This window comes from Streptosporangium sp. NPDC020145 (assembly GCF_040631275.1).
Lineage (GTDB): Bacteria > Actinomycetota > Actinomycetes > Streptosporangiales > Streptosporangiaceae > Streptosporangium.
Genome location: NZ_JBEXZT010000002.1, coordinates 396,961 through 453,351, shown reverse-complemented (window position 1 = coordinate 453,351; position 56,391 = coordinate 396,961). Strand labels below are relative to the sequence as shown.

At 70.6% G+C, this 56,391-nt stretch carries 50 protein-coding genes and 1 riboswitch (2 of these 51 cut by a window edge); of the genes, 25 read left to right on the top strand and 25 right to left on the bottom strand.

Annotation, left to right across the window (positions count from 1 at the left end):
• The 3 genes from ABZ463_RS04680 to ABZ463_RS04670 form a co-directional block, all read left to right on the top strand.
• Positions 1 to 596, top strand: partial view of a hypothetical protein gene (locus ABZ463_RS04680; RefSeq protein WP_362772967.1) — the end only. Its footprint begins 754 nt before the window's first position; the window shows 596 of its 1,350 coding nt (coding positions 755–1,350); its start codon lies beyond the left edge, outside the window; its stop codon occupies positions 594 to 596.
• A gap of 157 nt (positions 597 to 753) precedes the next feature.
• A complete protein-coding gene (locus tag ABZ463_RS04675) occupies positions 754 to 1,119 on the top strand; it encodes a hypothetical protein (RefSeq protein ID WP_362772965.1) in 366 nt (121 codons plus the stop codon).
• Positions 1,120 to 1,227: 108 nt separating this feature from the next.
• Positions 1,228 to 1,800: a hypothetical protein gene (locus tag ABZ463_RS04670; RefSeq protein ID WP_362772962.1), complete on the top strand. Its 573-nt coding sequence runs from the start codon at positions 1,228 to 1,230 to the stop codon at positions 1,798 to 1,800.
• Positions 1,801 to 1,839: 39 nt separating this feature from the next.
• Here the strand turns inward: ABZ463_RS04670 and ABZ463_RS04665 are convergent, their stop codons facing one another.
• Positions 1,840 to 2,772: a DJ-1/PfpI family protein gene (locus ABZ463_RS04665; RefSeq protein WP_362772959.1), complete on the bottom strand. Its 933-nt coding sequence runs from the start codon at positions 2,770 to 2,772 to the stop codon at positions 1,840 to 1,842.
• A 12-nt stretch (positions 2,773 to 2,784) separates the two neighbouring features.
• Entirely contained in the window at positions 2,785 to 3,369 is a 585-nt protein-coding gene (locus ABZ463_RS04660; RefSeq protein ID WP_352010130.1) for an isochorismatase family protein, read from the bottom strand.
• Between the two features lie 208 nt (positions 3,370 to 3,577).
• A riboswitch (TPP riboswitch) is annotated at positions 3,578 to 3,689 on the top strand.
• Between ABZ463_RS04660 and thiC the strand changes: the two genes are divergently transcribed.
• Entirely contained in the window at positions 3,684 to 5,384 is a 1,701-nt protein-coding gene (gene thiC / locus ABZ463_RS04655) for a phosphomethylpyrimidine synthase ThiC (protein WP_362772955.1), read from the top strand. It overlaps the preceding riboswitch by 6 nt.
• Positions 5,385 to 5,471: 87 nt before the next feature.
• Positions 5,472 to 5,828 (top strand): DUF5335 family protein, encoded by a 357-nt coding sequence (locus ABZ463_RS04650; RefSeq protein WP_352010128.1) that lies wholly within the window; start codon positions 5,472 to 5,474, stop codon positions 5,826 to 5,828.
• Between the two features lie 119 nt (positions 5,829 to 5,947).
• Here the strand turns inward: ABZ463_RS04650 and ABZ463_RS04645 are convergent, their stop codons facing one another.
• Both ABZ463_RS04645 and ABZ463_RS04640 read right to left on the bottom strand, forming a co-directional pair.
• Positions 5,948 to 6,646, bottom strand: coding sequence for a response regulator transcription factor (locus ABZ463_RS04645; RefSeq protein WP_352010127.1), 699 nt, complete (start codon positions 6,644 to 6,646; stop codon positions 5,948 to 5,950).
• Positions 6,643 to 7,983 (bottom strand): histidine kinase, encoded by a 1,341-nt coding sequence (locus tag ABZ463_RS04640; RefSeq protein ID WP_352010126.1) that lies wholly within the window; start codon positions 7,981 to 7,983, stop codon positions 6,643 to 6,645. Before ABZ463_RS04640 ends, ABZ463_RS04645 begins: the two co-directional genes overlap by 4 nt.
• A 225-nt stretch (positions 7,984 to 8,208) precedes the next feature.
• Between ABZ463_RS04640 and ABZ463_RS04635 the strand changes: the two genes are divergently transcribed.
• On the top strand, positions 8,209 to 9,597 hold the full coding sequence (locus ABZ463_RS04635) for an alpha/beta hydrolase (RefSeq protein ID WP_362772950.1): 1,389 nt from the start codon (positions 8,209 to 8,211) through the stop codon (positions 9,595 to 9,597).
• A gap of 71 nt (positions 9,598 to 9,668) precedes the next feature.
• Here ABZ463_RS04635 and ABZ463_RS04630 read toward each other — a convergent pair whose 3' ends face one another.
• A complete protein-coding gene (locus ABZ463_RS04630) occupies positions 9,669 to 10,064 on the bottom strand; it encodes a VOC family protein (protein WP_362772947.1) in 396 nt (131 codons plus the stop codon).
• A 142-nt stretch (positions 10,065 to 10,206) separates the two neighbouring features.
• On the opposite strand from ABZ463_RS04630, the gene ABZ463_RS04625 reads away from it, so the two are divergent.
• On the top strand, positions 10,207 to 11,583 hold the full coding sequence (locus ABZ463_RS04625; protein WP_362772944.1) for a pyridoxal-dependent decarboxylase: 1,377 nt from the start codon (positions 10,207 to 10,209) through the stop codon (positions 11,581 to 11,583).
• Positions 11,584 to 11,642: 59 nt separating this feature from the next.
• Here ABZ463_RS04625 and ABZ463_RS04620 read toward each other — a convergent pair whose 3' ends face one another.
• The gene (locus tag ABZ463_RS04620; protein WP_352010120.1) at positions 11,643 to 12,050 is read right to left on the bottom strand and encodes a hypothetical protein; all 408 of its coding nucleotides are present in this window, start codon (positions 12,048 to 12,050) and stop codon (positions 11,643 to 11,645) included.
• Here ABZ463_RS04620 and ABZ463_RS04615 point away from each other — a divergent pair.
• The 3 genes from ABZ463_RS04615 (at position 12,049) to guaA (ending at position 15,416) form a co-directional block, all read left to right on the top strand.
• Positions 12,049 to 12,198 carry a hypothetical protein gene (locus tag ABZ463_RS04615; RefSeq protein WP_362772941.1) on the top strand — a complete coding sequence of 50 codons (150 nt, stop codon included), beginning with the start codon at positions 12,049 to 12,051 and terminating at the stop codon, positions 12,196 to 12,198. The two genes, ABZ463_RS04620 and ABZ463_RS04615, sit on opposite strands and share 2 nt — an antisense overlap.
• Before the next feature lie 15 nt (positions 12,199 to 12,213).
• Positions 12,214 to 13,743 (top strand): DUF885 family protein, encoded by a 1,530-nt coding sequence (locus ABZ463_RS04610; RefSeq protein WP_362772938.1) that lies wholly within the window; start codon positions 12,214 to 12,216, stop codon positions 13,741 to 13,743.
• A 122-nt stretch (positions 13,744 to 13,865) separates the two neighbouring features.
• Positions 13,866 to 15,416 carry a glutamine-hydrolyzing GMP synthase gene (gene guaA / locus ABZ463_RS04605; protein WP_362772935.1) on the top strand — a complete coding sequence of 517 codons (1,551 nt, stop codon included), beginning with the start codon at positions 13,866 to 13,868 and terminating at the stop codon, positions 15,414 to 15,416.
• A gap of 58 nt (positions 15,417 to 15,474) precedes the next feature.
• Here guaA and ABZ463_RS04600 read toward each other — a convergent pair whose 3' ends face one another.
• Together ABZ463_RS04600 and ABZ463_RS04595 are read right to left on the bottom strand one after the other, a co-directional pair.
• Positions 15,475 to 15,864, bottom strand: coding sequence for a hypothetical protein (locus tag ABZ463_RS04600; protein ID WP_362772932.1), 390 nt, complete (start codon positions 15,862 to 15,864; stop codon positions 15,475 to 15,477).
• Positions 15,865 to 15,993: 129 nt separating this feature from the next.
• Positions 15,994 to 16,356, bottom strand: coding sequence for a nuclear transport factor 2 family protein (locus ABZ463_RS04595; RefSeq protein ID WP_362772929.1), 363 nt, complete (start codon positions 16,354 to 16,356; stop codon positions 15,994 to 15,996).
• A gap of 195 nt (positions 16,357 to 16,551) precedes the next feature.
• On the opposite strand from ABZ463_RS04595, the gene ABZ463_RS04590 reads away from it, so the two are divergent.
• Positions 16,552 to 17,811, top strand: coding sequence for an acyltransferase (locus ABZ463_RS04590; RefSeq protein WP_362772925.1), 1,260 nt, complete (start codon positions 16,552 to 16,554; stop codon positions 17,809 to 17,811).
• Here ABZ463_RS04590 and ABZ463_RS04585 read toward each other — a convergent pair.
• The gene (locus ABZ463_RS04585) at positions 17,718 to 18,518 is read right to left on the bottom strand and encodes a polysaccharide deacetylase family protein (protein WP_362772922.1); all 801 of its coding nucleotides are present in this window, start codon (positions 18,516 to 18,518) and stop codon (positions 17,718 to 17,720) included. The two genes, ABZ463_RS04590 and ABZ463_RS04585, sit on opposite strands and share 94 nt — an antisense overlap.
• A gap of 251 nt (positions 18,519 to 18,769) precedes the next feature.
• Here ABZ463_RS04585 and ABZ463_RS04580 point away from each other — a divergent pair, with 251 nt between their 5' ends.
• The 3 genes from ABZ463_RS04580 to ABZ463_RS04570 are packed head-to-tail and all read left to right on the top strand — an operon-like array spanning position 18,770 to position 21,667.
• Complete coding sequence (locus tag ABZ463_RS04580; protein WP_352010113.1) at positions 18,770 to 19,576, top strand: CDP-alcohol phosphatidyltransferase family protein; 807 nt, start codon at positions 18,770 to 18,772, stop codon at positions 19,574 to 19,576.
• Positions 19,577 to 19,601: 25 nt separating this feature from the next.
• Positions 19,602 to 20,612 (top strand): sulfotransferase, encoded by a 1,011-nt coding sequence (locus tag ABZ463_RS04575; RefSeq protein ID WP_352010112.1) that lies wholly within the window; start codon positions 19,602 to 19,604, stop codon positions 20,610 to 20,612.
• 2 nt (positions 20,613 to 20,614) lie between these two features.
• The gene (locus ABZ463_RS04570) at positions 20,615 to 21,667 is read left to right on the top strand and encodes a sulfotransferase (protein WP_352010111.1); all 1,053 of its coding nucleotides are present in this window, start codon (positions 20,615 to 20,617) and stop codon (positions 21,665 to 21,667) included.
• Here the strand turns inward: ABZ463_RS04570 and ABZ463_RS04565 are convergent.
• From ABZ463_RS04565 to ABZ463_RS04545, 5 genes are all read right to left on the bottom strand, one after another.
• Positions 21,659 to 22,753, bottom strand: a complete 1,095-nt coding sequence (locus ABZ463_RS04565; protein ID WP_352010110.1) for a glycosyltransferase — start codon at positions 22,751 to 22,753, stop codon at positions 21,659 to 21,661. The two genes, ABZ463_RS04570 and ABZ463_RS04565, sit on opposite strands and share 9 nt — an antisense overlap.
• Positions 22,750 to 25,515: a CDP-glycerol glycerophosphotransferase family protein gene (locus tag ABZ463_RS04560; RefSeq protein WP_362772916.1), complete on the bottom strand. Its 2,766-nt coding sequence runs from the start codon at positions 25,513 to 25,515 to the stop codon at positions 22,750 to 22,752. The genes ABZ463_RS04565 and ABZ463_RS04560 overlap by 4 nt, the downstream gene beginning before the upstream one ends.
• Before the next feature lie 189 nt (positions 25,516 to 25,704).
• Complete coding sequence (locus ABZ463_RS04555; RefSeq protein WP_362772913.1) at positions 25,705 to 28,545, bottom strand: AAA family ATPase; 2,841 nt, start codon at positions 28,543 to 28,545, stop codon at positions 25,705 to 25,707.
• 204 nt (positions 28,546 to 28,749) lie between these two features.
• Positions 28,750 to 29,547, bottom strand: coding sequence for an SRPBCC family protein (locus ABZ463_RS04550; protein ID WP_362772910.1), 798 nt, complete (start codon positions 29,545 to 29,547; stop codon positions 28,750 to 28,752).
• A 53-nt stretch (positions 29,548 to 29,600) separates the two neighbouring features.
• Positions 29,601 to 30,125, bottom strand: coding sequence for an FAD binding domain-containing protein (locus tag ABZ463_RS04545; protein ID WP_362772907.1), 525 nt, complete (start codon positions 30,123 to 30,125; stop codon positions 29,601 to 29,603).
• A gap of 110 nt (positions 30,126 to 30,235) precedes the next feature.
• Here ABZ463_RS04545 and ABZ463_RS04540 point away from each other — a divergent pair, with 110 nt between their 5' ends.
• Entirely contained in the window at positions 30,236 to 31,432 is a 1,197-nt protein-coding gene (locus tag ABZ463_RS04540) for a transposase (RefSeq protein WP_362772904.1), read from the top strand.
• A gap of 23 nt (positions 31,433 to 31,455) precedes the next feature.
• Here ABZ463_RS04540 and ABZ463_RS04535 read toward each other — a convergent pair whose 3' ends face one another.
• The 4 genes from ABZ463_RS04535 to ABZ463_RS04520 form a co-directional block, all read right to left on the bottom strand.
• Positions 31,456 to 32,874, bottom strand: coding sequence for a xanthine dehydrogenase family protein molybdopterin-binding subunit (locus ABZ463_RS04535; protein WP_362772901.1), 1,419 nt, complete (start codon positions 32,872 to 32,874; stop codon positions 31,456 to 31,458).
• Complete coding sequence (locus ABZ463_RS04530; protein ID WP_352010104.1) at positions 32,871 to 33,356, bottom strand: (2Fe-2S)-binding protein; 486 nt, start codon at positions 33,354 to 33,356, stop codon at positions 32,871 to 32,873. The genes ABZ463_RS04535 and ABZ463_RS04530 overlap by 4 nt, the downstream gene beginning before the upstream one ends.
• An 848-nt stretch (positions 33,357 to 34,204) precedes the next feature.
• A complete protein-coding gene (locus ABZ463_RS04525; RefSeq protein WP_352010103.1) occupies positions 34,205 to 34,411 on the bottom strand; it encodes a hypothetical protein in 207 nt (68 codons plus the stop codon).
• The gene (locus tag ABZ463_RS04520) at positions 34,401 to 36,104 is read right to left on the bottom strand and encodes a PspC domain-containing protein (RefSeq protein ID WP_362772897.1); all 1,704 of its coding nucleotides are present in this window, start codon (positions 36,102 to 36,104) and stop codon (positions 34,401 to 34,403) included. Before ABZ463_RS04520 ends, ABZ463_RS04525 begins: the two co-directional genes overlap by 11 nt.
• A 142-nt stretch (positions 36,105 to 36,246) precedes the next feature.
• Here ABZ463_RS04520 and ABZ463_RS04515 point away from each other — a divergent pair, with 142 nt between their 5' ends.
• From ABZ463_RS04515 to ABZ463_RS04495, 5 genes are all read left to right on the top strand, one after another.
• The gene (locus ABZ463_RS04515) at positions 36,247 to 37,461 is read left to right on the top strand and encodes a PspC domain-containing protein (RefSeq protein WP_352010101.1); all 1,215 of its coding nucleotides are present in this window, start codon (positions 36,247 to 36,249) and stop codon (positions 37,459 to 37,461) included.
• A 4-nt stretch (positions 37,462 to 37,465) separates the two neighbouring features.
• The gene (locus ABZ463_RS04510) at positions 37,466 to 38,104 is read left to right on the top strand and encodes a response regulator transcription factor (protein WP_352010100.1); all 639 of its coding nucleotides are present in this window, start codon (positions 37,466 to 37,468) and stop codon (positions 38,102 to 38,104) included.
• 38 nt (positions 38,105 to 38,142) lie between these two features.
• Positions 38,143 to 39,621, top strand: coding sequence for a glutamate--cysteine ligase (locus ABZ463_RS04505; RefSeq protein ID WP_352010099.1), 1,479 nt, complete (start codon positions 38,143 to 38,145; stop codon positions 39,619 to 39,621).
• Positions 39,622 to 39,804: 183 nt separating this feature from the next.
• Positions 39,805 to 40,068: a WhiB family transcriptional regulator gene (locus tag ABZ463_RS04500; RefSeq protein WP_352010098.1), complete on the top strand. Its 264-nt coding sequence runs from the start codon at positions 39,805 to 39,807 to the stop codon at positions 40,066 to 40,068.
• Positions 40,069 to 40,100: 32 nt separating this feature from the next.
• A complete protein-coding gene (locus tag ABZ463_RS04495) occupies positions 40,101 to 40,910 on the top strand; it encodes a CPBP family intramembrane glutamic endopeptidase (protein WP_352010097.1) in 810 nt (269 codons plus the stop codon).
• Between the two features lie 120 nt (positions 40,911 to 41,030).
• Here ABZ463_RS04495 and ABZ463_RS04490 read toward each other — a convergent pair whose 3' ends face one another.
• Positions 41,031 to 42,533: a M1 family metallopeptidase gene (locus ABZ463_RS04490; RefSeq protein WP_362772890.1), complete on the bottom strand. Its 1,503-nt coding sequence runs from the start codon at positions 42,531 to 42,533 to the stop codon at positions 41,031 to 41,033.
• Between the two features lie 259 nt (positions 42,534 to 42,792).
• On the bottom strand, positions 42,793 to 43,512 hold the full coding sequence (locus tag ABZ463_RS04485; protein ID WP_352010095.1) for a PIG-L deacetylase family protein: 720 nt from the start codon (positions 43,510 to 43,512) through the stop codon (positions 42,793 to 42,795).
• A gap of 140 nt (positions 43,513 to 43,652) precedes the next feature.
• On the opposite strand from ABZ463_RS04485, the gene pcrA reads away from it, so the two are divergent.
• Positions 43,653 to 45,878 carry a DNA helicase PcrA gene (gene pcrA, locus ABZ463_RS04480; RefSeq protein WP_362773282.1) on the top strand — a complete coding sequence of 742 codons (2,226 nt, stop codon included), beginning with the start codon at positions 43,653 to 43,655 and terminating at the stop codon, positions 45,876 to 45,878.
• Between the two features lie 7 nt (positions 45,879 to 45,885).
• Here pcrA and ABZ463_RS04475 read toward each other — a convergent pair whose 3' ends face one another.
• The 3 genes from ABZ463_RS04475 to ABZ463_RS04465 form a co-directional block, all read right to left on the bottom strand.
• Positions 45,886 to 46,773, bottom strand: a complete 888-nt coding sequence (locus tag ABZ463_RS04475; RefSeq protein ID WP_362772886.1) for a hypothetical protein — start codon at positions 46,771 to 46,773, stop codon at positions 45,886 to 45,888.
• A 149-nt stretch (positions 46,774 to 46,922) separates the two neighbouring features.
• Positions 46,923 to 47,870: a hypothetical protein gene (locus tag ABZ463_RS04470; protein WP_362772883.1), complete on the bottom strand. Its 948-nt coding sequence runs from the start codon at positions 47,868 to 47,870 to the stop codon at positions 46,923 to 46,925.
• Positions 47,871 to 48,320: 450 nt separating this feature from the next.
• The gene (locus tag ABZ463_RS04465) at positions 48,321 to 49,271 is read right to left on the bottom strand and encodes a hypothetical protein (protein ID WP_362772880.1); all 951 of its coding nucleotides are present in this window, start codon (positions 49,269 to 49,271) and stop codon (positions 48,321 to 48,323) included.
• A gap of 174 nt (positions 49,272 to 49,445) precedes the next feature.
• On the opposite strand from ABZ463_RS04465, the gene ABZ463_RS04460 reads away from it, so the two are divergent.
• From ABZ463_RS04460 to ABZ463_RS04445, 4 genes are all read left to right on the top strand, one after another.
• On the top strand, positions 49,446 to 49,853 hold the full coding sequence (locus ABZ463_RS04460; RefSeq protein WP_184712787.1) for a cobalamin B12-binding domain-containing protein: 408 nt from the start codon (positions 49,446 to 49,448) through the stop codon (positions 49,851 to 49,853).
• Between the two features lie 170 nt (positions 49,854 to 50,023).
• Positions 50,024 to 51,205, top strand: a complete 1,182-nt coding sequence (sucC, locus tag ABZ463_RS04455) for an ADP-forming succinate--CoA ligase subunit beta (RefSeq protein ID WP_352010090.1) — start codon at positions 50,024 to 50,026, stop codon at positions 51,203 to 51,205.
• The gene (gene sucD / locus ABZ463_RS04450) at positions 51,205 to 52,080 is read left to right on the top strand and encodes a succinate--CoA ligase subunit alpha (RefSeq protein WP_352010089.1); all 876 of its coding nucleotides are present in this window, start codon (positions 51,205 to 51,207) and stop codon (positions 52,078 to 52,080) included. Before sucC ends, sucD begins: the two co-directional genes overlap by 1 nt.
• Positions 52,081 to 52,311: 231 nt before the next feature.
• The gene (locus ABZ463_RS04445) at positions 52,312 to 53,973 is read left to right on the top strand and encodes a DUF6350 family protein (RefSeq protein WP_352010088.1); all 1,662 of its coding nucleotides are present in this window, start codon (positions 52,312 to 52,314) and stop codon (positions 53,971 to 53,973) included.
• 29 nt (positions 53,974 to 54,002) lie between these two features.
• Here the strand turns inward: ABZ463_RS04445 and ABZ463_RS04440 are convergent, their stop codons facing one another.
• Together ABZ463_RS04440 and ABZ463_RS04435 are read right to left on the bottom strand one after the other, a co-directional pair.
• Positions 54,003 to 55,460 (bottom strand): hypothetical protein, encoded by a 1,458-nt coding sequence (locus ABZ463_RS04440; protein ID WP_362772874.1) that lies wholly within the window; start codon positions 55,458 to 55,460, stop codon positions 54,003 to 54,005.
• Positions 55,460 to 56,391 carry the 3' portion of an AAA family ATPase gene (locus tag ABZ463_RS04435; RefSeq protein ID WP_362772871.1) on the bottom strand. 409 nt of this gene lie beyond the right edge of the window, so 932 of the gene's 1,341 nt are visible here — the last part of the coding sequence; its start codon lies beyond the right edge, outside the window; its stop codon occupies positions 55,460 to 55,462. Before ABZ463_RS04435 ends, ABZ463_RS04440 begins: the two co-directional genes overlap by 1 nt.

The window sequence follows — 56,391 nt, the reverse complement described above, 5'->3', positions numbered from 1 at the left end:
CCGCCTACATGATGATCCGCTCGGCGAGCCTGGCTCTCGACAAGGGCGACCACGCCCGGGTGATCGACCTCACCACGGCCGCCCGCAACGCCTCCTGGAGGATCCCGCCGGTCCTGCGCGGTGTCGCGCAGGCCTACGAGGCGCGTGGGCACGCGCTCACCGGCACGGTGGCCGCCGCCCAGCTCGACGAGGCGACCGAGCTGATAACCACGGGACGCTCCGAGACCGACCCGCCCTACCTGAGGTTCTTCACCGGCGACTTCGCCGACATGCAGCGGGCCACCTGCTACGTGGACGCGGGCGAACCCGGACGGGCGATCACCATCCTGCAAAGCAAGATCACCACCATGCCGGCCGCTCACCGCAGAGACCGCGCCGTCTACCTGACCCGGCTGGGCGCCGCCCACGCCGCCGCCAGGGAACCGGACGCCGCGGCCTTCGCGGGACTTGGTGCCCTGGCCGACGCACGCAGATCTTCCTCCGAACACGTCATGGCCGAACTCGACCAACTCGCCGACACCCTGATGAGACAGTGGCCGAGACAACCGCAGGTGCGCCACTTCCAGGAGGAGTTGCACACCGCGCGAGCGGTCTGACCGCCATTCCCATCGTGGTCAGAACCAAGAAGGCCTGGCCGTGTGAGCAACACCGCCGTACGGGTCCGCTTGGCACGACCTGTTGTCGTGTGACGACGCAGTGCGCTCTGGAAGGACACCTGGTTGTCCGGTTCCGTCTGAACGAGAGGAGTTCTCGATGAGTGCCACGGCTGAGAACGGTCGTGTTTTTCGGGAGGCCTGGATCGCCGGTGTTCTGAAGCACTTTCCCGGTGAGCCCAAGCCCGGTTACGTCACCCCGTGGGACCAGACCCCCGAGTGGGAGCGGGAGGCCGCCGCGGCGGTCTACGGGCAGGTGGCCGAGTTCATCAGGGTCAGCGACGGGAACACCGGCAAGCTCACCCGTGAGCAGAAGGGGCGCTTCGTGGCCCTCTGCTGGATCGCCCAGATCCACAAGCACATCCCCGACCCCAAGCCGTCCTACGTCGCCGACTGGGACGACCTCCCCGAATGGCAGCGCCAGACCGACGCCGACATCTTCGAACGCATCGAGCTGGAGTCCTGACAGCCGGGCACAATGGACCCAGGCGACGCGCAGGTCGCGCAGCCGAACATCTGCGGATGGAGGCGGCCGTCCGCCTCCAGTAAAAGGGCCTCTAGAAGGATCTGTCTGTTGAGCCTGTCGCGAGCGATGCCTGCGGAGAGCCAGTGGGATCTTCTGGAGGAGCATCTTCTGAACAGCCGCTTCGATGTGGCCTGGATCGACACGGAGGAAATCGGTGAAGCCGCGGAGCGTTTCCGGGTGGATCCGGGCTCTGGAGTTCCCTGCGATCTCGATACCGCGTTCGACCTGATTGAGAACGACGGGCAGGAGACTCTGGTCTGGATCGGGACGCACTCCCCGGGCTGGTCTGTCGCGGTCACCATGAACAGGGGTTTCACGTTGTCCGAAGAAGCGAGCACGGGAGGAAGGGGCGTTCTCGCCCACTGGCACATGGCCGGCCTGTATGAGCTCGCCGACGAGGGGATGGTCTACTACCACGACGGGGAGCACATGGGCAGGGTGGGCGAGGAGGCGTTCCGGGATCACGCGCTGGATCTGGACCTGGACGGCGCCGGATTCCGGGAGCAGGTGGAGTACTACCTCATCCTGGCGGGGCGGATCACGGGCCGGTTCCTCGACCGGGAGTGGTTCGCGGCGTCGCGCGTTCTCTATCGTGTCCCTGGCGACGCCTGGTCTCGCTGATCGAGTCCTGTCCAGGTGGGTGTACACGCCGGGACGGGATCAGCGGCGGAACCCCACGCTTCGGCGGCCCGCCGAGGGCGTCGTACGGGCGCGTAGCCTCCGGAGCATGCGGGCGTCGGCGAAGCCCACGGCGCGGGCGGCGGTCTCGACGGTGGCTCCGCGACCGAGGAGGTGTTCGGCGCGTTCCAGGCGCAGGGCGGTCTGGTAGGCCAGGGGGGTGAGTCCGGTCGCCCTGCTGAACAGCCGGGTCACGGTCCGTTCGCTGCATCCGGCGGCCTCGGCCAGCAGGCTCAGCGGCAGCCGTTCGGTGAACCGGACCTCGATCAGGTCCTGGACGCGGTGGACCGTCTCGTCCACGTGCGAGCGACGGCGCAACAGCGGGCTGACCTGCTCCGCCGTACCGTCGCGGTGGGTGTGGACGAGCATGGCGCGGGCCACCTGCCCCGCGACGTACGGCCCGTGCCGGGTGGTCACCAGGTGCAGTGCCATGTCGGTTCCGCTGGCCACGCCCGCCGAGGTGACGATCCGGTCGTCCTCGACGTACAGCGTGTCCCTGACGACCGTCGTCCGGGGGTGGAGGCGGGCGAGTTCGTCCTGGACGGCGTGGTGGGTCGTACAGCGGCGGCCGTCGAGCAGCCCGGCGCGGCCCAGCGCGTCGGCGCCCGCGCACACGCTGGCGACCGTACCGCCGGACGCGTGGTGTTCGCGCAGGTGGCGCAGGGTTTTCTGACTCGCGGGGCGGGTCGGGCCGCGCCAGCCCGGCACGATGACCAGATCGTCGGGCGTCAGGGCCGGCCAGTCGGTCTCCGCCCGCAGGGGTAGCCCCTGGACGGTGGCGACCTCGTCGTCCTCGGCGACGTAGGTGAGCGTGTACGGGTGCCCGAGGTCGTCGGCGGTGGAGAAGACCTGGGCGGGCCCGGCCACGTCGAGGAGGTGCACCTGCGGGATGAGCAGGAAGACGACCCTCGGCATGACCGGCACCTCCTAGTTTCCGGTGAGCTGGTCCACGGTTCTGATGGTGGCGAAACGGCCCGACAGAGCGTATTCGGTGCGGGCGATGATCTCGTCGACGCCGAGTGTGCGCGGGTGCCGTACGAGTTCGGCGAAGGACAGGTCGTCCGGGGCGGTGCGGTGCGGGATCGGTGTGGTCGCGGTGGCGTCGATGGCGAAGTCGACCTCGAAGCCCAGGTCGGAGGCTATGCGGGTGGTGGTCTCGCAGCACTGCTCGGTACGGATTCCGCAGATGGTCAGCTTCCTGATGCCGCGCTGGGTGAGGTACTGCTGGAGGTTGGTGGTGGTGAAGGCGTTGTGCGCGGTCTTGGTGAGGACCGGCTCCCCGGGAAGGGGCTCGACGCCGTCCATCAGACGGACGAACCCCCGGGCCGGGTCGAAGACGGAGCCCGATCCGGGGCGTGAGCCGAGGACCCACACGACCGTGTCCCCGGCGGCCCTGGCGGCCGTGGCGAGGCGGTTGACCTGGGGGACGATGTCGGGTCGTGAGGTGTACCGCCAGTCGGGGAGCTGGAGGAAGGAGTTCTGGACGTCGATGACGATGAGAGCGCCGGTCATGCCCTCAGCCTGGCGACGCGGGGGTCCGGGCTGAAGGCATCACCTGGTCGGCCTGCGGACCGATCCGGTCAGGGGCCTCACCCGCACGCCGTACCCAAGGCAGCCCGTACCGTGTCGCTAAAAATAGCCACAAGAGGCCAGAAGGTAGCTCCAAAGGGGTGAATGGGGCATCATTGGGGCGCGAACTGAGATCATCTCAGTTCGGCACGTATGCCAACGCGGGAGCTCGGGGCAACCGGGCTGAGAGGGCAGCTACCGCCGCTGCCGACCGCTGAACCTGACCGGGTAATGCCGGCGTAGGGAGAAGTTGTCCTATGGTGCCACCTGCCAAGAATGTCCAGAAGGCTGCCCAGAATGTCCAGAACGCAAGGAAGATCTACCTCACCGGTTCGCGGCCGGACATCCGCGTGCCGATGCGCGAGGTGCCGCTGACCGACGGGTCCTCCGTCGTCCTGTACGACACCTCGGGTCCGTACACCGATCCGGAGTACGACGCCGACCCGGCCAAGGGCCTGCCGCCGCTCAGGTCGGCCTGGCGGCGGACCAGGGAGACGCTCGCCTGCGGCGGGACGGAGTCCTGCGGCGGAACGCTGCCCAAGCCGGTACGGCACACGCAGCTGGCCCGCGCCAGACGCGGGGAGATCACACCGGAGATGGAGTTCGTCGCGCTGCGCGAGGGCGTGGCCGCGGAGTTCGTCCGCGACGAGATCGCCAGAGGCCGGGCCGTACTGCCGGTGAACGTCAATCACCCGGAGAGCGAGCCGATGATCATCGGCCGGAACTTCCTGGTGAAGGTCAACGCCAACATCGGCAACTCGGCCGTCTCCTCCTCGATCGAGGAGGAGGTGGAGAAGATGCGCTGGGCCACCCGCTGGGGGGCCGACACGATCATGGACCTGTCCACCGGGAAACGGATCCACGAGACCCGCGAGTGGATCCTGCGCAACTCCCCGGTGCCGGTCGGCACGGTGCCGATCTACCAGGCGCTGGAGAAGGTCGGCGGCAAACCGGAGGCCCTGTCGTGGGAGGTCTTCCGCGAGACGGTGATCGAGCAGTGCGAGCAGGGCGTCGACTACATGACCGTGCACGCGGGGGTACGGCTGGCCTATGTGCCGCTGACCGCCAACCGCAAGACGGGCATCGTCTCCCGGGGCGGCTCGATCCTGGCGGCCTGGTGCCTGGCCCACCACGCGGAGAACTTCATCTACACCAACTTCGCGGAGCTGTGCGAGATCCTCGCCGCCTACGACGTGACCTTCTCCCTCGGCGACGGGCTGCGGCCCGGCTCGATCTACGACGCCAACGACGAGGCGCAGTTCGCCGAGCTGCGCACCCTGGGGGAGCTGACCCACGTCGCCTGGGAACACGACTGCCAGGTCATGATCGAGGGGCCGGGCCACGTGCCCATGCACAAGATCAAGGAGAACGTCGACCTGCAGATGGAGCTGTGCTCGGAGGCCCCCTTCTACACGCTGGGGCCGCTGACCACGGACATCGCGCCGGGCTACGACCACATCACCTCGGCCATCGGCGCGGCGATGATCGGCTGGTACGGCACGGCGATGCTGTGCTACGTCACCCCGAAGGAGCACCTGGGCCTGCCGGACCGTGACGACGTCAAGGCCGGGGTGATCGCCTACAAGATCGCGGCCCACGCCGCGGACCTGGCCAAGGGCCACCCCGGGGCGCAGGCCTGGGACGACGCGCTGTCACAGGCCCGTTTCGAGTTCCGGTGGGAGGACCAGTTCAACCTCTCCCTCGACCCGGAGACCGCCCGCTCCTTCCACGACGAGACCATGCCCGCCGCCCCGGCGAAGACCGCGCACTTCTGCTCCATGTGCGGTCCGCACTTCTGCTCCATGCGGATCACCCAGGACGTGCGGGCCTACGCCGAACGCAACGGCCTGACCGACACCGAGGCCATCGAGGCGGGGATGCGGGCCAAGGCCGAGGAGTTCCGCAAGGAGGGCGGCAAGGTCTACCTCCCCATGCCCTCACCCCCGGGCGAGGAGTAGACCCGTCCGTTCGTGGGATGTGGCGCGGCCGGGAGCCGACGAGCATGGACAGAGGCGGTTGTCGTTTCCGACGAGAGGGGCTGGCAGATGGCTCAGGAACGACCCGAGGTGCCGCGCGAGGAGTGGCGCCCGTTCTTGGACGGCCTGACGAGACAGTACGAGGGCTCGGACGTGACCATCGAGGTGCTGGACGCCTCGGCCGGTGACCTCTACCAGGCGGAGAAGCTCCCCCTGGCCTACATCGAGTACGACGACAAGGACGACATCTTCTCCGTGGGCGTCGGGGGACGTGATCCGCGTTACCCGGTCGTGCTCCGCCACGGCATCGAACACCCGAGGCGGATCCTCGCTGACACCGTCTCGCCGGAAACGCCACGGGTCTTCGACGTCGTGGACGGGGAGGGCACCCAGACGATCATCACCATCCACCGGCACGCCGCGTGACCTGGTCCGGCCCCGCCGTCGTCGCGGGGCCGGACCGGAGCCGGTACGGCGGCGCCCTTCCCCGGCTCGCGCCGCCGTACCCTCGAAGGCTCACCCCTGCGTACCCCTCGGGCCGGAGGTCAGGCGTGGCCGCCGGGGGAGATCAGGCCGGTCTCGTAGGCCAGCACGACGGCCTGGACCCGGTCACGCAGCCCCAGCTTGGACAGGATGCGCGCGACGTGCGTCTTGACCGTCGTCGTGCTGAGGGTGAGCCGCTCGGCGAGTTCGGCGTTGCTCAGCCCGGTGGCGAGCAGGCGCAGCACCTCAAGCTCCCGTGGCGTCAGCTCGGACAGGTCACGGTGCGGGGTGTCGGTCCCCGCCTCCTCCCGGCGGGCGAAACGCTCGACCAGGCGGCGGGTGATGGACGGCGCGAGCAGGGCGTCCCCGGTGCGCACCAGCCGTACGGCCGCGACCAGGTGCTCCGGGGTGACGTCCTTGAGCAGGAAGCCGCTGGCCCCCGCAGCGAGGGCCGCGTAGACGTAGTGGTCGAGGTCGTAGGTCGTCAGGATGATCACCCGGGTCTCCTGGGACTCCTCGGCCATGAGCCGCCGGGTGGCCTCAAGGCCGTCCATCTGCGGCATCCGGATGTCCATGAGCACCACGTCGGGGCTGGTCCGCCGTACGGCCTCGATCGCCTCGGCCCCGTCGGCGGCCTCGCCGACGACCTCGGCGCCGTCGGCGGTGAGGATCATCCGGAAACCGGTGCGGACCAGAGCCTGGTCGTCGGCGATGACGACACGCGGCGGCCGGTCGACGGCCCACTCGGGGGGCCGGTTCACGAGGTCGTCCTGGGCAGGCGGGCGACGAGACGGTAGCCACGGCCCCGAGGGCCCGCCTCCAGGCTTCCGCCGTACAGGGCCAGCCGTTCACGCAGGCCGATCAGGCCCCGGCCGTCGCCGGTCCTGGAGAGGGCCGGACGTGCGGCTCCGGTGTCGGTGACCTCGATCCTCAGCCAGTCGCCGTCGTGGCCGATCACGACGGACGCCGCCGCGCCGGAGGCGTGCTTGATCGTGTTGGTCAGGGCCTCCTGGACGACGCGGTAGGCGGCCAGGTCGATCCCGGGGGGCAGCGGCCCGGGAGGCGACGACAGCGTGACGTCCACCGGCGTCCCCGCGGCGCGGACCCGTTCGACCAGGGTGTCCAGCCGGTCGAGGCCCGGCTGCGGTTCGAGACCCTCACCGGGGTCGGCGTAGCGTCCCCCGGCGGGCCCCGCGAGCAGGCCCATGACGTGCCGCAGCTCGGCCAGGGCGGTCCTGCCGCTCGCCTCGATCGCGAGCATGGCCTCCCGGGACATTCCGGGATCGGCCGCCATCACCTTGCGCGCGGCACCGGCCTGGATCACCATCACGCTCACATTGTGGGTCACGACGTCGTGGAGTTCTCCGGCGATGCGGGCGCGTTCGGCCTCGACGGCCCTGCGGGTGGTCTCCTCCTGGGCCTGGCGCAGCTCCTCGATCCTGCGTCTGCTCGCCCTGAGCCGCTGCCGCCAGACATGGACGAGGCTCGCGACGATCCCGGCCCCCAGCAGCAGGACCGAGGGGCCGAACCAGCCGGGCAACCGTGGGGCGACGCCCTCGAAGGCGGCCCCGGCCAGTACGGCGGCCAGCAGCAGACCGGCCACCGCGGCCACCCGGTTACGGCTGTGCGCGACGGCGCTGTAGGCCGCGACGGCGCAGGCCAGCACGGTGATCCAGGTCGCCCCCGCGTAGGTGACCAGCGCGGCGGTCAGCACCGTCCAGAAGACGGCCAGCGGAAAGCGGCGCCGCAACGCCAGCGGCAGCGCCGTCAGCACCACCAGGACCACCGGAGGCTCGTAGTCCCAGGACCAGGCGTCCTCGTCGTAGATCTCGCTGGTGGGTGGCATGACGGTCAGGGTGCCGCTGCCCAGCCCGTCGGGACGCAGCCGCAGAACCCCGACCAGGGGCTGCGGGCCGCCGTGGTCGTCACGGTTCCCACCGGGGAGGTTCACCGCCGCGATCACCGCGAGGGCGGTCAGCGCGACCGCCAGCAGCACGTCGACGACGATCGACCGACGTGACGGTGTGACGGGCTCTCCCGCCGGTCGCAGTACCTCAAGCGCGTACCGTTTCCATGATCGTCGTCCTTCTGCCACCACCCGCCCATTGTGACCTCCACCACCCGGCCCCCACATCCGCCGGGAAGACCAGGCTTACCTTCCCGGGAAGTACACCGCGCGGACGACGGGGGAAATCGGTCGTTTTCTGGGCGTATCCAATATCGGTGTGATGGCCGACGCGCGGGGGAACCGGTGGCGCCTACCTTTCCGTCATCCGGCCGTCCTGACAGGGCGGCCGTACCGACGGGGAAGGACGGACATCACATGGACAACGAACCCAGGCGGGGCACCTTAGGGCGGGCACCGGGGACGGGAGGGCGGGCCGTACGGGGTGGCCTGGCCGTCGCCGCCGGCCTGCTGGCCCTTCTCGTCCCGCTGACCCCGGCCTCCGCCTCCGGCGGCGCTCCGGTGCCCGCCACCCTCGGCGACGGCGCTCCTCCGGCGGCCGCCGCACCGGGTTCCGGCACCGGGTCGAGCGCCACCCCGGCGCCCTCAGGTTCCGGCGATCCGGCGTCCGGGAACTCCAAGGCTTCCGGCCCCGGCACGACTCCGGAGCCCGCCGTGACCGGAACCGGGGACGTTCCGGTCACGGCGGCGCGGCTGCCCGCGCCGACCGGGCCGCATCCGGTCGGCACCGTCTCCCTCTACCTGAAGGACACCTCCCGGCCCGACCCGTGGGTTCCGTCCGTGAAGGTCAGGGAGCTGATGGTCTCCCTGTGGTACCCGGCGGCGCCGAGGCACGGACGGCGGGCGCCGTACATGACGCCGCAGGAGTCGGAGGCGCTGCTCAAGGGGGAGGGGCTCACCGACCTGCCGCCCGGTGTCCTCGCCGAGACGCGGACCAGCGCCGTCCTCGGGGCCCGGCCGGTGGGGCGTAGGCACGGGTCACCGCTGGTGGTGCTCTCCCCGGGCTTCATCAGGTCGCGCAAGACCCTCACGGGCCTGGCCGAGGAGCTGGCGAGCCGGGGATACGTGGTGGCCGGGATCGACCACACCTACGAGAGCCGGGGCACGAGCTTCCCCGACGGGCGGCTCGCCACCTGTGTCGCGTGCGAGGTCGACCACGAGAAGGGCTTCGGGGAGAAGGCCGTGGCCGTACGGGCGGCCGACGTCTCCTTCGTGCTCGACGAACTGACCGGTCCCCGTCCGAAGTGGGCGGGCGCCTCCCTGATCGACCCCGGCAGGATCGCGATGGCGGGTCACTCACTGGGCGGCGCGAGCTCCCTGGCGGCGATGCTGAAGGACGGCCGGGTGAGGGCCGGGATCGACATGGACGGCACCACCTACGCCCCGATCCCGCCGGAGGGGATCGCGCGGCCGTTCATGTTCCTGGCCTCGCCGGAACACACCCCGGGAGGCGGGAGCCCGGCGTGGGACCGCGACTGGGGGCTCATGACCGGCTGGAAGCGCTGGCTCACCGTGGCCGGGGCCCAGCACTCCTCCTTCACCGACCTCATCTCGCTGGCCGACCAGCTCGGCGTCCCGCACGAGGGCGAGCTGTCGGGTGACCGCTCCATGAAGATCACCCGGGACTACGTCCTCGCCTTCCTCGACCGGCACCTGCGTGGCAGGTCACGACCCCTGCTGGACGGGCCCTCCGCCCGCTACCCCGAGGTCGGGCACTGCTCCCCGCCCCGGAGCACCTGCTCCTAGGGTCCGGAGCTCCCCAGGGTCCGGAGTCGACGTTTCGGCCGCCCGGGCGGGCCTGCCGGTCCCGGGCCCTTCTAGGGTCTGGGGCCGAGCAGGTCCCAGCGGTTGCCCGCGATGTCGAGGAAGACGGCGAACCGGCCGTACGGCTCAGCGCGCGGTGCGGTGACGAACTCGACACCGGCGGCCGTCATCCGCCGGTAGGCGGCGTCGAAGTCGTCGACCCGCAGGAAGAAGCCCACCCGTCCCGCCACCTGGTTCCCGACGGCCGTCGCCTGGTGGTCTCCGTCCGCGCGGGCGAGGAGGACGCCCGTCTCCGCGCCCGGCGGGCGGACGACGACCCACCGCTTCCTGCGGCCGTCGTTCGTCAGGGACGGCGAGTCCTCGGCCAGCTCGAACCCGAGCACCCCGACGAAGAACTCGATGGCCGGGTCGTAGTCGTCCACCACGATCGTGAACAGATCGATTCGCACGCCCCCGATCGTAGGGGCGTCGGCAGGGCCTGGCCGGGTCGAGGGACGCGTACGGCCTCCACGGAAGCGGCGGCCCTGGGCTGAGCCGCGTTGACCATGGCGAAAGTGGAGATTCGCGGGGAAATCCTTCAGTATCCCCGGTGTGATCTGGAACGTTGAGGAGTTCGTGGGCGCCGCGGGTGTGACCGTCGAGCGGTTGGCGGCCTACGTGGACGGCAGTCAGCGGGGGTTGTCCCCGGTCGTCGGGCGGCGTCCGCGGGGGGAACTGGCCGAGCGGCTCGGGCTGGCGCGGTGGATACGCGAGGGCGGGATGACGCCGGAGACGTACGCCGAGTTCCTGGCGGTCTACCTCGACGAGGGGACCAGGTTCCACCATCCCGGCCACCTGGGGCACCAGATCGCCGCGCCCGACTTCCCCGCCGCGCTCGCCGACCTCGTGCACGGCGCCGCCAACAACCCGATGGCGGTCTACGAGATGGGCGCGGCGGCGGCGACCGTCGAGTTCGAGGTCGTGCGCTGGATGCTGGACAAGGCCGGGTACGGCCCGGCGGGCGGGGGCGTGCTCACCCACGGGGGGTCGCTGGCCAACCTCACCGCCCTGCTGGCCGCGCGGGCGGCGGCCGTGCCCGAGGCGTGGGAGGACGGGGTCCCCGGTGATCTGGCGCTGCTGGCCCCCGAGTCGGCGCACTACTCGCTCACCAGGGCCGCGGCGATCCTCGGACTGGGCGAGCGGGCCGTCGTGCCGCTGGACACCGACCCCCTCGGCCGGATCGACGTGGCGCGGCTGCCGGAGGCCCTCGACCGGGTACGGCGGGCGGGGCGGCGGCCGATGGCGCTGGTCGCGGCGGCCTGCGCGACCGGGACCGGTCTGTACGACGACCTGCGGCCGATCGGGGAGTTCTGCGCCGCCAACGGCCTGTGGTTCCACGTGGACGGCGCCCACGGGGCCTCGGCGCTGCTGTCCGAGGGGTACCGGCACCTGCTCGACGGAGTCGAACTGGCCGACTCGCTCACCTGGGACGCGCACAAGATGCTGCGTACCTCAAGTCTCGCGGCGGCCGTGCTGGTCAAGAGGGGAGGCGCCCTGGACGCGGCCTTCAGGCAGCGGGCGAGCTACCTGTTCTACGGTGACCAGGGCTTCGACTCGATCGGCAGGACCGTCGAGTGCAGCAAGGCCGAGCTCGGTCTGAAGATCTTCCTCAACCTGGCCTGGCGGGGGGAGCGGGGCCTGGGCGAGTACGTCGCGGGGCGGTACGCCACCGCGCGCCGCCTGTGGGAACTGGCCCGGGAACGGCCCGGGTTCGCGCTGCCGTACGAGCCGGAGAGCAACATCGTCTGTTTCCGGTACGGCACCGGCGACCAGGCGGCGATCCGGGAGTCGCTGACGGCCGACGGCGCCTTCCATCTGACCTCCGCCGAGGTCGGCGGGGTCCGTCACCTGCGGGCCAGTGTGATGGCCCCGGCCACCGACGACAAGACGCTGCACGCGCTGCTCGACCGGATCGCCGAGCCGGGGTGAGACGGGGACGGACCACCGCGCCGCCGTGCCGGTGAGACGACGGCGGCGCGGGGAGTCCGTCAGATGGTGACGCAGATGTTGTCCGTGATGGGCTGGTTGTTCTCGTTGTAGAACTTCGCGCACCACAGGTGGTCCGGCCAGGCGATCACCCAGGGGTAGGAGTTGTACGGCTCGCCCCAGCCCCAGCTCTTGGTGGGGCTGTTGTCCGACCAGCCGTAGGGGCCGAAGAGGTTGAAGTGCCCGTACTTGGAGCCGGCGGCGCTCCAGGCCTGCACGTGGTTGACCTGGCAGTTACTGCCGTAGACCACGTAGTAGACCCTGATGGTGATGCCGTCGCCGGTCTCGGCCTTGCTGCCGGGGCAGCTGACCAGCGCCTTGCTGGACTGCGCGGCCTGGGCCGTTGAGGGGACGGACAGGAGCGTGAGGCCGGCGAGAACGGCCAGCACGGTGAGGAAGAGCTTGCGCATGGAGCCTCTTTCCTTGGCCGATTACGGTTTGATGTTCGTCAAACTACTTTTCTCCGGTGTTCTTCCACGAGTGGATAAAGCGCCAAAAATCACGGTTTTCCTGCCAAATGCGCCGGGAGGAAACAGGGGATCCGCCCTGATCGTCTGATATAGCGTCGAGGCCATGACCGAACTCGACAGCCGCCTGCGCGCGGTGTGCGACCTGTCCCTCCCGGAGATCCGGGAGATGGCGGGCAGACACGAGTACGACGGCCGGATCCAGGACCTCTCCCCCGAGGGGGTGCGCGCGGGACTGGCCGCGCTCGGCCGGGGAGAGCCGCCCGCCGACCCCCACGACGCGGCGCACCTGCGGATCTTCGAGGAGGACGCCCGGGTCAGGTACGGCGAGCTGGAGCTGCACCGGAGCAGCCCGCTCCCGCACCTGGCGAACCTCGACCTGGCGACCTACGACCGCGAGTACGCCCCCGAGGCGGAGCGGGCCGCCGCGCGGAACGCCCACCTCGCCCGGTGGCCCGAGGCCGTCGAGCACGCGATCGCCTCCCTCGACCGGCTCAGCGCCCCCGTCGCGACCGCGCTGCTCGGCGCCGCGCGCGGCCTGGCCGCCGGGGTGCCCGCCGACGCCGACGCCTCCGTGCGTGAGGCCGCGCTCAAGGCCCACGCCCGCTTCGTCGAGCACGTGGAGGAGGCCACCCGCTCCGGCGACCCCGACGCCTCCCTCGGCGCGGCGGGGCTGGCCCGGCTGATGGGGACGGGCGACGGCCTCCCGGTCGATCTCGGCGCGCTGGCCGTACGGGCCGACGCCGAGCGCGACCGGCTGCTGGCCAGGCTGGCCGAGTCCTGCGAGCGCCTCGGGCAGGGCGGCAGGCCCCCGCTCGACGTCGCCCGCGAACTGGTCAAGGACCACCCCGGGATCGACGGCGTGATCGAGGCCGCCAGGGTCGGCACCGAGCGGGCCATCGCCTTCACCAGGGAGAAGGACCTGGTGCCCTATCACGACGGCGAGTGCCTGGTCGGGATCGCGCCGGAGTCGCGCAGATGGGCGATGGCGATGATGAGCTGGGCGGCGCCCGGTGAACCCGAGGCCCCCTCGTGGTACCACGTCACCCCGCCCGACCCGTCGTGGCCGGAACGCGACATCGAGGAGTGGCTTGAGGTCTTCAGCGCCACCACGCTTCCCGCGATCAATGTGCACGAGGTCGCCCCCGGGCACTTCTCCCACGCTCGTGCCCTGCGGCGCGCCCCCTCGCCGGTGCGCCGTACGCTCATGTCGCTGGCGTTCGCGGAGGGCTGGGCGCACTACGCGGAGGAGCTGTGCGTCGAGGAGGGCTTCGCCCCCGAGGACCCGCGTTTCGAGATCGGCGTCTGGCTTGAGGCGCTGATCAGGGTGACCCGGCTGGCCTGCGCGATCGGCGTCCACAGCGGCGCGATGACCGTCCAGGAGGGGGCCAGGCGCTTCGAGGCCGACACCCACCTCGCGGGGCCCGCCGCGCTCTCCGAGGCGGCCAGGGCCACCTTCGACCCGACCTACGGCCGTTACACGTGGGGCAAGCTGGAGATCCTCGACCTGCGTTCACGGGCCAGGGCGGAGTGGGGCGCGGGGTTCACCCTCAAGCGCTTCCACACCGCGATGCTCGACCTCGGCTCCCCGCCCCTCGGCCTCCTCGGCGACGCCCTCGCCCAGCCGTCCGCCTAGCCGATCGCCTGGGTGGACACTCGGGTGTCCGCCCAGGCGCGACCGAGGAGGCCGCTCGTGAGTAAGCGCGCTGACGAGCGCCGATAGACTGACAGGACCGCTGTGTTTTCTTTGGGGGTCTTGTGTCTGAGTTCGACACGGTCCTCGTCGTCGACTTCGGCGCGCAGTACGCGCAGCTGATCGCGCGACGAGTGCGTGAATGCCACGTCTACTCCGAGATCGTCCCCTCGACGATGCCGGTCGAGGAGATGATGGCCAAGAATCCCAAGGCCATCATCCTGTCCGGAGGTCCCTCCTCGGTCTACGCCGAGGGCGCCCCGGCCGCCCCCGTGGGCCTGTTCGAGACCGGGGTTCCCACCTTCGGCATCTGCTACGGCTTCCAGGCCATGGCCCAGGCGCTCGGCGGCCAGGTGGCCAAGACCGGTGTCGCCGAGTACGGCGGGACGCGGCTCGACGTGATCAGCGAGGGCGTGCTCTTCGCCGGGCTGCCCGTCGCCCAGTCGGTCTGGATGTCCCACGGTGACAGCGTCGCCGCCGCCCCCGAGGGCTTCCTGGTCACCGCCACGACGGCCGAGACCCCGGTCGCCGCCTTCGAGAACCCCGGCCGCGGCCTGTACGGCGTGCAGTTCCACCCCGAGGTCCTGCACAGTGACCACGGTCAGGCCGTGCTGAAGCACTTCCTCGACGCGGCGGGCTGCCGCCCCGCGTGGACGATGCTCAACATCGTCGAGGACGCCGTGGAGGCCATCCGCGCCCAGATCGGCCCCGAGGGCCGCGCGATCTGCGGCCTGTCCGGCGGCGTCGACTCCGCGGTGGCGGCGGCGATGGTGCAGCGGGCCATCGGCGACCGGCTGACCTGCGTCTTCGTCGACCACGGCCTGCTGCGTCAGGGCGAGGCCGAGCAGGTCGAGCGCGACTTCGTCGATGTGACCGGGGTCAAGCTCAGGGTTGTCGACGCCCAGGAGCGCTTCCTGAAGGCCCTCGACGGCGTGACCGACCCCGAGGAGAAGCGCAAGATCATCGGGCGCGAGTTCATCCGGGTGTTCGAGGACGAGCAGCGCGCCATCCTCGCAGACGGGCCGGTCGAGTTCCTCGTCCAGGGCACCCTCTACCCCGACGTGGTCGAGTCCGGCGGCGGCACCGGCACCGCCAACATCAAGTCGCACCACAACGTGGGCGGCCTGCCGGACGACCTGCGGTTCACGCTGGTCGAGCCGCTGCGCGCGCTGTTCAAGGACGAGGTCCGCCGTGCGGGCGAGGAGCTCGGGCTGCCGTCCGCGATGGTCTGGCGCCAGCCGTTCCCCGGCCCCGGCCTGGGCATCCGCATCGTCGGCGCGGTCACCCGCGAGCGCCTGGAGATCCTGCGCGAGGCCGACGTCATCGCCCGTGAGGAGCTGTCCAGGGCCGGCCTCGACCGGGACATCTGGCAGTGCCCGGTCGTGCTGCTCGCCGACGTCCGCTCGGTCGGCGTCCAGGGCGACGGCCGCACCTACGGTCACCCGATCGTGCTGCGCCCGGTCTCCAGCGAGGACGCCATGACGGCCGACTGGTCCCGCCTTCCCTACGACGTGCTGGCCCGCATCTCCACCCGGATCACCAACGAGGTCCGCGAGGTCAACCGGGTCGTCCTCGACGTGACGAGCAAGCCCCCGGGCACCATCGAGTGGGAGTAGGACACGACGGCACGGCCCCGGAGAGAACCTCTCCGGGGCCGTGCCGTTTTCTCGGCCCTCACCGCTCGCGGCGGAGGGCGACGTACTGCAGGGCGGCGAAGCCACCGACGACGAGGGCCTGGGCGACCACCCAGACGGCCCCGAGGGTCGTCGTGCCCAGCCCGCCGAGCGCCAGTTCGGCGACGCTCACCACGGCCCACACGACGTTCAGGGCGACGACCGCGGCCGCGGCGCCCCGGTTGACGACCCTGGGCACGGTCAGCAGCCAGACCGCGACGCCGTACACCAGGAGGAAGACGCCGACGCCACGCTGGAGGGGTACGGCCAGGCCGAGCAGGTCGTTGACGGGGCCCGAGAGCAGCAGGTAGGCCAGGCCGTTGGCGCCGGTGACGACGGCGTCGAGCCTCAGGGCCAGGCGCAGGAGAGGGGTGGTGGCGGTGGTGGTCATGTCGGGGGCCTTTCCAGGGTTCTTCGGATTCTGTGAAGGCTTTCCGGGAGCTTTCCCGGAGTTTCCCGGGGGTTCGGGAACGGGCCCGGGACGGCACCGCGGGGGCCGTCCCGGAGGGGCCGGAAGCGGTCAGGCGGGGACCTGGTCGAGGAAGCCGTGCACGGTCCTGATCCGGCCGTCCTCGGTCAGCGTCGCGACGTCGAAGCCGACCACGATCGCCTCGCCGCCCTCGGGGCCGAGCCTCCAGGTGAAGCGGGCCAGGTCGTGGTGGGCGTCGACGTCGCCGCCCGGGGTGAAGACCAGGCCGGGGAACTGCTGCTGGACGGCGGCGATGGTCGCGTCGATCGCGTCGCGCCCGGTGACGTCGACCAGGGGGTCCACGTAGCGGGCGTCCTCGGTCCAGACGGCGTCGATCTCCGCGCGCCGTTCGGCGGCGTCGGTGGTGTTCCAGATGGCCAGGTAGCGCTCGACCAGCTTGGCTGCGTCGGTCATGTCGATCTCTCCTCGTCGTTCGCGTGCCTCGTTCTCGCAGGTCACAACGTTACGGAGCGGCACGGAACGGGGAATCCGTCATCGACCGGTACTTCTGACGCTCCCTATCGGTCAACCTGGGAGTGTCCTGTGGATGGAGGACCCCGACGGGGATCAGTCCTGTTTCAGAGGGAATGAGGGGGTAACTTGGGGCGAATGTCTCCCCCGGCCCTTCCTCCGACGTCTCCGCTGTCCACGACCGGCAAGCGGCTGGCGTGGCTGGACGCGCTTCGCGGTGTCGGCGCGGTCGCGGTGCTGCTCGAACACCTGCTGCCGTGGTTCATGCCGGCGCTGCGGCCCTACTGGTTCAACCTCGGGATGTACGGCGTCCTGGTGTTCTTCCTGGTCAGCGGCTACATCATCCCGGTCTCCCTGGAGGGGCGGGGGGACGTGCGGGCCTTCTGGATCAGCAGGGCGTTCCGGCTCTACCCGATCTACCTGCTGGTCGTCGGGCTCGTCCTGGCCATGGGGTTCTGGATCCCGGTCCGTGAGCAGGTGCCGCGCGACCTGTCGGCCGTGGCGGGGCACGTCACGATGCTGCAGGACGTCCTGCACATGGGCGGCCTGGCCGACACCATGTGGACGCTCTCCTACGAGATGGTCTTCTACCTGCTGGTGACCGCGCTGTTCGTGCGGGGACTGCATCTCAGGAGCGGGCTCTTCGCCGTTCTCTTCGGCGTCATGGGGGTCGGGGCGGGGCTGGTGCTGTCTGCGCCGCTGCTCGGGGGGCCCTGGCCCGCCTACGTCGCCGGGGTGCTGTTCTGCGTGGGCATGGTGTGCGTGGTCGGCGGCCGGTTCCGCACGGCCGCCGCCTGCGTGCTCGGCGTGATGGCCGTCGTGCTGACGCTCTTTTCGGGGTTCGTCCCGTGGCTGGGGGCGACGATCCTGGCGGTGATGTTCACCGGGACCGCGATCCGCCGCTGGGAGCAGGGCGTGGGCGGGCCGCTCCCGGTGGCCGCCGCGGCCGTGCTCGTCGCGCTCGCCCCGGTGTGGTCGATCCAGGCGGGCTGGTGGTGGGTCCAGCCCGATGTGTGGATCACCACGCTCGTGCTGGCGGGGGCGACGTTCGCCGGGGCCATGGCCCTGCGCGGACGCCGCCTGCCACGGCCCGTCGTCTGGCTCGGGCTGATCAGCTACTCGCTCTACCTGCTGCACCACCCGCTGCTGAAGCTCGTCCCCGCCGTTCTCGGCGACGTACGGGCCATGCCGCAGGCGGTGCAGCTGTCGGTCTCGGCGGCCTGTGTCGCCGTCGTGGTCGGGCTGAGCTGGCTGACCTACCGCTACGTCGAGTTACCGATGCAGCGCTTCGGCCGGAGACTGGCTCACATGCCGTCCTCGGGGGAGGCCGCCTCGGGGCCGGGGGAGTCGGGCGTCTCGGAGGCCAGGTCGTCGTCCTTCTCCGAGCCGACCGGGTAGATGTCGCCGGCCTTGAGGTCCTGAGCGCCGCGCAGCGAGGAGACCGAGACGATGTGGTAGCCCTGCTTCTGCAGGGCCGCGATCAGCTTGGGCATCACCTTGACGGTCTGCTCGACCCAGTCGTGCATGAGGATGACCCCGTCACGCTTGGCGTTCTTGAGCACCTCGTCGTAGATGGCCTTCTCGTTCTTGGTCGCCCAGTCGCGGGAACCGCCGTTCCACAGCACGATCGGCAGGCGCATCTCCGCGGCGATCGCCCGGACCCTCTCGTCCAGTTCGCCGTACGGCGGGCGCAGCAGGGTGGGGGCCTTGCCGGTGGCCTGCTTGACGATGTCCTGGGTCCGGGTCAGCTCCTCGCGGATCTTCTCCTCGCTCAGCTCGCGCAGGTGGGGGTGGGTGTAGCTGTGGTTGCCGAGTTCGTGGCCCTCGACGGCCATCCGCTTGGCGAAGGCCTTGCGGGACTTCGCGTACTGGCCCTCAAGGAAGAAGGTGGCCTTGGAGTTGGTCTTCTTGAGGGTGTCGAGCAGCTTATCGGCGTACTTGCCGGGGCCGTCGTCGAACGTCAGCGCGATGCACTTGACCTTCGCGCAGTCCACCGGGGGTGCCTTTTCCGCTTTGGGTTTGTTCGCGCTCCATGCCGCGGTGGGCGAGGACAGCAGGGCCGCGGTGCACGCGGCGGCCAGGAGCAGTCGGACGGGAGACTTCATGAGGGTGAGCTTCCGGGTCGAGTGACTTCTGGGAAGCAAACAGCCTATCGAGGCCTGTCAACGCCATTGAGGGGCATGTGTCACGATGTCCTGTGAAAAGCGGATAGCTCTGGTTTCCGTACCGCCGGGGTCGTGACCGGTTGGGTGGAGGCGGCACGGTATGCCACGGCCGGTCAAGAACCAGTATGGAGATCCTCTCTTGGCGTCAGAGTGTGACTCTCCGGTCGCTCCAGGTGGTCATCCTGGTAGGCATGAGGGCCTATTCGTTGAACGATGTGCACGCGACCCGGAAACGAAAAGACTCCTGGTGGACTGTCTTCCTGGTCGACCCGGTGGCGTGCAGGCTCACGCTCGCCGTCGCCAACCGCACAGACGTCACGCCGAACGGGCTCACCCGGCTGTCGCTGCTCCTCGGGCTGGGGTCGGCGGTCTGTTTCGCGTTGGGACAGGTCGTGGCGGGGGCCGCGCTGTTCTACGTGAGTTTCATGGTCGACTGTATGGACGGGAAGATCGCCCGTCTCAAGGGGACGGGGACCCCGTTCGGGCTCTGGCTCGACTACGTGGGCGACCGCATCAGGGTGGTCTGTTGTGCCACGGGCCTGGCGTTCGGCCAGTACGCCGCGTCGGGGGACGTCTCGTTCGTCCTGCTCGGCGCCGGGGTCGCGGTGCTCGACCTGTTCAGATATGTGAACGCTCCGCAGATGAGGCGGGTGCGTGAGGCGGTCAAGGAGAACCGGGCGGAACAGCCGCAGAAGGACCGTGCCGCCGCCTACCGGCCACCGAAGCCGCCGAGCCTGCGGCGCAGGATCGGCCGTCTTCTCATCAGGCACCGGGTGCGCACCCACCTGATCAGCGGGATCGAGTTCCACGCCGCGGTCTTCGTGGTCGGCCCGCTGCTCAGCGCGCAGGCCGGGCCCGCGGTGCTCATACCCATCGCGGCCGTCGCGGGATCGCTGCTGCTGCTGAACGAGATCGTGCTGATCTACCGAATGTGGCGGTTCACCCGGTCGACGCCTTTCGTCCCGCGCCCGGGGAACACGCAGCGCGTACCTGTTTGATCATCTTTTTCGGGGGTTCGTTGTCATGCAGTCCGATCGACCGATCTTCGTGATCGGATGTCCGCGTTCCGGCACCACCATGCTGCAGCTCATGCTGCACTCCCACCCGCGCATCGCGGTGCCGCCGGAGACCCGTTTCGTCGTGCCCGGCTACTACCGCAGGCTGGCCTTCGGGAACCTGCGTGAGCAGGTCAACCGGCGCAGGCTGGCCCGGTGGATCGTCGGCGACAAGGACACCAAGTTCAAGGAGCTCAGGCTCGACGGGGACAAGCTGGTCGAGGACATCGTCATGGGACCGCCCACGCTGGGTTCCGCGCTGGGCATCGCCTTCCGCTCCTACGCCGAGCAGTACGGCAAGTCCCGCTGGGGCGACAAGCGGCCCAGCTACTTCCACCACGTGGACCTGCTGCTGAGGCTGTTCCCCGACGCGCAGTTCGTCCACCTGATCAGGGACGGCCGGGACTGCGTCGCCTCGCTGAAGGAGATGCCCTGGTACACCAAGGACGTCTTCCACGCGGTGACCAACTGGGCCGAGGCCATCGACTACGGCCGCAGGCACGCCAGGAACCTGCCCGCGGACACCTACTACGAGCTGCGCTACGAGGACCTGACGGCCTACCCGGAGACCGAGCTGAGCAAGCTCTGCGACTTCCTGGGCGAGGAGTACGACCCGGCGATGAGCGAGCCGTACCACGTGGGCAGGCTGGCCATCCCGCAGCACAAGGTCTGGCACAGCAACACCCACGGCGACGTGACGACCGCCAGGACCGGGTCGTGGCGCAACAGGCTCGAACCGTGGGAGATCTCGCTCTGCGAGACCGTGCTCGGTGAGCGGCTGACGGCCAACGGCTACGAGCTGAGCGGCGCGCCCGTGGCGGGCAGGTCCCACGTGGACGCGTGCGCGAGCGTCGCGGCGAAGCGGCGCTGGGCCCGCAGGCGCAAGGGGTTCCGCGACCGGATCAACCGTCTCCGGGAGCCGGGGCCGGTGGCCGCGCAGCTCACCACCCGGCAGCTTGGCGAGCTGGCGAAGGTCTGAGCATGCAGTCGGACCGACCGATCTTCGTCGTGGGCTGTCCCCGCTCGGGGACGACTCTGCTGCAGCTCATGCTGCACTCCCACCCCCGCATCGCGATTCCCCCGGAGACCCGGTTCATGGTCGCCGCCTACCAGAGGCGGCTGCGCTTCGGCGATCTGAACGACCCGGCGCGCAGACGCGAACTGGCCGACTGGGTGGTCGGCCGCCGCCAGTCACGCTTCCACGAGCTGAAACTCGACGGGGAGGAGGTGACCAGGCAGATCGTCGAGGGGCCGCCGACGCTGGGCTCCGCGCTGGGCATCGTGCTGCGCTTCTACGCGACCCAGCACGGCAAGCCCCGCTGGGGCGACAAGCGGCCCTCCTACTTCCAGAACATCGACGTGCTGCTGAGGCTGTTCCCCGACGCGCAGTTCGTCCACCTGATCAGGGACGGCCGCGACTGCGTCGCCTCGCTGAAGGAGATGCCCTGGTACAACGGGAGCGTCTACAGCGCCGTCTCCGCCTGGGCCGAGGCGGTCGACTTCGCCAGGCACGGCGCGCCGAAGCTCCCCGAGGGCAGCTACCACGAGCTGCGCTACGAGGACCTGACCGCCGCTCCCGAGGCCCAGCTGCGCAGGCTGTGCGACTTCCTGGGTGAGGACTTCGCCCCGGCGATGTGCGAACCGAGGCTGATCGCGGACGTGGCCGTACCCGCGCACAAGACCTGGCACTCCCGCACCCACGGCGAGGTGACCGCCGCGCGGACGGGAACCTGGCGTGAACGGCTCGAACCGTGGGAGATCTCGCTGTGCGAGAGCGTCCTGGGGGACCGGCTGGAAACCTACGGCTACGAGCTCAGCGGGGCGCCCAGGACCGAGGCCTCCCGGATGGTGGCCTACGAGCGGATCGCCGCGAAACGCAAGCTGGCCCGGGTGAAACGGGTCGCCTTCGACCGTCTGGTACGGCTCCGCGAACCGAACCCGCTGGGCGCCAGGCTCACCTCGGGCCAGCTCGTGCTCGCCGGGGTTCCCATGCCGCGCAACGAACCGGCGGCGGTCAGCGAGTGGTCAGCGTAGGACCTGCTCGAACAGCGACTCCCAGCGGTCGAGGACCCGTTCCAGCCGGAAGGCCTCGACGTGGGCGCGGGCGGCGGCGCCGAGCCGCCGCCGCTCCTCGTGCGAGGCCATCAGGGTGGTCAGCGCCGCCGTGAGCGCGGGCACGTCGGCCGCGGGCGCCAGCAGCCCGGTCTCGCCGTCGAGGACCAGGGAGCGCACCCCGCCGGAGACGTCGAACGCGACCGAGGGCACGCCGTACGAGGCGGCCTCGGCGAGCACGAGCGGCAGGCCCTCGTGCTCGCTGGACAGGGCGGCGATCGCCCCGTCGAGGTACTCGCGGCCCAGTTCGGCCGCGGGTACCGCGCCACGGAACACCACCCGGTCGCGGACCCCGCTCTCGCGCGCGTGCGCCCTGAGCCTGCCCAGCTCGGCGCCCTCCCCGATCAGGTGCAGTTCCCAGTCGTCCCCCACCGTACGGCTCGCCCCGGCGAAGGCCGTGATCAGCCGGTCGAAGCGCTTGACGCCCTCCAGCCTGCCGACGCCGAGCACCCGGTGACGGGTCAGCGGCGAGACCCGGGACGGCCAGCCGGGCAGCGGGTTGGGGATCGCGCAGGCGTTGGGCAGCAGCGCGTGCTCGGAGAAGGACCAGGCGTCCTCCTCGCTGAGGAAGACCGCCTTCTCCAGCCTCCCGTAGTCACGGCCGACCGAGCGCAGGTGCCACGACCCCCGCGCGTGCTCGTAGGAGCCGTGGTACTGCCCGATGGGCAGCAGCCGCCGGGGGATCACGTCCTTGAGCCGGGCGACCACCCCGGGCGAGGAGAGCACGGCGAAGCCCGATCCGAGCGTGCGCAGCATGCCGCGGAGCCGGTGACGTTCCCGGTGCGCGGCGGTCCAGGAGAGCCTGCCGGCGGGGAAGCGGTTGATCACGTGACGCCGATAGCCGGGTTGTTCCACGTAGCGGAACGGCCGGGCGGCCCGGTGCAGGCCGAGCACGTGTACGTCGTACCCCCGCCCGGCCAGCCCCTGCGCCAGCGTGTGGGTGACCCGCTGCACGCCGCCGAGCGTGTCCGCGTCCAGGCACGCGAACACCACGGTCTCGCCGCTCACCGGACCTCCTCCACCTCGGGCGCCGCCGCCGGCCGTACGGCGGGCACGGGCACGGGGCCGAAGAAGGCGTCGACGACCCTGGCCGAGGCGTCCCCGCGCTCCTCGGCGCACCAGGTGGCGCGGAAGCCGGCGTAGCGGGCGGCGTGCTCGGCGGTGAAGGCGGCCGGGTCGGCGTCGAGGGAGCGGATCGCCCTGATCAGCTCCTCGGTCCCGGTCACGCAGGGGCCGGGGGCGATCGCGGGCAGGTCGTGGTTGACGCCCCGTTCCGCGCGCCGGTACTCCTCCCAGTCGTCGAGCAGGAAGAACATCGGCTTTCCGGTGACCGCGTAGTCGCACATCAGCGACGAGTAGTCGGTCAGCAGCGCGTCCGAGGCCAGCATCAGGTCGTTCACCTCCGGATAACCCCCCGCGAACCGTACGAAGTGCCGCAGCCGTTCGGGTACGGCGTAGCGTTCGACGGGGTGGGTGCGCAGGACGACCACCCAGCCGTCGGCCAGTTCCTCGGCCATCACGGCCAGGTCGGCCCTGACCGAGGCGCCGGAGAACTTGGCCCTGTCCCGGTAGGTGGGCGCGTACAGCAGGACTTTGCGGTCGCCGGGCAGTTCGAGCCGCTCCCTGGCCCGCCGTACGGCCTCGGGGTCGCCGTTGACCAGCACGTCGCACCGGGGTGAGCCGTGCCGCAGGACCGGTCCCCGGTATCCGTTGGAGGTGACGAAGATCCGTTCGAACTCGGCGCTCGGCATGACGAGGGCGTCCCAGCGGGCCACGGCCCCGCGCCAGGTCCTTCTGGGAGCCTCGAAGTCGGCGCGCAGGTCGGGGGCGTCGAAGCCGACCGTCTTGACGCCCTGCCCGTGCCAGGTCTGCAGGTAGCGGGTCCCGGCGGGCTTGGGGTAGGCCAGCGGCAGGCCGTGGCTGTCCACCCAGTGCCCCGCCCTGGCCATGGTCCACAGGTAGCGCCAGCTCATCCGCCGTACCAGGCGGACGTCGGCGGGGAAGTTGCGCCGGTTCCCGGCGACCGACCAGACCATCTCGAACGGCGCCCGCCTGCGCTTCAGCTCCTCGTAGACGTAGCGGGGGTTGCCGGTGTACCCGGCGCCCACGTCCGCCTCGAACAGCACCAGGTTCTCGCGCGGCGGGAGGAGCCTGATCAGCGTCCGGTAGACGCGCAGCTTCACCCGGGGGGCGCAGAGCCGCCGCACCAGCCCGGCCCGGAGCCTGCCCAGCCTGGGCGCGAGCCACCGCAGCGCCCCCCTGCGACGCCAGCGCACCCGCAGGAACGCCGACTGCCCCTCCGGCCCCGCGACGATCTCGTGACCGGGGACGGCGACCCTGACCGGTTCGGCCGCCGGATCGACGAGCAGCCGGTCGGAGGTGGCCCGGCCGTCGGCGCGGACGATGGAGATCCTCGGGTCACGGAAGCTCTCGTGGCCGAAGCGCCCCCGGCCCGCCCTGGCCAGATCGACGGTCGCCTCGCTCAGGTAGGAGCCGTCGTCGAGCGCGCGCGGCGCCAGCTCGACCCGGTGCCCGCCGAAACGCGCGAACGCGCGCCAGTCCGGCGCCGTGGCCAGCACCCCGAACGGGTCGTAGGTCCTGACCGTCAGCGCCAGCCGGGAGCCGTCGCCGTGGAAGGCCGCCTCGTGCCGCAGCCTGGCGGCGCCGTAGGGCAGCTCGGCCATTCTGAGCGGGGTGATGTCCAGCTCCCCTTTCGGGACGGTGCCCCAGTAGGTGCGTCCCGCCCGCCGTACGGCGAAGCGGGGCGCGGCCCTCGGGGTGGTCAGCGACCGGGCGGCGACCACCAGCTCGTCCGCGTCCTCGTCGAGGATCAGGCGGCAGCAGACCCGCACGAGCGGGTCGGCGCCGTCCATGACGCCGGGGTCGAGGCCCGCGAGGTAGGGGCGGACCAGCCGGGAGAACTTCCGCGCCCAGACCGGGCCGCGCGCGGGCAGCGGGTTGAGGTAGACCGGCAGGTCGTGGCGGACGAACCGGCGCTGCCGGTCGGCGACCAGCCCGGCCCGGCCGTTGCCGCGCAGGATGTCGTCGCTCAGCCGGGCCGCCCTGATCCGGTGCCCGATGTTGTCCATCTCCTGGAGGTTCAGCGAGATCGACGGCCTGCCGTCCCCCTCGGCGGCCCGGTGCCAGAGGTAGACGACCCACGGGACGACGGCGAAGCGCCGGGCCACGCAGTACAGCTCCGTGGTGAAGACGTGGTCCTCGTAGTGGAGGTCCTCAAGGAACGGCAGCCCCCGGAGCGTCGAGGTCCGGTAGATCTTGTTGGTGCTGAAGGAGTCGAGGAACATGTCCGGCTCCTCGGCGATCCCCTCGACGACCCTGCGGCGGGCGAAAAGCCCGGGATAGTAGGGCTTGATCCTGCCGTTCCACTCGTGCAGCCGGGAGATCTGCCCGGTGACGAAGTCGGCGCCGGTGCGCTCCATCTCCAGGAGCATGCTCTTGCAGGCGTGCGGGGGCAGCTCGTCGTCGCTGTCGAGGAACATCACGTACGGCGCGCGGGCGGCGGCGACCCCGTCGTTCCTCGGCGCCCCGCAGCCGCCGCTGTTGACGTCCCTGCGCAGGTAGCGCACCCGGCGGTCCTCCCGCCTGAGCGCGCGGGCGACGCTTTCCGTCCCGTCCGTGCTGCCGTCGTCGGAGATGATCACTTCGATGTTCCGCAACGACTGACCGAGCGCGGACCGTACGGCCCTGGGCAGCCGGGCGGAGTCGTTGTAGGTGATGACGATCACACTGCACTCGGGAGCCTTGATCACAGTATGGGGCTTTCCCTGGACTGTGATCGGTATTGTCCGCTTTATGGACCTATGAATTTATTTTTGCGGCTTTCTGTCTGAAGGGGGACGCGTCCCTCTTTTTGCTCTCACCTCCGTTGATCATGAGTTTCATGGCGTTCCTAACTTTTCATGTCGTTTATGCGGCCCGTTGAACGTCGGGCGGACCCCTCAGAGCGGAGGAGCGAGGGCGACCACCTCGGTCCTCGACCGCACGCCCAGTTTGCGCAGCACGGTCGCCACATGGGTCTCCACCGTACGAGGCGACAGGAACAGCACGTCGGCGATCTCCCGGTTGGTCTTGCCGAGCGCGACCAGCCTGGCCACCTCCCGCTCCCGCCGGGACAGCGCGCCGGAACCGCCCCTGCCCCGGGACCTCGGCGGCGCGACGCCGACCCCCGTGTCACGCAGCGTCCGCCTGCACCGGGCCGCGTCGTGGACCGCGCCGAACTCGTCGTACCACCCGGCGAGCCCGGCCAGCAGCGAGGCGGCGGCCGGATCGCCCAGGGCGAGCAGGGACCGCGCCCTGCCCTCCTGCGCCCTGGCCGCCTGGTAGGGCTGCGGCAGAGCCCGGTAGGCCTCGTCGGCCCTGGCGAAACGGTCGGCCGCGGCGGCGTGCCGCCCGGCCGCGGCGGAGATCGTCCCCTCGGCGAGGGCGAGACCGGCCCGCGCGGCGGGCGCGTCACACCCCTCGACCCCACGGGCGAACTCGGCCACCAGGGCGGCGGCCTCCTCGGTGCCGCCGGTCCTGACCAGCGCCGAGGCGGCGGAGGGCACCAGCATGGCACCCCACACCCACACGTCCTTGTGCCGCAGCCGGGCCACCGCGCGCGCGGCGTGGCCGACGGCCTCCTGCGTCAGCCCCCTGGCCAGGCACAGCTCGATCATGCCGCTCGCCGCGGTGAACGTGACCGGCAGGAAGTGGCCGTCCGGCTCCTCAAGGCCGGTCGCGCGCAGGTGCCTGGCGGCCTCCTCCCACTCGCCCCTGGCCAGCGCCAGCATCCCCATGACCAGCCAGACGTCCGCCGCGGACAGGGGGTTCTCCGGGACCAGCTCGACCAGGGCGTGGGCCCGTTCCCGCAGCCCCTCCCAGCGGCCGGCGAGCCAGTCCCTGCGGATCGCCGTCGCGTTGAGCTGGTAGGCGGAGACCGGGGCGTTGGCCGCCGTGGCCAGCCGTACACCCTCCCGGGCGAAGCGCTCGGCCCACTCAAGGTGCCCCAGGGTCGCCGCCGCGTCGACGAGGTTGGCGTAGGCCCTGGCGACCTCCCTGCGCACACGCGGGTTCCCGTCGGTGACCGGCAGCCTCGTCACCAGGTCGAACGCGCGCGGGGAACCGAGGGTCATCTCGAAGGAGACCCGGTTGACCAGGACCGCGGTCGCGAGCGCCGGATCGTCGGCGCCCACGATCAGCTCCTCGGCGCGGTCGATCCACTTCCGGTGGGCCGACAGGGGGTCGGAGCCCCACCACGGCATCGCGAGCGCCGAACAGGCGCGGGCGGCGAGCATCGGCCGGTCCCGCAGTTCCCCGACCGCCGTGGTGATCTCCGGCCTGCCCGCCGCGCTGTCGTTGGCCTGGTTGCACAGCAGCAGCCCCAGGTTGAGCCGCGCCTCACCGCGCGCGTCGGGTTCGAGGAGGCCGTCGCCGAGCAGGCGGCGCAGCAGCCGTACCACCCGCTGGTGGGACAGCCCGGTCGTGGCCAGGCGGCTCAGCGTCAGCACGAGTGGTTCCCGGTCGCGCGGGGGCAGGTCGGGGGAGGCGAGCATGTCCTCGATCAGCTCGACCGCCACGGGGGTGTCGCCCAGTTTCGCGGCGTGGTCCGCCGCCGCGGTGCCGTACCGCAGCCAGGTCTCGCGCATCCCCGCCTGCCTGGCGTGGAAGGCGAGCTGCACCAGCGCCAGCGGGTCGGACTCCTGCAGCGCCGCCATCGCCCGCTCGTGCCCCGCCCGCCGTTCCGGGCCCGGGATCGCCTCGTAGACCGCCTGCTGGGCCAGGGCGTGGCGGAAGCCGTACCGGCCGGGAGGGTCCTCGTACAGGACCCCGGCGGCGAGGGCCTCGCCGAGCCCGGTCAGGTCACCGCCGACCGCGGTGACGAGCCGTTCGCCGACCGGGACGCCGAAGACGGCGGCGGCCCTGACCGTCCGCACCGCGGCCTCGGTCAGCCCGAAGAGCTGGTCGGCGGTCGCCTCGCGCAACAGCAGCGGGACACCGACGTGGTCGAGCGCGTCCGGACACTCGGAACCCGGCTCGTACGCCGGGGGCAGCGACCTGAGGACCTCCTCGATCACGAACGGGATGCCCGCCGTCCGCTCCCGCAGCCTGGTGACGAACGGCTCAGGCGGGTCGGGACGGCCGAGCAGCGCGGCTGCCATGCCGCGCACCCCGGAGACGTCCAGCGGCGCCAGGGTGACCACCACGCTGTCGGCGCCCGCCGGACGCCGGTAGGCGTGGCCGAGCGGCAACGTGGCCTGCCCGTGCTGCCCGTCCCGCCGGTAGGTCACCACCAGCGTCAGCTCCTCCGGCGGCTGCCCGATGAGGAAGTGCAGCAGGTCCCTGGTCCCGTCGTCGGCCCAGTGCATGTCCTCCACCACCAGTACGGCGGGCCCCACGGCCGCCAGCAGGGCGCGGACGGCGCGGAAGACCCGGTGCCGTTCGGCCCGGGAGTCACCGAGCGGCGGCGGTGCCGGGGGGAGGGGCAGTTCGGGCAGGTAGTCGCGCAGCGCCCCGATCACCGGGTTGAGGTCCCCGGCGGGCGGCAGCCCACCGGCCAGGTCCCGCAACGCCTCGAACACCGGCCCGTAGGGGAACGGCTCACGGATGCGGTGACAGCCGCCCAGCAGGACGAGACGTTCACCGGGGATGAGGTGGGTGAGCGCGGTGCGCACCAGCCGGGTCTTGCCGATCCCGGCCTCCCCCTCGACCAGGACGACCGCGGGTGGTCTGCTCATCGCCCTGACCAACGCCCGCAGCTCGCTGCCACGCCCGATCAGATCGGGTGACGCCGGGCTCCTCATGGCTGCTCCTGACGCTGCATCGCCCTCCCCGATATGAAGACGCTATCCGTCATAGCATCCGCGTTCACCATCAGTTTGAGAAATTAACTGACTTGTTGTGACTTCAAGGAAATCATCGCAGTTCCAGGGCGTGGAGAGTTGAAGCGCCGTCAACGGGTGGATTTCACCGGAAGCGCAACTCATAACTCTTGTTTATGGTTTTCTTCATCTTCCTATAAGGATCGGGGCCCTCCGGCGACCCCTGCCGCGCAGGGCGCGGCGGGCCAGCCACCCCGCCAGAACGAGGACGGCGAGGGCGCCCGCGAGCGGGGCGAGACGTCTCAGGAGGGGAATCCCCGCGACCTCCAGAAGGTCCAGGGCCTCCTCGTCGGGTGTCCGGGAGGTGCGTGAGGTGCCCGCCGGGTGGACGTCCCGGTCCCCGGCGTTTTCCCCCTCCTTGGACTTTCCTGTCTCCCCGGAGGTTCCCTGCTTTTCGGATTTCGCGGCCTTTTCCGGATCCCCGGGCTTTCCGGGGACGGTGGTGAGACGACGGGACTCCCGGGGCGCGGCCTCCGAGCCCTGAAGCGACTCCGACAGATTCGCCGCGAACCGCTCGACCAGCCGGGCGCCGACCTCCGACATCACGCCCCTGCCGAACTGGGCGGGCCGTCCCGTCACCGTGAAGGAGGTGTCCACGGCCACCCGCGTCCGCCCCTCTTCGGGACGCAGGCGCGCGACCACCGTCGCCGACGCCGTGCCCGGGCCGCGTGTCTCCTTGCCGGTCGCCCCGATCATCAGCGTACGACCTGGTTCGTCCACCTCCTCGAACCTGGCCCTGCCCCGGTAGGTGAGGGTGATCGGCCCGACCTTCACCTTCAACCGCCCGGTCATCTCATCGCCCTTCGCCGTCTCCAGCGTCGCCCCCGGCAGGCAGGAGGCGACCCGCTCGACGTCGAGCAGCGCCGTCCACGCCCTCTCGACCGGCACCGGAACCGTGAACTCGTGCTCGAACCGCATCGCCATCGAACCGCTCCTTGTCCATCACCACTCACACGCCGGAGGCCGGGGCCCGGGATTCAGCGGCCCGCCGCGACGACCGCCCTGCGGGTCAGCACCCGGGCCAGATGACGCCGGTAGGCGGGGTCCCCGTGCAGGTCGGTGGGCGGGGAGGTGCCCTCGTCCGCCAGGTCACAGGCATGCCTGAGCCGCTCCCCGCCCGAGGCGGACCTCCCGGAACCCGAGGACCCGGGGCCCGGGGACGTGATGGGGACACCCACGAGCGCGGCCTCGGCCGCCCGTGCCCGCACCGGGGCCGGACCCATGTTGGTCAGCGCGATCCGCGCCTCCTCGACCACCCCACCGTCCTCGCCGAGCCGTACGGCCGCCGCCACCCCCACGGTGGCCCAGGACTGCGCGGTCCGGTGGAACTTCTCGTAGTGGAAACCCCAGCCCGGGCCGAGCTTGGGCACCCGCGCCCCGACGAGCACCTCGCCGGGTTCGAGAGCGGACTCCAGATAGTCCACGAAGAAGCCGGCGGCGGGGATCTCCCGTTCCCCCTCCTCCGACCTGACGACCACCACACAGCCGAGGGCCACGGCCACCTGGCACTTCCAGCGCGGATGCCCCGTCCTTCAGGGCGGGAAGGAAGCGCGGAACGATACCGCATGGTGATCTCCGGGTTTTGTCGGTGGGGTTCAGTAGGTTGATCGGCGTGTCCCGCTACCGGCTCTCCCCGACGCCTGCCCAGGAGGCGGTGCTGGCCGGGCACTGCGGGCACGCCCGGTTCGTGTGGAATCTCGCCATTGAGCAGCATGCCTGCTGGAAACCGGGCCGCAGGAGCGCTCCGGGGTTCACCGAGCAGTGCCGTCAGCTCACCGAGGCCCGTGCCGCGTTCGACTGGCTGAGGGCCGGGTCGATCGTCGTTCAGCAGCAGGCACTCAAGGACTTCGCCCAGGCCATGGCCAATTTCTTCGGTGGAACCCACCGGCGGCCGGTGTGGCGCAAACGCGGGCGGAGCGAGGGGTTTCGCATCGTCGCAGTCACGCCCGGCGACGTGCGGCGCTTGTCGCGGCATGTGGGTGAGGTCAGGGTCCCGAAGGTCGGCTGGGTGCGGTTTCGGTGGTCTCGCGCCGTCCCCGGCGGGGTGAGGTCCTACCGCATCACCTGCGACCGTGCCGGGCGCTGGCATGTCGCCTTCGCCGCGATCCCTGAACCGATCCCCGCCCCCGGAACGGGCGAGGTGGTCGGCGTGGACCGGGGCGTTGCGGTCTCGGTGGCGCTGTCCACCGGGGAGAAGCTGAACGCGCCCGGCCTGCGCGACACCGAGAGGGCCCGGCTGCTGCGGTTGCAGCGCAAACTCGCACGCGCCGGCCGCGGATCGAAGCGCCGCGGCAGGGTCAAGGCCGCCATCGCGAGGCTGAGTGCCCACGAAGGCGACCGGCGCAAGGACTGGATCGAGAAGACCAGCACCGGCCTGGCCCGCGGGTTCGACGTGATCGCCGTCGAAGACCTGAAGATCTCCGGCATGACCCGCTCGGCGAAGGGCACCCTGGCCGAACCGGGCGGCAACATCCGGCAGAAGGCCGCTCTCAACCGGGGCATCCTCGCCGCGGGATGGGGGCAGCTCGTGACGCGGCTGGAACACAAGGCCCCTGGCCGCGTCCGGAGGATCAACCCGCGTTACACGTCGCAGACCTGCAACGCCTGCGGACACCGCGCGGCCGAGTCGAGAGAGAGCCAATCTCGATTCCGCTGCGTGGCCTGCGGGCACCGGGACAACGCCGACGTCAACGCGGCCAAGAACATCAGAGACACCGCCGCAGGGCATGCGGTGGATGCGCGGGGAGGCGACCGGGTTGCCGGGCCTGTGAACCGCGAACCTCAACGCGACCTCCTCCCGGTGGGGTAGTTGCCGTTGGAATCCCCCGCCCTTCAAGCGGGGGAGGATGTCAACTTCTCGCAGGCCGACAGTACGGCGACGCCCCCGACGACCAGCGACCGGGAGCCGTAGGTGTCCATGCCCTTGTGCGAGACCGCCGTGTCGCCGTGCAGCACCGAGACGTCCTCGAACGGCACGCCGAGCGCGTCGGCCGCGATCTGGCTCCAGGCCGTCTCGTGCCCCTGGCCGTGCGGGCTCGTCCCGGTCACCACCTCCACCTTGCCGGTCGGCAGCACCCTGACCGAGGCGTGCTCCCAGCCGCCCGCGCCGTAGTTGAGCGAGCCCAGCACCCGCGAGGGCGCGATGCCGCACATCTCGGTGAAGGTCGAGACGCCGATGCCGAGCTGCACCGGGTCGCGCTCCGCCCGCCGCCGCGCCTGTTCCGCCCTGAGCGCGTCGTAGCCGAACAGCTCAAGCGCCTGGTCCGTCGCGGCCTCGTAGTTCCCCGAGTCGTAGGTCAGGCCGCAGACCGTGGTGTAGGGGAAATCCTCATGGGTGGTCCAGTTGCGGCGCCGTACCTCGACGGGGTCGAGACCGAGTTCGTGGGCCAGTTCGTCCATGGCCCGCTCGATGGCGAAGGCGGCCTCGGGGCGCCCCGCGCCCCGGCAGGCGTCGGTCGGCATCTTGGTGGTGAAGACGCCCGTGCAGGTGAAGTCGTAGGCGTTCATCTTGTAGATGCCGCCGTACATGAACGCCCCGAGCAGCGGCACCCCCGGCGTGACCAGCATCAGATAGGCGCCCATGTCGGCCAGCAGCTCGACCTGTACGGCCCGCAGCCGCCCGTCCCGTTCGGCGGCGAGCCGGATCCGCTGGAGCTGGTCACGGCCGTGGTGCACGGTCAGGTTCCCCTCGGACCGGGACTCCGTCCACTTCACCGGCCTGCCGAGCCTGCGGGTCAGCAGCAGCGCGAGGACCTCCTCCGCGGTCACCTGGAGCTTGGACCCGAAACCGCCGCCCACGTCGGGGGCGATCACCCGCAGCCGGTGGTCGGGGATGACGACGTCCTCGGTGACCGGCCACGCGCACGGCAGGCTGCCCTGCTCGCCGGCGAAGTCCTGACCGTGGAACGCGGCCACCACACCGGGCCGGGAACGCGCGGCGGAGGTGTCGACCCGGGTGATCCTGGCGTGCGCCATCGGAGCGCGCAGGAACGCCACGTACAGCATGCCGGGAAGCCGGATGTTGTCGGTCCAGGTGGTCCTCCCGGTGACCAGCCGGGCATCCTCCTTACGCCTCCGAGCCCTGCCGACCTCACGGCCCTCGTCGGCCTCGTGGTCCTCATCGGGTTCGTGGTTTCGGGGGAGGTCCGCCGGATTCGCCGGTCCGGGTCCCTGAGGCTCGTGGCCCCTGCCGGTCTCGTGACTCCCGCGGGGGGTGCCGGGCCGGTCGTTCTCGGTGGTTCGCCCGGTCATGGCGTTCCGGCCTCCCGTCCCGCCATCTCGCGGGCGCCGCGCCGTACGGCCCTGACGATGGTGGTGTATCCGGTGCAGCGGCACAGGTTGCCCTCAAGGCCCCGGCGCACCGCCTCCTCCGACGGGTCCGGGTCGTTCCTGACCAGGTCGATCGCGGCCATGATCATGCCGGGGGTGCAGTAGCCGCACTGCAGCGCGTGCTCGGCGTGGAAGGCCTTCTGCATGGGGTGCCACTCCGGCCCCCTGGCGAGACCCTCGATCGTGACGACCTCACCCCCGTCGGCCTGTACGGCCAGCACGGAGCAGCTCTTGACGCTGACGCCGTCGAGCATGACGGTGCAGGCGCCGCAGTTGCCGGTGTCACAGCCGATCGGGGTCCCGGTTCTGCCGAGCCGGTCCCTGAGCAGATGGACGAGCAGCAGCCGCGGCTCGACCTCCTCCTCATAGGTGACCTCGTCGACGGTGACGGTGATCCGAGGCATGGACCCTCCCGATGCACCCGTGGCGGCCCGGAAGGCGGAGCCGGACAAACGTATACGTACCTCCCTGTTTCTGCCCGCCAGTCTTCCCCTTCAAGCAGGCGAATCCACAGCTCAGGGCCGTGGAACCCACGATGTCGACCGGCCGCGTGTCCTCGACGCCTCCTCGCACGGAGGCGTGATCGGCGCCCGGTCGATCCACCGGCCGGTGTCCCGCGTGACATCGGCCTCCCCGATCTCCGTCGGGACGCGGCTGAGACCCGGGATCGGGGCGGGCCTGTCAGGCGCTCCGGTCCTCGACGGCCGCGTTCTCGGGCGTCGAGAAAGGCCCACACCGCCGGGGCGGCCTGGAGACCCGTACCGGACGCCGTAGGGGCGTGAACGACCGATCAGGGATCGGCCCGCCCGTCGCCGAATCGAACGCCCGAAGCCGCCAGCCGGACTTCAGGCACCCCAGCCATAGAAAGTCTCGGCCCACACTTTTCCGCCCCGGCGCGAGAGTTTTCTGCCAGGACTTTCCCGGTGCCAAGCGAGAGGAGTTGATCTTGGCCTTACCGGCGCCAAGCGTGAGGAGTGTCGGCTTAGGCGCGTCGGTGTCTGGACTGAGGAACGCAGGAGCGCAGCGACGAAGTGACGAGGGAAGACACCGACCCGAAGCGCCCAAGCCCCGTGCCACCGAAGGTGGCGCAAAGAGGCAGGGCTTGTGCTTTACCGGTGTCGTGCGTGAGGAGTGTCGGCTTGGGCGCGTCGGTGCTTGGACTGAGGAACGCAGGAGCGAAGCGACGGAGTGACGAGGGAAAGCGCCGACTCGAAGCGCCCAAGCCCCGCGACGCCGCCAGGCGGAGCAAATGCTAACGCCGTACCGCCCGAGCCAGGATCGCCGCGAATCCCGCCAGCCCCAGCCCGCCGAGGACCACCGGGAGCATGACCAGGGGCTCGATGTCGGGCAGGGTGATGAAGAGGATGCCGGTGACGATGAACAGCAGGCCGCTGAGCAGGGCCATCCAGTCCGTGCGGTGCACCCGTCGGCGCACCTCGGGCTCGTTGTCAGGCCGCACGCCGTACCTCCACGTCTCCGATGCCCGCCTTGACGTCGAGCACGATGGTCGGTGCGTCGCCCTTGGGCTGGACCTCGGGCTCCAGGATCTTGTCGTAGCGGATGTCGGCACCGCCCTCGACCAGGTGGTCGATCTTGACTTCGCCGATCTTGGTGTACGCCCTGACCTCGACCCTGGCGGTCGGGGGAAGGATCACGCGGAGCTCGCCCACCGAGATGGAGGCGGCGAGGACGGTTCGCGACCCGGGGGTCAGGGGCAGTTCGCTCAGGTCGAGGGTGCCTTCGCCGATGCCCACCGCGTAGGAGGGGGCCATGTCGGCCATGCTGGTCGGCTCCCAGTGGTAGCTGCCGAACTTCCTCGGCATGCCGGTGAGCGTCGATCCGGCGACGAGGGCGAGCGCGAGGACGGTGCCCACGGCGACCAGGGCGGTGCCCCTGCCGAACCAGGCGGCGACCAGCAGGCCCGCGCCGATGGTGATGAGCATCGCGCCACCGACGGCCGTCATGTTCACAGATCCGGACGGGGACTGGGCCGCCACGATGATTCCTCCGACGATCAGGGCCAGGAACATGGTGATGACCCCGACGAACGTTCTTGGGCGCCTGGGCCTGGCCGTCTTCTGCGGCGGCGGGCCGTACATGGGCGGGCCGTAGGGAGAGTACGGCTGCTGCCGCCTGCTGGGGTCGAGCGGGCGGTAGGGGCCGTAGGGGGAGAACGGTTCTCCCGAGGAGTCGAAGGGCATCCGCGTCGCGGTGTACGGCCCGCTGGAGGCCGCCCGCACGGTTCTGTCGGCCCCGGGCGGGGTGTGCGCCGCGTTGACGGTCGTCTCGTCCGCGTACGGCCGGGCCGCCACGGGGGGCTCGGGGGCTTTGGGCGCCTCGGAAGCGTCAGGGGCCGCGGGCGCAGGGGGAGCCGCAGGGGCCGGCGACACGGATGCCTCAGGGGCCTCGGGCACCGGAGGAGCCTCGGATGCCGCGGCGGCCGAGGCCGTGGGTGTCTCGGGCGCCGGGGGGACCTCGGAACTCTCGGAGACCGGAGGCACGGGTGCTTCGGTCGTGTCCTGGTGGGGCCGTGGGTACGGCTGCGCCACGGGACCCTGGGGCGCGCCGTACGGCTCCCCGGAGGGAGGCGGCGCGGAGGAGGGCCTGAAGGAGAAGCCGGGAGGGTTGGCGAAGGACGGGGGAGCCGGGGGGTGGAAGGCCCGGTGCGGGCGGAGCCGTTCGGGCAGGGAGCGGGTGACGGCCAGCAGGTCGACGCCGCGCGAGTGGGCGGTGAGCAGCGCGATGGCGAACAGCGTGCCGACCACGACGGTGCCGGTGCCGATGCCGTCCGAGGACAGGTTGATGATCAGGCCGACGGCGAAGACGCCGGCCAGCAGGGCCAGGACGGTCTCGCTGTCGAAGTCACGCCTGGTCCACTGCTCCATGTAGCCGGGGCCGCCGTTGGTCTCCCGCATGAGCAGGAACGCCGCGATGTAGAGCATGACGCCGATGCCCGACCCCAGCACCAGTACGGCGAAGCCCACCCGGAACAGCACCGGGTCGACCCCCGTGTGGCGGCCGAGTCCCGCGCAGACACCGGTGAGCATCCGGCCCTCTTCGGCGCGCCCGAGCGTCCTGTTCCGCTGGGACGAGGGAGATGGCGAGTCGGGCGGGCTGCTCGCCGGGTCCTGCGCGTTCCCGGTGTCGTTCATGTGTCCATCGTGGCCTGGCCGGGGTGGTGGTCGCATCCGGGAGACCCCTGAGTCGTCCCCTACCGAACGAGCCTTCCTCAGGGTCCCGTCAGGGGAACGCCGGATGCGGAGATACCGTCCTACATGTGACGATGCTGGGGATATGGCTGACAGAACGATGATTCGCGACGCGGCGCCCGCGACCTCGGAGGAACCCGCCTCCCCCCGGCTGATGCGGCCGGTCGAGGGGCGGCTGTTCGCGGGTGTCGCCCAGGGCGCGGCCGCCCAGCTCGGGCTTGACCCGGTGGTGCTGCGGCTGGCCTTCGTGCTGCTCACGGTCCTGGACGGGATCGGCGCCGTGGCCTACGCGGCGCTGTGGATGTTCACGCCGCGCGAGCCGTACGAGGGCAGGGAGCCGGCGAGGGACTGGAGCCAGCTGGCCGCCTACGGCGCGATCGGCATGGCGCTGCTGGCCCTGGGGTGGCTCACCGGCGCCTCAGCGGGGGGGATCGGCGCGTGGCCGATCGCGGTCGGCGGCATCGGCTCGCTGATCCTGTGGCAGCAGGCCGACCCCGACCGGCGGCGGCGCTGGATGTCCACCACGGTCGGGCAGGTGCGCCAGAACCGGGTCCGCACGTTCGTCGGCCTCGGGCTGGTGGTCGTCGGGGCGATCGGCTTCCTGGCGGCGACCAACGAGCTGGGCAGCGCCCGCCCCGGCATCATGTTCACGCTGGTGGTCGTCGGTGGGGTCGCGCTCATCGCGGCGCCGTGGCTGGCGGCCCTGTGGAAGGAGCTCCAGCGGGAGCGGCGCGAGCGCATCCGGCAGGAGGAGCGGGCCGAGTTCGCCGCGCACGTGCACGACTCCGTCCTGCACACGCTGACGCTGATCCAGCGCAACGCGCACGACTCCCGTGAGGTGATGCGGCTGGCCCGTTCCCAGGAACGTGAGCTGCGCAACTGGCTCTACCAGCCCAAGCAGGACGCCGACGCCTCGGTCGCGGCGGCCGTGCGGCGGGTGGCGGCCGAGGAGGAGGACGCGCACGGCGTGCCCATCGAGATCGTCTGCGTCGGCGACTGCCCGCTGACCCCGGAGCTGTCGGCGATGATGCAGGCGGCGAGACAGGCTATGGTCAACGCCGCGAAGTACTCCGGCTCGCCGGTCATCTCCGTCTACGCCGAGGCGGAGCCGGAGGAGGTCGTCATCTTCGTCCGGGACCGGGGTGTCGGCTTCGACATGAAGGACGTCCCGGAGGACCGGATGGGCATCCGCCAGTCGATCATCGGCAGGATGGAGCGCAACGGGGGCAGTGCCCGGGTCAGGACCGAGCCGGGCGAGGGTACGGAAGTGATGCTGACCATGAAACTGGAGAAGGTGTGAGCGCGTGAGCACCGTCAGGGTTCTGATCGTCGACGACCACCGGCTCTTCCGCTCGGGCGTCCGCGCCGAGCTGGGCGACTCGGTCGAGGTGATCGGTGAGGCCGAGGACGTGGAGTCGGCGGTCAAGGCCATCGCCGAGCTGCAGCCCGACGTGGTGCTGCTGGATGTGCACATGCCGGGCGGTGGCGGCCAGGAGGTGCTGCGCCGGGTGCTCGGGTCGGGTTCGCCGGTACGGTTCCTGGCCCTTTCCGTCTCCGACGCGGCCGAGGACGTCATCGGCGTGATCCGGGGTGGCGCGAGGGGCTACGTCACCAAGACCATCAGCGGGCGTGAGCTGACCGACGCGATCCGCAGGGTCGCCGAGGGCGACGCGGTCTTCTCTCCGCGTCTGGCGGGTTTCGTGCTGGACGCCTTCGCCTCCAGCGAGGCCCCGCCGATCGACCCCGAACTCGACTCGCTGACCCAGCGGGAGCGTGAGGTGCTGCGCCTGATCGCCAGGGGCTACGCCTACAAGGAGATCGCGAAGGAGCTGTTCATCTCGGTGAAGACGGTTGAGACGCACGTTTCGTCCGTCCTGCGTAAGCTTCAGCTCTCCAACAGGCACGAACTGTCACGATGGGCGACCGCGCGCCGTCTGGTGTGATCTGTACTATATGTAACTTATGTGCGACTCTGCGATGTATGGGTCGTGACGTACCTGCCATGGTGTTCAGCCGGGAGGACCGCCGACGCTACCGGGACAAGATCCGGCGGTCCCTCGACGCGCTGGCGCGGATGCTGCGTGAGTTCAGGTTCGAGGCCGACAGGCCACGGGCGGGCCTGGAGATAGAGCTCAACCTGGTCGACGACCGGGGTGAGCCCACGATGAAGAACGCCGAGGTGCTGGCGGCGATCGCCCAACCGGACTGGGCGACGGAGCTGGGCCAGTTCAACGTCGAGATCAACGTCCTGCCCGAGCCGCTTGAGGGGGACGGCGCCGTACGCCTGGAGAAGGCGGTGCGCGACCGGCTCAACCACGCCGAGGAGCGGGCCGACACGGTCGGCGGCCACCTGGTGATGGTCGGGATCCTGCCCACGCTGCGCGAGAGCGACGTGCACGAGGGGACGCTGTCGGCCAACCCCCGCTACCGGCTGCTCAACGAGCAGATCTTCGCGGCCAGGGGTGAGGACATGCACCTGTCGATCGAGGGCGGGGAGAGCCTCGACACCTACGCCGACAGCATCACGCCCGAGGCCGCCTGCACGAGCCTCCAGCTCCACCTCCAGGTGGCGCCCTCGGCGTTCGCGGCCACCTGGAACGCCGCCCAGGCCGTCGCCGGGCCGCAGGTGGCGGTCGCGGCCAACTCGCCCTTCCTGTTCGGCAGGCTCCTGTGGCAGGAGACCAGGATCCCGCTGTTCGAGCAGGCGACCGACACCCGTCCCGTCGAGCTGCGGGCCCAGGGGGTGCGGCCGAGGGTGTGGTTCGGCGAACGGTGGATCACCTCGGTCTTCGATCTGTTCGAGGAGAACGTCCGCTACTTCCCGCCGCTGCTGCCCCTGTGTGAGGAGGCGGACCCGCAGGAGGAACTCGACCGGGGCGTCCCGCCCGAGCTGGCCGAGCTGACCCTGCACAACGGGACCGTCTACCGCTGGAACCGGCCGATCTACGCGGTCGTGGACGGCGTCCCGCACCTGAGGGTGGAGAACCGGGTGCTGCCCGCCGGGCCCTCGGTGGCCGACATCGCGGCGAACGCGGCCTTCTACTACGGCCTCATGCGCGTGCTCACCGAAGCCGAGCGGCCGATCTGGACGCGTATGCCCTTCTCCGCCGCGCGGGACAACCTGCACTCCGCCGCCAGGCACGGTCTCGGCGCCCGCCTCTACTGGCCGGGGGAGGGCGAGGTGACCGCCTCGGACCTGATCCTGCGCCGCCTGCTGCCGATCGCCGACGAGGGCCTCCGGCTGCGGGGCGTGGACGCGGAGATACGCGACAGGCTGCTCACCATCGTCGAACGGCGGTGCGTGACGGGCAGGACCGGGGCCAGGTGGCAGACCGGCACGGTCGAGGCCCTTGAGGCGACCGACGGCCTCGACCGGCACGAGGCGCTGCGCCGGATGACCCTGCGCTACATCGAGCACATGCACACCAACGAGCCGGTCCACGCCTGGCCCCTGAACTGAGCCCCTGAACCGAGCCCCTGCCCGGAGCGCTGTCCGAGCCCCTGTTCGGAGCCTCTGTCCGGAGCACCGTCCTGGGCGCCGGGTACGCCGCGGCGCCTACCCGGAAATCCGCCACGAGGTTGATGTCGGCGTCACCCCGGTCCGCCTAGTCTGTTGATCGGTGGTCCACCAGGGGGTGATGTCATGCGGAAGATGGTCGGGGAGATCGGCTGGGCCGTACGGGGGGCGTGTCGTGCGAGCGATCCCGAGCTGTTCTTCCCGCTGGCGCAGGCGGTCGAGCAGGAGGCGCGGGCGAAGGCGGTCTGCTCCGGCTGCCCGGTCCTGGGCGAGTGCCGCGCCTACGCGCTGAGGGCGGCCGAACCCGAGGGCATCTGGGGTGGTCTCACCGTTCAGGAACGGCGCGGGCTGCGCTTCCCGGCAGGGTGGCGGCGGCCCGAGGCCGGATGACCCATCCCGGAACTGGCAGGGACGGAGGCGGGATGACGCGACGCGTGCATCCGGAGAGCATGGGCTTCAGGACCTTCAAGGCGGTACGGCGGGCGGCGCGCGAGCGGGTCGCGCCCGTCAGGCAGCGGCAGCGGGCCGCGCTGGCGGGGGCGGTCGCCGTGCTGGCGGCGGCCAACGTGCTCAACAACCGGGTCGCGCCGAGGCTGGCCCCGCTGACCTCGGCCGTCACGGTCGGCGTCCTGCTCGCGGTCGCCCGACGCCGTGGGGTCTCCTGGTCGGAGGTCGGCTTCCAGGAGGGTTCCCGCGGCCTGTTGATCGGGGGCGTCCTGGCCTCCGCGGTCGCCGGGGCCTACGGGGTGGGGATCGCGCTGCCCGCCACCCGCGGGTTCTTCCGCGACGAGCGGGCGCTGGCGCTCTCACCGGCCAGGGTGGCCGAGGAGGCCCTGATCCAGGTGCCGTTCGGCACGGTCCTGCTTGAGGAGGTCGGCTTCCGCGGGGTGGTGCACGCCCTCGTCGCCCGTTCGCACGGGCCCGTCACGGCGACCGCGGTCTCCTCGGCCCTGTTCGGCCTCTGGCACGTGCTGCCCGCGATCGACATGCTGACCGCGAACCCGGCCCTCGGCCGCCTGGCCGCGGGGGAGGACCCCACGCCGGGCAAGCCGTCCACGCGGGAGGTTTCCCGGGCGGTCGCCGGTTCCGTGGTCGCGACGGCGCTCGCCGGGGTCGTGTTCTGCGAGCTACGGCGCAGGGGAGGCCTGGCCGCGCCGTCGCTGCTGCACGTGGCGACCAACTCGCTCGGCTACCTGTTCGCGCGGCTGGCCCCCGCCGACACCTCTCGCTGACGTGACGGTCCCCGCGCCCTGAGAGGGACACGGGGACCGTGGGACGTGCGTGCTCAGCGGATTCCTGTGGGTGCGTGAACGGCATCCCTCCTTTCCGTGTTCCGCGCCGGGACGCGCGGGTCAGTGTTCGGCGTGGTCGGACAGGCCCTCGCGCTGGATCTTCTTCCAGGACCTGGGCTCCTGGAGCGGGCCGGTGGGGGCGGCGCTGCGGGCGTTGGCCGCCACCGGGGGCGAGGCGGGCTTGCCGGCGGTGAACAGCCAGGTCCTGAACAGGTCGTCCAGCGGCCTGCCGGCCAGGCGCCCGGCGTAGGCGACGAAATCCTCGACGCGGGCGTTGCCGTACTTGTTGGCCACGGGCCAGCCCTTGAGGATCTTGAAGAAGGTCTGGTCGCCGACCTCGCCGCGCAGGGCCTGCAGGGCGATGGCGCCCCGGTTGTACACCGCGGCGTGGAACTGGTTCTCAGCACCCGGGTCGCCCGGCCTGACCTGCCAGAACGGGTTGTCCGCCGGGTAGAAGCCGTAGGTGTAGGCGGCCAGCTCCGCGGCCGTCCCCTCGCCCTCCTTCTCCGACCAGAGCCACTCGGCGTAACGTGCGAAGCCCTCGTTGAGCCAGATGTCGCGCCAGGTCCTCACCGAGACGTCGTCGCCGAACCACTGGTGTGCCTGCTCGTGCACCACCACGTAGGGGTTGGCCCCGCTGCGGAAGTGACGCGGGCTGTAGAAGGGCCTGGTCTGGGTCTCCAGGGCGTAGCCGGTGGGCACGTTGGGGACGTAGCCGCCGATCGCGTCGAACGGGTAGGGGCCGAAGACCCCGGTCTCCCAGTCGAGGATCTCCGCGGCGCGCCCGACGCTCGCCTTGGCCGCGCCCTCGTCGGCGCCGAGGTCCCTGCTGTAGGCGCTGAAGACCGGCAGGCCGCTCTCCGTGGTGTCCGTGACGATCTCGAACCTGCCGACCGCGAGGGTGGTCAGGTAGGTCGCCTGGGGCTTGGCGGAACGCCAGTTGTAGCGGGTCCAGCCGAGGCGGGAGACGGCCGACTGCAGCGTGCCGTTGCTGATGGCCTGGGTGCCGTCGGGGACGAGGACGGAGACGTCGTAGGTCGCCTTGTCCGAGGGGTGGTCGTTGCTCGGGAACCACCACCAGGAGCCCTCGGGCTCGCCCGCCGCCACACCGCCGTCGGGGGTGCGCAGCCAGGGGTTGATGCCGTTGACCGTGACCTGGGACGGCGTGCCCGCGTATCTCACCACCACGGTGACGGGCTGGTTCCTGCGCAGGGGCAGCGCCGGGGTGATCTCAAGCTCGTGGGCGCCCGACCGGGCGAAGGTCGCCTTGCGGTTGTTGACCAGGACCTCGCTGACCGTCAGCGCGAAGTCGAGGTTGAAGCGGGTCAGGTCCTGGGTCGCGGTGGCCGTGATGGTCGCCGTGCCCTCCAAGTGGTCGTCGGCGGGTTGGTACTTCAGTCTCAGGTCGTAGTGGGCGACGTCGTATCCGCCGTTGCCGTAGTCGGGGTAGTAGGGGTCGCCGACCCCCGGCGCGCCCTGGCCCGCGGTGACGGCACCGGCTGGCAGGCTCGTGAACATGCCGGCGAGGGCGACGACTGCGGTGGCGAGGACTCTCTTGCGCACGTTTGTCTCCATCCGGTCGTTAAGCATGCATTACCTACCTGAATACTAGGTAATGTGGGCAAAGCTTACAAGAGACGAACGCGATCGTGGTCTCAGACGGTCAGGACACGCTGCGGACCGGTCGGACCTTCTCGGATTCCTTCGCGGTCACCGCGGTCGCGAGACGGTCTCCGGGCACTCGACGCGGACGGGAGGAGGCCGCCCGCCCACGCGGGCGGCCTCGGACTCCGCCGAAAAGGTACGGCTCGCAGGTCGGAGGTCAGACGGTCAGGACCCGCTGGAAGGCCTCCGCGTAACGGCCCTCGCCGAAGCCCGCCGTGACCGCCGTCTGACCGAACCGGTCGCGCACGAAGCCGTCGAGGTCGTCCATGTGACTCACCTGGCTGGCGTGGGCGCGCAGCGCGTTGATCTTGCGGTCCACGGTCTCGGTGATGTCCACGTGGTGGTCCGGGGTCGGCGAGCCGTTGAGCCAGACCTCCCTGACCGTCCACGCCTCAAGACCCTCCTGGAGGAGGAGCTCGGGGAAGGCGTAGGGGTTGCGGGCGTCGGGGTAGACGGCGTCGAGCGCGGCCCCGCCGACGGCCCGGTGGTCGGGGTGGCTGGGGGCCACGAAACGGTAGTTGCGCTCCGGCGAGTGGGTGATCACCAGGTCGGGCCTGACCTGGCGGATGACCCGGGCGATGTCACGCCGCAGGTCGAGACTCTGCACCACGGAGCCGTCCGGGTAGCCCAGGAAGCGCACGTCGGTCACGCCGACGGCCTTGGCGGCCGCGGTCTGCTCGCCACGGCGCAGCTCGGCCATCCCGCCGTTGTCCACCTCCCGGTCGAAGCCCCCCGCGTCGCCGTCCGTGACGACGCAGTACGTCACCTCGACACCACGGTCGGTGAAACGCGCGATCGAGCCCGCCGCGCCGAAGTCGACGTCGTCAGGGTGGGCGGTGACCACGAGCACCCGCTCGATCTCGCTCTCCGACAACATGTGCGCCCCCTCGTGTCGTTCACGTACTGATGAATTCTCATAACCGTCCACCGGCCCGCCCACATTCCTGGACCCGGCTGTCGGCGGGCCGCCTTACCCTAGGGGACGTGTCGATCCCAGCCGCTCCCCTGACCCACCCGTTGCTCGACGGGCTCAACCCCCAGCAGCGTGAGGCCGTCGTGCACCACGGCGCCCCCCTGCTCATCGTCGCGGGCGCGGGCTCCGGCAAGACACGGGTGCTGACGCACCGCATCGCCTACCTCCTGGCCGAGCGTGACGTCAGGCCGCAGGAGATCCTGGCCATCACCTTCACCAACAAGGCCGCCAGGGAGATGAAGGACCGGATCGACGCCCTCATCGGCCCGCGTTCGGCCTCGATGTGGGTGATGACCTTCCACAGCGCGTGCGTGCGCATCCTGCGCAGGGAGGCCAAGCGGCTCGGCTTCCCCACGAGCTTCTCCATCTACGACCAGGCCGACTCCCAGCGGCTGATGGCCATGGTCTGCAGGGAGATGGACCTCGACCCCAAGCGTTACCCGCCGCGCTCCTTCTCGGCGCAGGTCAGCAACTTCAAGAACGAGCTGATCGACTACGAGACGGCCGCGGCCCAGGCGGGCACCCACCTGGAGCGCACCCTCGCCGAGGCCTACCGCAACTACCAGCGCAGGCTCACCGAGGCCGGCGCGATGGACTTCGACGACCTCATCATGCTGACGGTCACGCTGCTGCAGATCTTCCCCGACGTCGCCGAGCACTACCGGCGCCGCTGGCGGCATGTCATGGTCGACGAGTACCAGGACACCAACCACGCCCAGTACACCCTGGTCAGAGAGCTGGTCGGCTCTCCCGAGCTGGTCACCGCGGACGGCGAGGTGGTCAGGGAGGGCACCGTCGACCCTGCCGAGCTGTGCGTCGTCGGCGACGCCGACCAGTCGATCTACGCCTTCCGCGGCGCGACGATCCGCAACATCCTGGAGTTCGAGCGCGACTATCCCGACGCCAGGACGATCCTGCTCGAACAGAACTACCGCTCGACCCAGACGATCCTCAGCGCGGCGAACGCGGTGATCTCGCGCAACGAGAGCCGCAAGCCGAAGAACCTCTGGTCCGACCAGGGCGCGGGGCCGAAGATCATCGGTTACGTCGCGGACAACGAGCACGACGAGGCCATGTTCGTCGCCCAGGAGGTGGACAGGCTCGCCGACGACGAGGAGGTCGTCCCCGGCCAGGTGGCCGTGTTCTACCGCACCAACGCGGCCTCCCGGGTCTTCGAGGAGATCTTCATCAGGACCGGCCTGCCGTACAAGGTGGTCGGAGGGGTGCGCTTCTACGAGCGCAAGGAGGTCCGCGACCTGCTGGCCTACCTCAGGGTCCTGGCCAACCCGAACGACGTGGTCTCACTGCGCCGCATCCTCAACGTGCCCAAGCGCGGCATCGGCGAGCGGGCCGAGGCCATGGTCGAGGCGTTCGCCTCCCGTGAGCGCGTCTCGTTCTGGGAGGGGCTGCGCCGGGCCGACGAGGCACCGGGCATGGCCACCCGCTCGCTCAACGCGATCAAGGACTTCGTCGCGCTGCTCGACGGCCTGCTCGCCAAGGCGGAGACGACGCCGCCCTCGGAGCTGGCCCAGGAGGTGCTTGAGGCCACCGGCTACCGCGCCGAGCTGGCCGCCTCGGAGGACCCGCAGGACGAGAGCCGCCTGGAGAACCTCGACGAGATGGTCTCGGTCGCCTCCGAGTTCGAGGAGGCCAACCCCGAGGGCACGCTGGTCGAGTTCCTCGAACAGGTCTCGCTGGTGGCCGACGCCGACCAGATCCCGGCCGGTGACGGCGGCCAGGGCGTGGTCACGCTGATGACGCTGCACACGGCCAAGGGGCTGGAGTTCCCCGTGGTCTTCCTGACCGGCATGGAGGACGGCGTCTTCCCGCACATGCGTTCGCTGGGCGAGCCCAAGGAGCTTGAGGAGGAGCGCAGACTGGCCTACGTCGGCATCACCCGGGCCGAACGGCGGCTGTACCTCTCCCGCGCCGCCGTCCGCAGCTCCTGGGGCGCCCCCGCCTTCAACCCGGCCTCCCGGTTCGTCACCGAGATCCCGGCCGACCTGGTCGAGTGGCGCGGCGATCCCGGCAAGAGCGCCTGGAGCGCCGCGACGACCCGCCGTGAGGCACGTCCCGCCCAGCCAAGGAAGACCGGCGGGCGGCAGGTCCCCAACCTGGCCCCCGGCGACCGGGTCACCCACGACCAGTTCGGCCTGGGCACGGTCGTCTCGGTCGACGGGGTGGCGGAGAAGACCAAGGCGAAGATCGACTTCGGGAGCGGCGGGGAGAAGACCCTGCTGCTGACCTACGCGCCGATCGAGAAGCTCTGACCCCGGTTCACCCGGTGAACAGGTTGTTGAGGGAGACGTTCCCGGGGTCGGCGTCGCCGATCCTCAGCTCGTCGAAGTCGGCGACCTCGGCGGCGGACGGGGCCTTGAGCGCCGAGCGCAGGCCCCAGCCGCCGTACTGGGTGTCGTTGAGATAGGTGACGTCGACGCTGGTCAGGCCCCGTACGGACTGGACGTACGACGAGACGGCACGCCGGGGGAGCTGGTCGGCGCCGAGGTAGAGCCGCCAGCTCACCTTGAGCGGGGCCGACTTGGCCGAGGGCTTCGCGCCGAGCACCGCGCGGGCCGACGGGGAGATCCGGTACAGCTCGCCCAGGGTGAAGGAGCCGGAGCGGACGACGGTCCTGGTGCCGTCCAGGGTGCCGCCGGGACGGCCGGGGCCCGCGTGGGCGAGCGCGGCCCGCAGCGTCGCGGGCTCCAGGGGGTTGAACAGCCGCTGCGCGGGGTTGGTCATGGAGAGGACGTCGTCACGGCTGCGCAGCCACTTCTTCCCCTCGGGAAGGGAACCGGCGTAGACGCCGCCCTGGGTGTAGGAGACACCCTTCACGGTGACCGTCCGGGAGGGGGCGAACGGCTCGGAGGGCGTGCCCTCCTCGGCGGGCAGCTCGAAGGAACTGGTCAGGTCGGACGCCACGACCCCCGAGGGGCCGAACTCCAGCACGCCCTTGACCCGGCCGTACACCGTGCGCGGGTTTCCGCCGTCGCCGACGAGCTTGGCCCTTTCGACGATCCTCACCCCGTGCCCGGCCTTGAACCGCCCCTTCAACGCCGCCACGGGATCGGCGGCGAGGGCGTTGGCGGGCGGGGCCGCCATCAGCAGGGGGAATGCCAGGGCCGTGAGGGCGGCACCGGTCAGGACGGCGGTCGTTCGCCTCATCGAGAAGATCCTCCCGGGGTGTCCCCGCGTCGTCGCAGGGGGGTGAGGAGATTGTCGCCCACCCAGGGGATCAACGAGACGTGCCCGGCGGACACGGTCCGCCGGGCACGTACATGGTGGTCGTTCTTCCGACTACCGGGAGGCACCCGTCACTGCCGGGCGGCGCCCGTCGCCGGACGGTCGACGAGGGTGTTCACCCCGCCGCGCAGGATGGCGAGCGGAACCTCGGGCCCGTCGAACTGCAGGTCCTTGAGCTCGGCGACGGTCTCGGACGCGGGCGCCTTGATCGACACGATGCTGCCCCAGCCGCTGTAGACGGTGTCGTAGACCAGCGTCGTCTTCTTGTCCGGCGTGTAGCTGGTCGTCAGACGCTTGGGGAGCTGGTCGGCGCCGACGTAGAGTTTCCAGCTCACCACGGTCTTGCCCGTGTTGCCGGACAGGGAGACGGTCTGCGAGGCGCGGAACCACGGCGAGACCTTGGCCAGCTCATTCCAGGTGATCTTCCCGGAGTAGAAACCGGCGCGCTTGGTGGTGGCGTGCGCGAGCAGCGCCTTGAGCGTCGTGGGCTCGGCCGCGTTGACCGACTGGGTCGCCGTGCCGACCATGCCAAGCGTTTCCTGGGGGAAGCGGACCCATGTCTTGTCCGCGGGGATGAACTCGCCGAAGACGCCACCCGAGATGTAGGACGTGTTCCCGACGCGGATCACCCGCTCGGACTTCGTCATGCCCTTGAACAGCTTGGCGATGAAGTCGTCGACCGCGTCATCCTCGCTGTCGCCGGAGCTGGAGGACTCCTCAAGCGCCTCAAGGGCTTCGAGGGCTTCCTTGTCCAATCTGTACTTCCCGGTCTGGTCGGATGCCACGACACCCGACGGACCGAACTGCAGGACGCCCTTACGGTCGACGGCGACCTTGCTCTTCTGGCCCTTGGTGTAGGCCTTCGTCTTGTCGACGAAGGTCACACCCTGGCCGCTGACGAGCTTGCTCTTCAGCGCGGCGACCGGGTCGGCGGCCTTGGCGTGCGCGGTCGACGCGAGCGCGGGGACGCTCACCACGGCCATGGCCGCGCACGCCAGACCGGCAATGTATCGCTTCAAAGGGGGATTCCTCCTGGATATACCCTCCGCCCCGTTCGGGAGGGTTCAGGGTATTCATATCAGATATGATCATCATAAAATGCGATATCTGATGGCTTATTCGTAGTTGGTTGTGAATATTTGGTGCAGTGTCTTTCTGGTCACCTTCCGTGAGCCCCGCCGACGCCCTCGCTCACTCCGCACCGCCCAGGACCAGGCAGACGCGTGAGCCGTACGGCGGGCGGCCGGAGCGGGGCGGCGGGGCGGTGACGGGGCGTGGCGTCCGACAGGCGAGTGCGGCGCCGAACCGGGCGGGACGTGGCGTCCAACCGAGACGGACGGGAATGCCGCCGGAGGCGATATGCGAAAGGCCTGCTCGGAGAGAACGGCCGGGCATTCGGCGGCCGTGATTCGCTTTCCGCCTTTATGGATTCCGCGGTTGCACGCGAGATCCGGTGAGCCCGGCGGTCGTCAACCGCGGCCGGAGGCGCCGACGGCCGACTCCCGGTTCTCGACGGGGGCATCGACGACGGGGGCCTCGACATCGGAGGTCCCGGCGTCGCCTCGGGGGGACGGCGCGTCCTCGCGTCCGGCACCCGACCTGGCCCCCTCGGCGGGGGAGTTCGGCGTGCGCTCGATCGCGGCGCCTGAGCCGAGGTGACGGGCGTCGACGACCTGGTCCGCGGGCGGGGCGGTCACGACGATCCCGGTGCCCCAGCCGGTGTAGCGGATGTCGTCACTGCCGTGCGGGTCCTTGGTCACCAGGCGGGTGGGCAGTCCGCGGGTGTCGAGCCACAGCCGCCAGCCGACCGAAAGGCGGCCCGTCTCGGCGGGCAGCGTGTAGCCCCGGCGCTCCCTGAAGGAGGGGGAGGCGTCGTACAACCGCTTCAGGGTGACCGTGCCCCGGTACTGGACACCGCCCTTGTACGGCAGGCGGTCCTTCGCGGTGCGAAGCAGGAGGCCCAGGGTTGAGGGTTCGAGCGCGTTGACCGCCTGGTCGCCGAGGAGGACCTCCCAGCGGGTGTTCCTGCGGGTGTCGCTGACCCAGGCCTTGCCGTGGGGGAGCCGGTCCGCGAAACGGGGGGAGGAGGTGTAGTTCACCCCGCCGACGGTGATCACACGCTCCGCGCGCAGTTCGGTTCTGCCGCCGGAGACGGTTCTTGAGACGTCCCGCCGTACGACGTCCAGGCCCGCGAGACCCGAGGGGGACAGGCGCAGGACACCCGTGCGGCGCGAGCTCAGGGTGCCGCCCGCCGAGGGGGCCTGGCCCGACTCGGCGATGCGGACGCCGTCCCAGGACGCCAGCCGTTGCCTGAGCGCCTTCACCGGGTCGACGGCGGCGGCCTGCGCGGCGGCCGGAGCCGTGATGGTCAGCGCCGGCGCGAGCAGCGCCGCGGCCAGCGGGGCGATCCATCGCCTCATGGGGTTCACCGTCCTGTACATCAGTTTTCACATGGGGAGGGAAAGGCATCATTCCAGACAATGATCATGAATGTGTCGAGATTTCCGGTGGTCCCGTGAAATCCGGCGGGGCATCGCCGGTTACGCTGCGAACAGCTCTTCCGTAGCGCGTGGAGCGCGGACAAGGAGGTCTGCATGGAAGCCGAGTCGAGGATTCGCGTGGTCATCGCCAAACCCGGCCTTGACGGGCACGACCGGGGCGTGAAGATCGTGGCGCGGGCACTGCGGGACGCCGGGATGGAGGTCGTCTACACCGGCCTGCACCAGACGCCCGAGCAGATCGTGCGCACCGCCATCCAGGAGGACGCCGCGGCGGTCGGTCTCTCCGTCCTGTCCGGGGCGCACATGACACTCTTCGCCAAGGTCATCGAGCTGCTGGCGGAGAACGACGCGAGCGACATCGTGGTGTTCGGCGGCGGCATCATCCCCGATGAGGACATGCCCGAGCTGGAGCGCATGGGAGTCGCCCGGGTCTTCACCCCGGGAGCGACCACCCAGGAGATCGTCGATTGGGTGCGAAGCGCGATCCCGTCCCGCGTATGATTCCGTCCCGCGCGAAGAGGGCCCTTTCGTCCGCGAGGACCCGGTGACCTGGCCACGCCCCTCGGGAGGCTAGGCTTCTTTGGCGCAAAGACGCCGGGCTCCCCCATGAGAGCGAGGAGCCGGCCCGCCCACATTCTGTACACCAGCCGCACAAGCAAGGACGGACCCTCGTGGACCTGTTCGAACATCAGGCGAAGGAGCTCTTCGCGGAGTACGGCATCCCGGTGCCGCGCGGTATCGTCGCGCACACCGTGGAGGAGGCACGAGCGGCAGCCGAGCAGCTGACCGGCCGTGTCGTCGTCAAGGCACAGGTCAAGACCGGTGGCCGGGGTAAGGCGGGCGGCGTCAAGGTCGCCGACGACGCCGCCGACGCCGAGCAGAAGGCCACCCAGATCCTCGGCATGGACATCAAGGGCCACACGGTCCACAAGGTCCTGATCGAGGAGGCCAGCGCGATCGCGGAGGAGTACTACTTCTCCTTCCTGCTCGACCGCGCGAACCGTACCTTCCTCGCCATCTGCTCCGCCGCCGGCGGCATGGACATCGAGGAGGTCGCGCACACCGCCCCGGAGAAGGTCGCCAAGGTCCCGGTCTCCCCGCTGGACGGCGTCGACCGCGCCAAGGCCCGTGAGATCGCGGTCGCGGGCGGCCTGCCCGAGGTCGCGCTCGACGGCGCCGCCGAGCTCATCGAGAAGCTGTGGGCCGCCTTCGTCGACGAGGACGCCTCCCTGGTCGAGGTCAACCCGATGATCCTGTCCGCCGACGGCCAGGTGAAGGCCCTCGACGGCAAGGTCACCCTCGACGACAACGCCTCCTTCCGCCAGGCCGAGCACTCGGTCTTCGAGGACAAGGCCGCCGAGGACCCGCTTGAGGCCGCGGCCAAGGCCAAGGACCTCAACTACGTCAAGCTCGACGGCAGCGTCGGCATCATCGGCAACGGCGCGGGCCTGGTCATGTCCACCCTCGACGTCGTCGCCTACGCGGGCGAGGCCTTCCCCGGCCAGCCCAAGCCCGCCAACTTCCTCGACATCGGCGGCGGCGCCTCGGCCGAGGTCATGGCGGCCGGTCTGGAGATCATCCTCTCCGACCCCTCGGTCAAGTCGATCTTCGTCAACGTCTTCGGCGGCATCACCGCCTGTGACGCGGTCGCCAACGGCGTCGTGTCCGCCTTCCAGCTCCTGGAGAGCCGCGGCGAGGCCGTCAGCCGCCCCCTGGTCGTCCGTCTCGACGGCAACAACGCCGACCTCGGACGGAAGATCCTCGCCGACGCCAACCTCAAGGGCGTCGAGCTTGTCGACACGATGGACGATGCGGCCAAGCGCGCCGCCGAGCTCGCCGCGGTAGGTGCGTAATGGCTATCTGGCTGACCGAGAACAGCAAGATCATTGTTCAGGGCATGACCGGCGGCGAGGGCACCAAGCACACCCGCCGCATGCTCGCCTCCGGCGCCCGCGTCGTCGGCGGCGTCAACGCCCGCAAGGCCGGGACCGTCCACGAGGGCCTGCCCGTCTTCGGCACCGTCAAGGAGGCCATCGAGCAGACCGGCGCCGACGTCTCGGTCGTGTTCGTGCCCCCGGCGTTCACCAAGGACGCGGTCAAGGAGGCCGTCGACGCCGAGATCCCGCTCTGCGTGGTCATCACCGAGGGCGTCCCGGTCCACGACACCACCGAGTTCTGGGCCTACGCCGTCGCCAAGGGCAACAAGACCCGCATCATCGGCCCCAACTGCCCCGGTATCGCCTCCCCCGGCGCCTCCAACGCGGGCATCATCCCGGCCGACATCACCACCGCGGGCCGTATCGGCCTGGTGTCCAAGTCCGGCACGCTGACCTACCAGCTCATGTACGAGCTGCGTGACTTCGGCTTCTCGACCGCCGTCGGCATCGGTGGCGACCCGGTCATCGGCACCACGCACATCGACGCCCTCCAGGCCTTCCAGGACGACCCGGCGACCGACGCGATCGTGATGATCGGTGAGATCGGCGGAGACGCCGAGGAGCGCGCCGCCGCCTACATCGAGCAGCACGTGACCAAGCCGGTCGTCGCCTACGTCGCGGGCTTCACCGCCCCCGAGGGCAAGACCATGGGTCACGCGGGCGCGATCGTGTCTGGCTCGGCCGGAACCGCCCAGGCGAAGAAGGAGGCTCTGGAGAAGGTCGGCGTGCGCGTCGGCAAGACCCCGAGCGAGACCGCCCGCCTGATGCGCGAGGTCATGCAGGCCCGCTAGGACATCCCGGCAGGCCACAGGTGAAGGCGCCCGTCCTCGACGGGCGCCTTTCCCTGTTTCCGGCGTCCCCGGCCGCGCGGATCATCGCACGCGCGAGGTTCCCGGCCGCGTGGGGTTGTCGGCCGGGCGGGGCCGTTCGCACACCCCGGACGCACATCCGCCCGTACGGCGCCGCGACACGCGGGGCGATGAGTGCCTTCCCCGTGGAAGATCCTGAGACCATCGACTATTGTGACGGCCCTTCTCGACCAGCTACGGACGGCTCCCCGGAACGTCCTCAGCCGTATCCCCCTGCCCGGCGTCACTGGTGACGACGACGACGTCCGCAGGCCGCTTCCCGTCTCGGGGATGCTCGCCGCGGTGTGGACGCTCGGCGTGGGTCTCGCGGTGCTCACCACCTTCACCCTGGTCGGCTGGATCGCCTCCCCGAGGGGCGCGTTCAGCAGCGGCCTGCCCGGGGTCTTCCGTACGGCGGCGCAGTTGTGGCTGGTGGCCCACCACGCGGGGTTCTCCATCTCCGGCGGGGTCATCGGGCTGCTTCCCCTGGGGCTGACGGTCCTGCCCGCCTTCCTGCTCTACCGCGCGGGCGTCTGGATGACCAGGGACGCCGACCTGCGGCTCAGGATGCCCGCCAGACTGCCGAAGAACAGCCCGAAGGACGAGGCCAACGCCCGGCGCAGGGCGCAGCTCGTGCTGGTCGCCCAGGCGGGTGTCTCACTGGCGGCGCCGTACGCGCTGCTGGCGGGGGTGATCGCGCTGATCACCGACAACGAGGTCACCCAGCCGTTCATCGGTGAGACGCTGCTCAGCCACCTGCTGCTGGCCTTCGCCGCGGGCTCGCTGGCCACGGCCAGGGCGATCGGGCCGTGGCGGGCGATGCTGAGGTTGCTGCCCGAGCGCCTGCGCGCGGCCCTGATCAGCTCGGCCGCCGCGCTGGGGATCATGCTCGTGGCGGGCACGGTCCTGGTGACCGGCGCGCTCGTGGCGAACTTCTCGCAGGTCAGGGCGTTGTCGGAGATCCTGGCTCCCGGCTTCGTCGGGGGGTTGCTGCTCCTGCTGATCCAGGTGCTCTACCTACCGAACGCGATCGTCTGGGGCATGGCCTACACCGCGGGCCCCGGTTTCGCCGTGGGCGCGGGGACGCTGGTCGCCCCGACGGGGGTCCAGCTCGGCGTCGTGCCCAGCCTGCCGATCCTGGGGGCGCTTCCCGAGGCCGGTCCCACTCCGGCGTGGGTGATGGTGGTGGTCGCGCTGCCGTTCGCGGCGGGGGCGGTCGCGGGCGTCCTGAGCGTCAGGATCGCGCCCTCGCCGACCTACGAGGGCGCCCCGCTGTGGGGGTTCGCCTGCGGGCTGTTCACGGGCGCGGTGGCCGGGGCGCTGGCGGCGCTGTCCGGGGGTCCGCTCGGTGGCACACGGCTCACCGTGGTCGGCCCCGCGGCCTGGGAGGTGATGCTCTCGGTCACCCTGGAGGTCGGTGTCGCCGCGGGGATCTCCGCGGGACTGGCCAACTGGTGGCTGATCTTCCGGGGTCAGAACACCGCCGTCGCCAGGGCCGCCGAGAGGGTCGGTACGGCGACCGCCCCGGTCCGCAAGGCGGGTGTCAAGATCGCCAAGGCCGCGGGCACCGTGGCGAGCAAGGTCGGCCTCGCCGATCCCGAGGAGCTGGGCAGGCTGCCCGGCCACTGGCTGGACGCCACCGAGTGCGAGACCCAGCCGATCCCGGTCATCAGGGACGACTGGCAGGACGAGCACGCCTCGGCCGCCGCGGAGAGCCCGTCGAAACCGGTCGACCGGGAGCCTCCGCGCCCACCCCGGCGTGACATCGTCGACGAGTCGGACGACAAGGGCGGCCACGTCATCTACCTGGACCCCTACGCCTGGGACCGCGACTGATCCCCGGCTGGATGGTTCGGCGGCTGTGGTTAAGTCCTGACCCGTGGCACGCCGCCTTTGCGACCGATGGAGAAAGCGACCCGATAGACATCGGGAAGGTCGATACGGCCGTCCTTGCGGCGGCGCATCACCCCCAGATCGATGAGTTCGCCGATGAGATCGGGATAGCGGTCGGGGTTCCGCGGACCCGTCCTCACCGCCTCGCTTCCAACGGTGCCCGTCATCTGCCGCTGAAGGGACTCGGTCAGCTCGTGATCGGTCCACAGACCGATCACGAGACTCTCGTCGATGGGGACCTGCTGCCCCGCGAGAGGGGCTATGGCCGTCTGAACCCATGGGAGGTCTTCTCTGATCTCCTCCACACGGGTCGTGGACGCCGCCTGAACGCCCCGCCGGATGCCTTCGTGGTGGATGGCATAGGGGTGGGTGGCATACCGTGCCTCGGTCTCCTCGACCGCCTTGGCCAGCGCGTTGAGGAAGCTTCGGGGACTGACCTGCTCGGCCCCGTCCATCAGATGGTTCGGAAGCCAGGTGTAGGTATGCCCCTTACGGAAGTTCGCCCCCATGTAAGGGCCTGCGATGGCCGTGAACAGGGCAGTCTGCTGATCTTCGTCACCGAGCAGTGAGGGAGGGGGAAGGTGACGTCCGGGAGTGGGCTCGGTCCATCCGGGGACCGAGGCACGGAACCGTTCTGCCTCGGTGGTCGAAACGTTACCGAGGTGATGGAAGAGAAGTCCGTACAGATTCGGAGGAGACCAGGTCAGGTTGGCCGCGTTCGAGGTGAGCTTCGAGGCGTCGGGGAAGGACAGAAGCGCTCCATCGAGCATGTCGGGCCGGATGAAGACCTTGAACCGGATGTTCTGGGTGCGCAGCCGTACCTCAAGGGCAAGCTGGAGGATGCCGGCGACGAGTTGATCCGCGTGGCGGCGGTCCCGATGGAGATGCTCCAGGGCATCGAAAAGGATCATCCGCAGGGTTCCGTCGGTCCTGGCCTGCCGGTCGGCGTCGGCGATGACCCGATCCCTGGCCATGGGATGCTCGCGCACCCATCTGATGCGCTCCTCCCAGGAGAGGACGTTCTTGAGATCGGGTACGCCGAGCGCGGCCAGGAGCACGGTGTTCCACACATCGTGGGCGGCGACGTCACGGCCCACCAGGTGGTGCAGCTCTCCGGGTCCCGGATACAGGTCGGAGTCGATGGCCGCGCCGTACCCCGCGTCGACTCTCACCCGTGCGAGCCGGTCGATGAGGTATTCACTGGCAGCGACCGCCCGCAGGCGATCGTCACGCAGAGATCTGAACCAGAAGGTCTTACCGGCGCCACGGCCGCCTTTGACGACCGTGGTGTCCACATCCAGCGCGCGCCGGTGCCCGGCGGGCGTGAACAGCGTGCTCACAGTCGGTTCGATGGTGTCCGCGTCGTATGTGCTCGGCAGCGCGGCACCGAGCAGCGCGCGGAGCTCCTGAGGAGGGAGCAGGACGGTCATCATGCTCCTTCGAGGATGAGACGAGTGGCGGTGGTCAGAAATTCGTCATAGGCGGCCTGTACGAACCTCTGCTCGCTCCATCCGGGGCTGGACACCCCGTCGAGGCCGACGAGATCCAGGGTGAACAGGATGGGGACGGGGGAATGCGGGGCGGAGAGGTCCTCGGGGCTGGGGTTGAAACCAGTCGAGTCGTCGGCTGGCAGGTCGTCGTAGAGAATGGAGAAACACGCCCAGGAACGATCACGGAACGTCGAGAGATATTCCGCGCGGTGCGTGTCCGGAACCATTGAGGCCACCATCTTCACCTTGTCGCGAATCGCCTCCGCCTGGCCGGAGGCCTGCCAGGCGGTGAAGAGGTCGCGGTAGCCGTTCCACGTCTGACTGTTGTCGGAGCCGAACAACAGAGCCAGGTCGCACAGCCGCGAAATGGTGACCGCGGCGATGTCGTGGATACCGGCCCGGCTGTCCAGCAGGATGACATCCGGTCGGCGGCTCCGGGCGGCGACAGCCGCCTCGCAGGCGGTCACGGCCTGTTCCAGCCGGTCGGCGAAGGTGAGGGACGGAGTACCGGGCACGCTCCCGTAGACGCGGTTGAGTTTGTCGACATACGTGTACGGCGCCGTCCCGGAACCACGGCCTCGTGCGGGGGCGACCCACAGCTCGCCGTTTCCCGCGACCGAGATGCCGGAGGCCGTCGCCACGAGATCCAGACCGTCGGCGTTGCCGAGAGCGAACTCGACGAGATGATCGACCAGGCCGTACTGAGGCGTGTCCTCTTCCCTGAGCAGCAGAGGACCTGATCCCGGCGATTCGAGGTCGAGATCGAGGACAAGGACGCATGATCCCTGATCGGCCAGGTGCTTGCCGAGCATGAACGTGGCAGTCGATCTTCCGACACCCCCCTTGAATCCGTACAACGCGATCCGTGTGG

What these genes read in the sequence shown, in the direction of transcription:
- ABZ463_RS04675 (WP_362772965.1), top strand. Translation starts at nt 754, where the DNA reads ATGAGTGCCACGGCTGAGAACGGTCGTGTTTTTCGGGAGGCCTGGATC.
- ABZ463_RS04665 (WP_362772959.1), bottom strand. Translation starts at nt 2,772, where the DNA reads ATGCCGAGGGTCGTCTTCCTGCTCATCCCGCAGGTGCACCTCCTCGAC.
- ABZ463_RS04660 (WP_352010130.1), bottom strand. Translation starts at nt 3,369, where the DNA reads ATGACCGGCGCTCTCATCGTCATCGACGTCCAGAACTCCTTCCTCCAG.
- thiC (WP_362772955.1), top strand. Translation starts at nt 3,684, where the DNA reads ATGGTGCCACCTGCCAAGAATGTCCAGAAGGCTGCCCAGAATGTCCAG.
- ABZ463_RS04650 (WP_352010128.1), top strand. Translation starts at nt 5,472, where the DNA reads ATGGCTCAGGAACGACCCGAGGTGCCGCGCGAGGAGTGGCGCCCGTTC.
- ABZ463_RS04635 (WP_362772950.1), top strand. Translation starts at nt 8,209, where the DNA reads ATGGACAACGAACCCAGGCGGGGCACCTTAGGGCGGGCACCGGGGACG.
- ABZ463_RS04615 (WP_362772941.1), top strand. Translation starts at nt 12,049, where the DNA reads ATGGAGCCTCTTTCCTTGGCCGATTACGGTTTGATGTTCGTCAAACTA.
- ABZ463_RS04620 (WP_352010120.1), bottom strand. Translation starts at nt 12,050, where the DNA reads ATGCGCAAGCTCTTCCTCACCGTGCTGGCCGTTCTCGCCGGCCTCACG.
- ABZ463_RS04610 (WP_362772938.1), top strand. Translation starts at nt 12,214, where the DNA reads ATGACCGAACTCGACAGCCGCCTGCGCGCGGTGTGCGACCTGTCCCTC.
- ABZ463_RS04600 (WP_362772932.1), bottom strand. Translation starts at nt 15,864, where the DNA reads ATGACCACCACCGCCACCACCCCTCTCCTGCGCCTGGCCCTGAGGCTC.
- ABZ463_RS04595 (WP_362772929.1), bottom strand. Translation starts at nt 16,356, where the DNA reads ATGACCGACGCAGCCAAGCTGGTCGAGCGCTACCTGGCCATCTGGAAC.
- ABZ463_RS04590 (WP_362772925.1), top strand. Translation starts at nt 16,552, where the DNA reads ATGTCTCCCCCGGCCCTTCCTCCGACGTCTCCGCTGTCCACGACCGGC.
- ABZ463_RS04585 (WP_362772922.1), bottom strand. Translation starts at nt 18,518, where the DNA reads ATGAAGTCTCCCGTCCGACTGCTCCTGGCCGCCGCGTGCACCGCGGCC.
- ABZ463_RS04580 (WP_352010113.1), top strand. Translation starts at nt 18,770, where the DNA reads ATGAGGGCCTATTCGTTGAACGATGTGCACGCGACCCGGAAACGAAAA.
- ABZ463_RS04575 (WP_352010112.1), top strand. Translation starts at nt 19,602, where the DNA reads ATGCAGTCCGATCGACCGATCTTCGTGATCGGATGTCCGCGTTCCGGC.
- ABZ463_RS04570 (WP_352010111.1), top strand. Translation starts at nt 20,615, where the DNA reads ATGCAGTCGGACCGACCGATCTTCGTCGTGGGCTGTCCCCGCTCGGGG.
- ABZ463_RS04555 (WP_362772913.1), bottom strand. Translation starts at nt 28,545, where the DNA reads ATGAGGAGCCCGGCGTCACCCGATCTGATCGGGCGTGGCAGCGAGCTG.
- ABZ463_RS04550 (WP_362772910.1), bottom strand. Translation starts at nt 29,547, where the DNA reads ATGGCGATGCGGTTCGAGCACGAGTTCACGGTTCCGGTGCCGGTCGAG.
- ABZ463_RS04535 (WP_362772901.1), bottom strand. Translation starts at nt 32,874, where the DNA reads ATGACCGGGCGAACCACCGAGAACGACCGGCCCGGCACCCCCCGCGGG.
- ABZ463_RS04530 (WP_352010104.1), bottom strand. Translation starts at nt 33,356, where the DNA reads ATGCCTCGGATCACCGTCACCGTCGACGAGGTCACCTATGAGGAGGAG.
- ABZ463_RS04520 (WP_362772897.1), bottom strand. Translation starts at nt 36,104, where the DNA reads ATGAACGACACCGGGAACGCGCAGGACCCGGCGAGCAGCCCGCCCGAC.
- ABZ463_RS04515 (WP_352010101.1), top strand. Translation starts at nt 36,247, where the DNA reads ATGGCTGACAGAACGATGATTCGCGACGCGGCGCCCGCGACCTCGGAG.
- ABZ463_RS04505 (WP_352010099.1), top strand. Translation starts at nt 38,143, where the DNA reads ATGGGTCGTGACGTACCTGCCATGGTGTTCAGCCGGGAGGACCGCCGA.
- ABZ463_RS04500 (WP_352010098.1), top strand. Translation starts at nt 39,805, where the DNA reads ATGCGGAAGATGGTCGGGGAGATCGGCTGGGCCGTACGGGGGGCGTGT.
- ABZ463_RS04495 (WP_352010097.1), top strand. Translation starts at nt 40,101, where the DNA reads ATGACGCGACGCGTGCATCCGGAGAGCATGGGCTTCAGGACCTTCAAG.
- ABZ463_RS04485 (WP_352010095.1), bottom strand. Translation starts at nt 43,512, where the DNA reads ATGTTGTCGGAGAGCGAGATCGAGCGGGTGCTCGTGGTCACCGCCCAC.
- ABZ463_RS04475 (WP_362772886.1), bottom strand. Translation starts at nt 46,773, where the DNA reads ATGAGGCGAACGACCGCCGTCCTGACCGGTGCCGCCCTCACGGCCCTG.
- ABZ463_RS04465 (WP_362772880.1), bottom strand. Translation starts at nt 49,271, where the DNA reads ATGAGGCGATGGATCGCCCCGCTGGCCGCGGCGCTGCTCGCGCCGGCG.
- ABZ463_RS04460 (WP_184712787.1), top strand. Translation starts at nt 49,446, where the DNA reads ATGGAAGCCGAGTCGAGGATTCGCGTGGTCATCGCCAAACCCGGCCTT.
- sucD (WP_352010089.1), top strand. Translation starts at nt 51,205, where the DNA reads ATGGCTATCTGGCTGACCGAGAACAGCAAGATCATTGTTCAGGGCATG.
- ABZ463_RS04440 (WP_362772874.1), bottom strand. Translation starts at nt 55,460, where the DNA reads ATGACCGTCCTGCTCCCTCCTCAGGAGCTCCGCGCGCTGCTCGGTGCC.